This is a genomic window from Streptomyces sp. NBC_01537 (assembly GCF_045040445.1).
GTDB lineage: Bacteria > Actinomycetota > Actinomycetes > Streptomycetales > Streptomycetaceae > Actinacidiphila.
Genome location: NZ_CP109392.1, coordinates 2,042,297 through 2,098,467, shown reverse-complemented (window position 1 = coordinate 2,098,467; position 56,171 = coordinate 2,042,297). Strand labels below are relative to the sequence as shown.

Sequence of the window (56,171 nt, the reverse complement as noted above, 5' to 3'; positions counted from 1 at the left end):
CCTGCCGAGTCCTGGGTGATGATCGAGGCCTGGGAGCCGTGGCCCTGGAGGCGGAGGGTCTCTTCGAGGCGGTTGTACGCGTCGGGGCCGTCGCCGTAGTCCGAGTACTTGGCGCCGAGGGCGTTCTCGATGCGGTCGCGGCCGTTGGCCTCGCCGCGGTCGGAGGGGGTGCCGTCCGGGTTGAGGTCAGGGGTGCGCGGGGCGGCGACGGTGGGGTTGCCGGAGTAGCCGTCGATGAAGGAGAGGGAGCCGTCGGGACAGTTGTTGGCGCGGCCGGGTTCGTTCCGGTTCTGGCCGTTGAGGTTGTTGAGCCAGTCGCCTTCGTTGGGATCGGGATGGCGTTGGGGGGTGCCGTCCTCGTTGTGGGGGAAGGAGTCCAGGAAGGCCCGCTGATCGACCGGGTCGGGGTGGAGGACACCGCCGGGGACGTCGTACGGGCGCGAGTCCGAGGCGGGGGCAGGGACGGTGCTGGTGTCGGGGCGCTGTTCCACTGCTGAGCGGTCGTCCGGCGTGGGGGCGTGGCCGGACTCGGTTGCCGGGGTGTGCCGGGTGGTGTCCGAAGGGGTGTCCGGGGCGGTGTCCGGACTGGTGGGCCTGCCGTACATCAGCGGGCCGTCGCCGAGCGCGTTGGCGATGTGCTGTGAGATGTTCGCGCTGCGGTTGGCCGGAATGCTCTCGCGCTCGCCCCGTGGAAGGGCTGCCGGTTGTTCGGACTTCGGTACGACCTGGTCAGTGCGGAGCGGCTGACGCGCCTGCTGGTCATTGGGGTCGCGCGGGAGCAGGCCGCCGGGGTGGGTGTTGAGACTGTCGGTGAGCGGCTCGGCGGTCTGAGGGGTGGTGTGCGGCTGGTGAGGACCGGTGGGTTGGCTGTCGGCGCGTGATCCGGCCGGGTCGTTCGGACGTGCCGGTGCGTCCCGCCGGGGGCCGTCCAAGCGGGGGTTGTACGGGCGTGACGTTTCTTCTCGCCGGGGGCCGTCGAGCCGCCGGCTGTCCGGGCGGGTGGCTGCTTCCTGGCGCGAGACGTCGTGAATGGGGCCGTCGCGGGGCGGAGCCGGCTGGGCGGGCCGCTCGGTGGGGCGAGGCCCGGTCGGGGCGGTCGGGCTGCCGGCACGGGTGGGAGTGGTGGTGGGAGCGGACTGCCGGGGGATCGGGCCAGGGGCGGCGGCCATCGGGCCCGGCGTCTGCGGGGCGGCCGTCTGACTCTGCGGGGCCTGGGTGGGCGAGTCAGCGGGGAGCGTGGACGGGCGGGGTGCGGTGACGGTGGCGCCGCCCTGGATGTTCAGGGAGTCGTCGTCCTGGTGGTGGCGGGGAGCCGAGTCCTGGTGGGGCGAGGCGGCGGGGCTTCGGTCGGGCGCGCCGATGTGCGGGGCGGACGCGGGGGCGGGGGTGGGCGCATGCGGGGCGGACGGGCGGGTGGGGCTCTGGCTTCCGTCACCGTTGTTGCTGGTCCCGTTGTTGTTGCTCGGCTCGCCGGGGTTGCTGGGGTTGCCCGGGTCGCTGCGCAAGGGGCTGGGCCCGGGGTGCGTAGTGGGCTGGGCCGGGGTGTCCGGGCGTGTGGCGTCGGGGGCGTGGGTGCCGCCGTCCGGGCGTACGGAGTCCGGGGCGGGGGCCGGGGCCGGGCCGGCGTCGGGTGTGGTGCGTGGATCGGGGCTGGAGGCGGGGGCAGTAGCGGGGGCGGGGTCCGGGCGTGAGCTGTCGGGCGTGGGGGCCGGGTCCGTGGCGGGGCCCGGCCCCGGGGTCGAGCGCGGGTCCGTGGCGGGGGAGGCGTCCGGGGTGGTCGTGCGCGGGTCTGTGGCGGGGGAGGCGTCGGGGGTGGTGGTGGCCGGGTCTGTGGCGGGGGAGGCGTCGGGGGTGGTGGTGGCCGGGTCCGTGACGGGGGAAGCGTCGGGGGTGGTGGTGCGCGCGTCCGTGGCGGGGCTCGGACCCGGGGCCGAGCGCGGGTCTGTGGCGGGGGAGGCGTCGGGGCTGGTGGTGGCCGGGCCCGTGGACTGGGGCGGGTCGGCGGCCGAACGGTGGTCAGAGACGGGTGTGGTGCTGTCCGGGCGCGTTGTGTCGGGGGCGGAGGAACCGTCGTTGGTGGGCGCTTGGTTCCGGCTCTCGTTGTACTGCTGGGTGCCTACGTCGAATGGGCTCGGGGAGCTGGACGGGGCGGTGTCGCCGGTTGACGTGGGAGCCGAGCTGCGGGTGGTCGAATCCGGCGTGGCCGTGGTGGGGGAGGGGCTGGACGTGGAAGGCGCTGACGTTGAAGGCGAGGATGGGGACGTGGTGTTGGGAGAGGTGTCGGATCTCGTCGATGATTCGCCGGAGGACGGCTGCGCTTCCGGCGAGGAGTCGTTGCCGGGGGACTGCGACGTCGAAGCGCCGTCGTCGGACGACGGGCGGTTCGACGGTGAGTCCGGGGTGCCGCTGTCCGAGTCCCCGCCGTCCGTCTGGCCTCCGGTCGCCGCGGTCCGGGCGTGGTGGCCGGCCTTGCCTGCGGCGCCGTCGCGGAGGGCTTCACCGAAGGTGTTGGCCGAGTTCTTGAGGGCGTCCTTGCCGGCCGAGATGCCTTCGTCGGCGGTGCGGCTGAGGTCGTAACCGCTCTGGGCGCCGAAATTCTGGTTGACGGTCTGGGCGATGATGTCGGAGACCATGGCCTGGAGGGCCGAGACGAAAGGTTCCTTGGCGGTCTCGAGCACCGCGTCCCACAGTTGTTTGGCGACCTCTTTGATGATCTTGCGACAGATCATGCGGGTGGTGGCCACACCGGCGGCGGCGCCCAGTTCGGAGAGGCCGAGGGTGAAGGGCGCGGATGCCTGGGCGGCGATGATCTCGACGGCCAGGATGATGATCTGGGCGATCACCGCGATTTTCATGCCGATGACGAGGTATGCCGCCGCCTCCAGCGTGAAGGCGATCATCTCGGCGCCGCTGCGGGCGTCGTCGAGGTAGCCGGAGTTGCCGGAGAACTTCTCCCAGGACGTGGTGAAGCCGTCGATGGAGTCGCCGAAGTTCTCCGACGTCACGTTGCCGGCCGCGACGACGCCGCGTACCTGAAGCGAATCGACGTTGGCGGCGAACTGCCGCCAGACGTTGGCGCATTCGAAGAGCTTGTCCTCGTCTGCGGTCGGCCAGTCGAAGCCGAGCATTTCCAGGACCCACTCCAGTGAGTCCGGCAGCATGATCACGGTCGAATCCCCCGTCGATACGCGTGATGAAGGCGCTGCCCCAGGTCAGGCCCAGGTCAGGAGCCCAGGCTCAGACCTGAGGTGATTTCATGGACACGACGGTCTTCGAGTACGCCTCTTCGTTCTGGATGTGCTGATTCAGCATCGACTCGGTGAAGCCCTCGTTGGTCTCGTGGTTCCTGGCCATCGCGGCCAGGCCGCCACCGATCTCCTGGAGCTTGGCGGCGAGGTGTCCCATCGACTCGTACATGCCGTTGCGCAGACCCTCGTAGACGACGCCGTACTTCTCTCCGATCTCGTCGTCGCCCCATGGAGGTGAACCGGCCTTGCTGTCGAGCGTCGTCAGGCCGCTCCAGAACTGCTCGCCCATGGAGGCGTCGCTCGGCGGAGACCCGCCCTCCAGTGCCGTGAGGCCGTTGACCAGGAGCTTCACCGCTGACCGGAAGTCCTTGCCGATGTCGGTGAAGGCTTTGCCCTCGGTCCTGAGGGTTTCCACCTGGCTGCCGAAGCTGTCCCGTCCCATCGTTGATCCCCCGTCCCCGTTCTGCTCAGCCGACCCATGGCAGAGCTGAAGTCAAAGGTTACACAAGAGAGCTGACGGTGATTCAAGTACTTGTCAGGCAGAGCACATCGGCCCGCTCAGACCGACCGCATGCCCACGACCAATGCCATGGCGACCACCAGTAGTCCGTACGCACCAAGCATCCGCCGCCGGGAGCGGGCCGGGTGGGCGAGGATGAACGGCCCTCGCCCAGAAACCGCAGTGCTACTCCGCTCCCCAGGAGCCATCCTCAGTGAATCCGACTCACGAGATCACGCCTGAGTAAGGTTCTTGTCTACAACTACCTGAACCGGGAGAACGCCGCCCGGGACACAAAGGCGCAGGTAGAAGGCGAGTAGGTGAGCGGCCGGAACCCTCCGGGCGGGTCCCGGTCGATGGTCAACGGCCTCCCGCCCGGCGCTCATAGGAGACGGCGTAGGCCTGGCTGCGGAACGCGAGGACCGGGTCGTCGGAGAGTTCGATGCCGGGTGTGATCCGGGTGGGGTCGTAGACCTGGCCCGCCCAGTGCTCCTGGTCCGCGACCGGGGCGGTGACCTGCAGGTGGCCCGCGATGATCTCGGGGCGGTCAGCCGGCCACGGTTTGGTCGGGTCGTCGGTGGGGTCGCAGTCCTGGCCGAGCTGAACGTGGAGCGTGAAGCCGACGGGGCCGTCGGCGAGGCGCTGGACCAGCTCCTTGGCCAGGTACTCGGGGTCTTCGTCTGCCGCCGTCTCTTCCTGCAGCTCCTGCAGCCCGGCGTCGGGCTCCCAGCGGTAGTGGACCGAGCGCCGCTCGCCGTGGGCGTCGACCCAGATGAAGGCGTGGATGGCCCAGTAGCGGGCGGTGCCGTAGCTGACCGGTATGGGCATCCGGCCGGCCTCCTGCAGGCCGAGGGCGGCCGTGGGGTGCGCAGCGGCGTACGCCTGGACCTTCGCCGGGTCGGGGGCCCCGGTGGCGGGGTCCTTGCTGAGGGCGTCGAGGAGCTCCAGGAACTGCTCGGGGGTGGCCGCGAAGAACACCGGGATGTTGACGGAGACGATGTCGGTAGCCGTTCCGTCCGGCAGCAGGAAGCGCGCCGCGAGGCCGCGGCCGGCCCGGACCCCGTCGGGCACGGTCGGGTTGGTGTTGGAGTTCGAGAGGCGCAGGACGACGGGCGTCGGGTCCGACTGGAGATGGGCCGCCGTGGTGAGGGAGGCGACCTTGCCGGAAGGGGTGAAGGTGGCGTCGAAGCACAGTCCCCGGGCGTGCACGCGCCGGTGTCCGGGGTAAGTGCCGCTGACGCGCTTGATGGCATCGACGGCCGTGAGGGCCAGGGGGGCGGGGGAGTGGTCATCCATGATCGGAGTCCAGGGAGGGCGAGGACGGTCATGGCCAGAGGCCGGGTTGCCAGGGCGGCTGTCCCTGTAAGAGTCCCCGGCCGGGCCCGGGGGCGAAGGACCGCGACTCGTAACCGGAAGTTTTCAACAAAGTGTTGACGCAAGCTGTCGCGCGCTCTTAGCGTGCGGTTGTGACTTCCAGCGCTTCGCCGGGCCTGACCCGGTTCAACACGGCGGATCCGTCGGAGACGGCCCGGCTGCTGCACGAGGCGTGCGCCAGCAGGGCCTGGGGTGCGGCGGTGGTCGCGGGACGCCCGTACGGCAGCCTCGACGCGGTGCTGCGGGCCAGCGACACGGCCATGGCGGCGCTGACGGCGGAGGATCTGGCCGAGGCGATGGCGGGGCATCCGCCGATCGGGCGGCCGAAGCCGGGGGACGCGACGTCGGCGCGTGAGCAGAGCGGTGTGCAGGAATCGCTGCGGGAGGAGCTGCTCGAGCTGAACCTGGCGTATCAGGAGAGGCACGGGCATGTGTTCCTGATCTGTGCGACGGGCCGCAGTGGCGACGAGATGCTCGCGGCGCTGAAGGAGCGGATCGGCAACGACACGGACAGCGAGCGCGAGATCGTCCGCACCGAACTGGGGAAGATCAACCGCATCCGCCTGACGCGGCTGATCGAGGAGGACCCCGTATGACATCCGTGTCCACCGTGTCGAGTGTGTCCACGCACATCCTGGACACCAGCATCGGCCGCCCCGCCGAGGGCGTGCCCGTCCGGCTGGCGGTCCGCGCCGGGGGCGAGGCCCCGTGGGCGCCGCATGGAGCGTCGAAGACCGATGCCGACGGCCGCTGCAAGGATCTGCCCGAGCTGCCGGAAGGCACCACGCACGTACGGCTGGAGTTCCTGACCGAGCCGTATCTCGCCAGTAAACAAGCCGCCAGTAAGCAAGCCGAGGACCAGCAGGCCGGGACCGCCTTCTTCCCGGAGGTGGCGATCGTCTTCGCCGTCGCGCCGGGCGAGCACTATCACGTACCGCTGCTGCTCAACCCGTTCGGCTACTCCGTATATCGAGGGAGCTAACCGATGCCCACCTATCTCGGCCCGAACCAGTACGGCAAGGCGGAGAACCGCGTCGTGCGCATCACGCGCGACGGAGCGACCCACCACATCAAGGACCTGAATGTCTCCGTCGCGCTGTCCGGGGACATGGAGGAGGTCCATCTCTCGGGCAGCAACGCCAACGTCCTGACGACCGACGCCACCAAGAACACGGTCTACGCCTTCGCCAAGGAGTACGGGATCGAGTCGGCCGAGGCCTTCGGCATCCACCTCGCCAGGCACTTCGTCACCAGCCAGGAGCCGATCAGGCGGGCCCGGATCCGGATCGAGGAGTACGCCTGGGAGCGGATCACGCAGGCGCACTCGTTCGTGCGCAAGGGCCAGGAGACCCGGATCAGCGAGATCACCTACGACGGCGAGAGCTGGCAGGTCATCTCCGGTCTCACCGGCCTGGTGGTGATGAACTCCACCGACTCGGAGTTCTGGGGCTACGTCAGGGACCGGTACACCACCCTGAAGGAAACCCAGGACCGCATCCTCGCCACCGAGGTCAACGCCCGCTGGCGCTTCAACTGGACGGACGGCGACGAGGCGGGCGCCCCGCAGTGGGAGCAGTCCTACGACGAGGTGCGCAGGCACCTGCTCGAAGCCTTCGCCGGGACGTACTCGCTCTCGCTCCAGCAGACCCTGTACGCGATGGGGTCGCGGGTTGTCGACAGCCGCCCCGAGATCGACGAGATCCGGCTCTCGCTCCCCAACAAGCACCACTTCCTGGTCGATCTGGCGCCCTTCGACCTCAAGAACGACAACGAGGTCTACTTCGCGGCCGACCGCCCCTACGGCCTCATCGAGGGCACGGTCCTGCGGGACGGCGCCGAGGCCCGCATCCCGGTCACGGACTGAAAGGCTCCTACGCCATGACTGCTGAGCGCATCGTCATCGAGAACTGTTCCGTCGCCACGGTCGACGCCGCCGGCACCGAGTACGCCACCGGTCATGTCGTCGTCGCGGGCAACCGCATCGAGTCGGTCGGCGCGGGCCCCGCCCCCGAGGGGCTGGAGGGCGTGGTCCGCCGGATCGACGCCACCGGGCATCTGCTGACCCCCGGCCTGGTCAACACCCACCACCACTTCTACCAGTTCCTCACCAGGGGCCTGGCCACCGACCACAACCTCTTCAACTGGCTGGTCACCCTCTACCCCACCTGGGCCCGCATCGACGAGCAGATGACCTACGCCGGCGCCCAGGGCTCGCTGGGCATGATGGCCCGCGGCGGCGTCACCACCGCCGCGGACCACCACTACGTCTTCCCGCGGGGCTCCGGCGACCTGTCCGGCTCCATCATCCGGGCCGCCTCCGAGATGGGCGTACGCTTCACCCTCGCCCGGGGCTCCATGGACCGGGGCGAGTCGGACGGCGGCCTGCCGCCGGACTTCGCCGTCGAGACCCTCGAAGGGGCGCTGGCCGCCACCGAGGAGACGGTCGACCGGTACCACGACGCCTCCTTCGACGCGATGACGCAGGTCGCGGTCGCGCCCTGCTCGCCGTTCTCGGTCTCCACCGAGCTGATGCGCCAGGGCGCCGAGCTGGCGCGGCGCAAGGGCGTACGCCTGCACACCCACGGCAGCGAGACCGTCGAGGAGGAGCAGTTCTGCAAAGAGCTGTTCGGCATGGGGCCCACCGACTACTTCGAGTCCACCGGCTGGCTCGGCTCCGACGTGTGGATGGCGCACTGCATCCACATGAACGACTCCGACATCGCGGCCTTCGCCCGCACCGGCACCGGCGTCGCCCACTGCCCGTCGTCGAACGCCCGCATCGCCGCCGGCATCGCCCGCGTCCCCGACATGCTCGCCGCCGGGGTCCCCGTCGGCCTCGGTGTCGACGGCACCGCCTCCAACGAGTCCGGCGAGCTGCACACCGAACTGCGCAACGCCCTGCTCATCAACCGCCTCGGCGCCCACCGCGAGGCCGCCCTCACCGCGCGTCAGGCGCTGCGCCTGGGCACCTACGGCGGCGCCCAGGTCCTCGGCCGCGCCGACCAGATCGGCTCCATCGAGCCCGGCAAGCTCGCCGACCTCGTCCTGTGGAAGCTCGACACCATCGCCCACGCCTCCATCGCCGACCCGGTCAACGCCCTCGTCTTCGGCGCCGCCGCCCCGGTCACGCTGTCGCTGGTCAACGGCAAGCCCGTCGTCGAGTCCGGCCGCCTCACGATGGTCGACGAGGACGCGATCGCCCGCAGCACCCGTGCCGAGGCCCAGCGACTCGCCCGGATCGCCGGTCTCGCCGGCTGAACCCCGGCCGGGGGAGGGACGGCCCCCCGGCCGGTTGACGCCGCCCCCGGCCCGAATCCGGGGGCGGCGTCGTTTCACTCCACTCACTTCGGCAGGCCCCGCCGCTGCCGGTTGTACGCGGTCATGGCCGCCGACGCGCCGATCACCCAGGCCGCCGAGACACCCAGGACGAACGCCCAGAACCCGAACCCGCCGTCCTGCTTGCCGCTCACCGACCACAGCAGCAGGGCAGCCGGCCCCACGGCGACGAGCGGGCCCAGCAGCCACCAGACGAGGTAGGTGCGGCATATCTCGCGGCCGGCGAGCGGGGTCTCCTCGTGCACGACGAATCCGGTGACCGATCTGCCGGTGGTGCCGGTGGTCGTGTGCGCGGTCCTGCCGACCGTCAGGCGATGGCGGCGCAGCGGTATCACCGGCAGGTCGAGCAGGACCGCCCACTCCGTGGCGTGGTGAGTGCCATCGCGGTTCCGGTTGCTGTATCCGAGATACTTCGTGCCGATTCCGTTCCAGGTCGACATTGTCCGTCCCCTCCCTTTCGGTCCACTGTGCCCAGGGCGGAAACGGTTCCAAACCAGCAACGGTGGTGCGGGCGGGGCGAATGCGCTGCTTCGGGACTTGTGTGGATCCTGTGTCAGCCCTTATAAGTTTCGTGCAGGCATTCGGGGGAGGCCGTCCAACGGTCGCGGAATGCCTATGACCAGGGGGATCCTCCGCTGCCCGCCGGGATCAACTTCAGTGCACGAGACCGACGGAGTACGTGAGGTTATGAGCGACCACGCCTATCGCGATGCCCTGGCCAGGCTGGCTGTCGACCCCGAGTTCGCGGCCCGGCTCGACGGCGATCCCGATGTGGTCGCCCGCGCGCTCGGCCTCTCGCCCGAGCAGGTGACGCAGTTGCGTCGGCTCCGCGTCGACTCCGGGACGGCGGACGGACCGGCCACGCTGGACGCGCGGCTGTCCAAGTCCTCTCTCTTCTTCGGCAGCGCGGCCCACGCACTGGCCCATCACGACGCCTCCGCCGCGCACTTCGCCGGTGACCACGACTCACCCGCCGCGGCGGAGGCCGCCGGCCCCGAGGCCTCCAGCGGGTTCGACCTGTCCTCGACGGGCACCAGCAGCCTGCTGGGCGGCGGGCTCCTGCACACCAGCCCGGCCGGTCCGGACGACGCGGGCTTCGGCGACTTCGGTTCGTTCGACGACGGGTCCGGTTCCGGGTCCGGTTCCGGCGGCGACTTCGGTGGCTTCGGAGACGGCGGCGAAGGCGACTTCGGCGGTTTCGGCGGCCATGGCGGCGGCGAGGGCGGTTTCGGCGGCGAGGGCGGCCACCTCGGCGTCGGCCACGGCGGCGTCTACGAAGAAGGCGGCGAGGGCGGGGGAGACGGCGGGGGAGACGGCGGTGGTGACGGTGACGGCGGCGGGAGCCAGGAGAACGGCGACCGCGGCGGACGCGGTGGCGGCGGCGGTGGCGAAGGCGGCGGGGGAGACGGCGGTGGCGGCGGTGACGGCGGCGGGAGCCAGGAGAACGGCGACCGCGGCGGACGCGGTGGCGGCGGCGGTGGCGAAGGCGGCGGGGGAGACGGTGGTGGCGGCGGTGACGGCGGCAGCGGGCGCGACGGCGGCGGGGGCGGGGGCCAACCCGGCGGTGGCGAAGGCGGTGGTGGCGAGGGCGGCGGCGGTGGTGACGGTGGCGGCAGCCAGGAGAACACCGGCCGTCGTCCCGGCGGGGGCGGTGGCGAGCCCGGCGGTGGCGGCGGCGGTGGCCAAGGCGGTGATGACGGTGGTGACGGTGGCGGCAGCCAGGAGAACACCGGCCGTCGTCCCGGCGGGGGCGGTGGCGAGCCCGGCGGTGACCCGGGCGGCGGTGGCCGGGAGGGCCTCCTCGGCGGCTCCGAGAGCACGCGTGGCGGCGTGACAGCCCCCGGCGCCGGTGGGATCAGTACGCATCTGTCGCCCGCGGCGCCCGGCACGGCGACCCCCGGCGGCCTGTCCGGCGGTACGTTCACCAGCGGTTCCGGGACCGGCTGAGCCGGATGCTGTGCCATGTCTGCCGTGTCCATGTGCGGCGGGACTTCCCGTACTGCCTGCACTGCGGCACCCTCCGCCGGGGCGCCACGCCGGTCTCGTTCGCAGCGCCCCGGCTGCGCGGCGTGGACGACCCCGCGCTAGTCGTACCGCTGACCGGTCAACTGACCACACTGGGCCGGGACGCGGACAACGACATCGTCCTCCCGGACGCCAGTGTGTCGCGCCGCCATGCCCGGATCGTGCGGACCGACACGGGATTCCGGGTCGAGGACCTGGACTCGTTCAACGGCACGGCGGTCGGTGAACTGAGCCTGCACGGCGGTTCCGCGCTGCTGTCCGACGGCGCCGAAGTGTCGGTCGGTGACGTCCGGCTGGTGTTCGAGCAGCCGCGTGACGCCGGCCGGATCGGCTCGCGCACCATGGTGGTGGTCGGCACTCAGCTCACCCAATTCCCCGCCGCCGCCCCGGAGGAGGAGGTCCCGGAAGCGACCGGCCCACTGACCGCGCGGGTGCGCCGACGCGGCGGCTGGGCGCTCAAGCAGGTGCCGACCGGCCGGGACGAGCCCTACTGGGTGCTCAGCAACACACGCACCGGGGCGTATCTGCGGCTGGACGAGCGCGAGGTCTTCCTGTGGAACGCCATCGACGGCGAGAACACCGTGCGGGACCTGCTGTTCACCTACGCGGACCGCTTCGGTGAACTCGCTCTTCCCCGGATCGAGGCCGCGCTGGCGTCGTTCGCCGGTGCCGGGCTGCTGCGCGGACTGCCCGGGCAGCCGGAGGAACGGGAACCGAGCGGATGGCGCCGGGCCGGGAAGGCGCTGTACCGGGCGCTGCTCAGGCTGGAGGTGTCCGTACCGGGTATCGACGGCGCGGTGTCCCGGCTGTACAGCGGTTTCGGCTGGCGGTTGTTCACCAGGACGGGCGTGGTGGTGGCCTGGCTGTCGGTCGCCGGCGGCGTGGTGGCGTTCTTCGGGGCCCAGGGGCGGCAGCGGCTGCTGGACTTCGGGGGGTCCGGCGTCTGGGGCCCGCTGGCGCTGGCCGCGGGGTACATCTGCGCGCTGGTGGTGCATGAGTTGGTCCACGCGCTGGCGGTGAAGTCGTACGGCCGCAAGGTCCGGCGCGGCGGGTTCATGCTGATGATGGGCATGCCGTTCGCCTTTGTGGACACCAGCGACATGTGGTTCGGCTCCCGCTGGTCGCGCGTGGTGGTGGCGCTGTCAGGACCGCTGTCGACCGCGGCCCTGGCGGGCTGGTGCGCCGTGGGCGCGGCGTATCTGCCGGCCGGCCCGGCCTCGGCCGTGCTGTTCCATCTGGCCTTCGGGCTCTACATGAACACCCTGTACAACTTCAATCCGCTGATGCCGCTGGACGGTTACCAGGCGCTGACCGACGCGCTGCGGGTGCCCCGGCTGCGCGAGGAGGCGAGCGCCTACTTCCGCAAGGGGCTGTGGCAGGACCTGCGCTCGGGCCGCCGGCCGGGGCTGCGGCAGGCGGGCATGGCCGCGTACGGCCTCGCGGTGGTCGCCGGGACCTACGGCTTCCTGGTGCTCGCGCTGCTGGCCTGGCGCTCCCGGCTCGGCGACCTGCTGGACGGCCGGCTGAGCCCGCCATGGGACGCGGTGGCCGTGGCGGCCGTCGTGGCCCTGGTGGCGTTCCCGGTGTGGGCGGGGCTGGTCCGGGCGGTGCTGCGGGTGCTACGGCGGCGTACGGCCGGCAGCCCGGCCGTCGAGGGGGCGGCATGAGCGGCGGACCGGACGGCTACGGCGACTGGGCGGTGCCCGGCTACGCGGCCGTGCGCAGCCTCGGTGAGGGGGCGGGCGGTCGCGTCGTACTGGCGCGGCACGAGGCCACCGGCGTACCCGTGGCGATCAAGTACCTGGGCGAACGGCTCCGCGGCGACCAGGAGTTCCTGGCCCGCTTCCGGGCCGAGGCGCGCCTGCTGGGCGACCTTCGCCACCCCTGCGTCGTCCGGCTGTACGAGTACGTCGAGGCGCGCAGGGGAGCCGCGATCGTCATGGAGGCGATCGACGGGATCAGCCTCCGCGAACTGCTGCGCTCACAAGGGCCGACCGGCCCGGAGGCAGCACTGGTGGTGCTCAAGGGCTCGCTGCTGGGGCTGGGCGCCGCCCACGCGGCCGGAGTGGTCCACCGGGACTACAAGCCGGAGAACGTCCTGGTCCGCCTCGACGGTTCGAGTACGCTCGCCGACTTCGGCATCGCCCTGCGCGCGGGCCGTGTCGCGGACGTGGCGGGCACGCCCGCGTACATGCCGCCCGAGCAGTGGGGAGGCGAGCCCGCCGGGCCGGCGGGCGATGTGTACGCGGCAGCGGCGGTGTTCTTCGAGTGCCTGACCGGCCGGCGCCCCTTCGACGGCGACGATGCGTCCGCGCTGCGGCTGCAGCACCTGCGGGCGCCCGTCGCGGTGGACGGGATACCCGAGGCGGTACGCGGGCTGGTGCGCCGGGGGATGGCCAAGGACCCGGCGGACCGGCCCGGCGTCGAGGCGTTCCTCGCCGAGCTGGAGCGGGCCGCCACCGAGGGCTACGGTGCCGGCTGGGAGGAGCGAGGACGCCGTCGGCTCGCCGAACTCGCCGCGCTGCTCGCCCTGTTGTTCCCCTTCGCGACAACGGCGGTGGGCGGGACAGCGCTCGCGCTGACCGTGCTCGGCCGGTTGAAGCGCAACGCCTGGAGGGCCGCCGTCGGGGCGGCCGCGCTCGCTGTGGTCATCGGCGGGGCGACGCTCGCGATGCCGCCGGGCACGCACGACACGGTGACGACCGCGGCCACTTCGGTACCGTCCGCGCCGCCCCGGTCCCCGTCGGTCCCGGTGACCGGCGGGCCGCCCACCGGCTCGGCGAGCCCGTCGCCGAGTGGTGTCACTGCCGTCCCCTCGACTCCTTCGGCGAGCAGCCCACCACCCGTCACGTCCACCAGCGCGGCGCCTTCGCCTTCGCCTTCGTCATCGGTGTCTCCTTCGCCGTCTCCATCTCCGTCTCCCACGGCGGGTACGGTCCGGATCACCATCAACTCCTGGCAGCGTGAACAGAAACCGGGCACCTGGCTGATCGCCGACGTGACGGTGCACACCACTGGCACCGGACCGCTGGCCGTCACCGCGAGCTTCTTCGCCAACACCCCGGCCGAGCCCTACGGTTCCCGGACCCAGCCGCTGTCGGGCAGCACCCAGTACTCCGTGATTTTCGAGGCCGACTTCTCCAACCACCCGTGCAAGGGCACCTGGAACGTCTCGGTCACCAGCGACCCGACGGCCGCGAACGGCACCCAGTCGGCGTCGAAGGACGCACCGCCGTGCTGACATCCGAAGGGAGCACGCCGAGATGACGCCATCCGCTTCCGCGTCCGCAAGTGTTGCTGGCCGTCCGCTGTCCGGCTGGTCGCGCCGGTCCCCCGCCGGCGTCTGGCATGCCCTGGGTTCCCAGGACGCGCCCAGGCTGGGAGCGCTACGGATCGACCCTGCCCTGCTCGCGCCGGAGGGCGCCCGCGAGAGGCTGGTGGCCTCCGTGCTCGCGGTGGGTGCGCTACGTCTGCCCGGCGTGATCGCCGCGGTCGACCTCGTGGAGGAAGAGGGGGAGGTGTGGCTGCTCACCGCCCGGCCACCGGTACCGACGCTCGCCGATCTGCTGGCCGCCGGCGACGGGGCCGGCGATGCGGCCGGTCCGGACGCGGGCAGCGTCGCCAGCGTCCTCAACGAGACCGCCCAGACCCTGCTCGCCCTGCACGCGGCCGGACTGGCCCATGGATCACTGGGTGCCGACACCGTCGTGCTCGCCCCGAACGGTGCGGCCCTGCTGGCCGCACCGGCACTGTCGGAATGCGCCCCGAGCGAGGACGTCACAGCCTGGGCGGCTCTCGCCCGAACCCTCGGTGACGCCTGGGCGGTGGACGGCACCACGGCAGCGGAGCTGTTCGCGCGCTGCCGCGACACCGCCGCCTCCGACGGCCTCGCCGCAGCCCGCCGGACGCTCACCGGCGGGCGTTCGGTACTCCCCGAGGGATTCCTGGAGCGAGCCGCACTGCGCGCGGCCGTGGACGCGTACAGCCAGGAGCCCGCCGCCGCGTCCGAACCGGCTCCCGTGTCCGAACCGGCTTCCGGTACAGCAACCGACGAGCAGGCCACCGTCCTCGGCAAGCGGAACCGCGTCCCCCGTACGGCTGACCCGGACCCGGACCCGGACACGAGCGAGCAGGCGGGCGAGGACGGGGACATCCTGCTGCGCTTCGGCCCCGGCGTCCCCCTCGACGAGCAGGAAACCCTGCGCGCCCTGTGGCCCGTCGCAGCCCCGGCACCGGCCCGCCGTAGCCGTCGGCGGGCCTGGCTGGGCGCGACGGCGGCCCTGGCAGCCTTCGCCGTGGCGCTGTGGCTGCTGCTGCGCCCAGGCGCGGGCCCGGCCGTCATCGGCGCCGAAGTCCGTGCGCCCACCGCCGAGTTGCGATGCGGCCAGACCGCCGACCTGGTCGGGGTCATGACCACCGACGGGCGCGGTGGGCCCGTGACGTACCGCTGGTTGCGCAGTGACGGCCAGGACTCGGGTGAGTTGACCGAGACCGCGCGGCGGGGCGAGCGCACGGTGACGGTCCATCTCCGCTGGACTGTAAGGGGCTCCGGGCTGTTCCGGGGCAGCGCCCGGCTGCAGGTCCGCCCGTCCGGTACGGCGGGAGGGGCGCCGGCCCCGATCGAGGCCCGGGGAACGTTCGGATACTCCTGCCCATGACGTAGGAAGCGGTGACGAGATGAACGAGTCGGGACGGGTGGAAGCGTTCAGCGACGGGGTGTTCGCGATCGCGATCACGCTGCTGATCCTGGAGATCAAGGTGCCCGAGGGCGCCGGCGAGCATCTCTGGACGGCCCTGGGGGCCCAGTGGCCGTCGTACGCGGCGTATGTCGTCAGCTTCCTGGTCATCGGCATCATGTGGGCGAACCATCACACGGTCTTCGGGTACGTCGCGCGCGTCGACCGGACGTTGCTCTTCCTCAATCTGCTCCTGCTGCTGGTCGTGGCCGCCCTGCCCTGGCCCACGGCTCTGCTGGCCGAGTATCTGAGGGAGGGGGAGGCGTCACATGTGGCCGCGGCGCTCTACAGCGGCTTCATGGTGGCGCACGCGTTCACGTTCGGGCTTGTGTGGTGGTGGCTGACGCGCACGGGGCACCTCTTCGACGCCCGGGTCGATGTCGAGGCGGCGCGGGCGACCCGGGGGCGGTTCGCGCTGGGGAATCTGATCTACCCGGCGCTCGTGGGTCTGTCGTTCGTCTCGGCGCCGCTGACCCTCGCCCTGCACGGGGCCATGGCCGTGTACTACGCCCTCAACCAGCTGCCCATCCCCACAAAGGAAGGCGCCGGGGAAGGCGCCGGGGAAGGCGGAACCACCTGACCGGCTGCGCCGGGTTTGAGGTTCCCGCGCGGCAAGGTTCTACATTCGGCGCATGGACGGACCCGAGCTGATCACCGTCGGACAGCTGGCGCGCCGCGTCGGGCTGACCGCGAAGGCGCTGCGGCACTACGACCGCGTCGGGCTGCTGGCACCCGCGCTGGTCGACCCCGCGACGGGATACCGGTTCTACGGGCCGGAACAGGTCGCCCACGCGCGGCTGGTGCAGCTTCTGCGCTCGGTCGACGTGCCGCTGGAGCAGATCAGGGAGTGTCTGGCGATGCCGGACGACGAGGCGGGCATCCGGCTCGTCCTGGTGAAGCACCGGCGCAGGCTGCAGGCCCGCCTGGACCGGCTCCGGGGCGAGGTCCACCGCACGGATCATCTCATCGAGGACGGAATCGAGGCACCGATGGCCGACACGGAAGCCAAGGAAGCCAAGAACGGCAAGGGCGGCATGGAAGACAGGGACGCCGAGCGGCGCTTGGCCATCGAGCTGTTCAACGGGGTGTGGCGGCTGCTGGAGAAGGAGGACCGCACGGTGGAGGAGGACGACGACATGGTGCACATGGCTCACGCATCGCGCCACCACTGGGGCCGGGTCGGCGTTCCGGCGAATCTCAGCCGCGGCGAGTGGCAGTGCTCGCGCGTCTACGCGGTGCTGGGCCGCGCCGAACCCGCGCTGCACCACGCCCGGCGCGGGCTGGAGATCTGCCGTGCCCATGAGATCGGCGACTGGGATCTGGCCTTCGCCTACGAGTCCCTGGCGCGCGCCAGCGCCGTGGCCGGCGAGAAGGAACAGGCCCGCGCCTGGACCGAGCAGGCCCTGGCGGCGGCCGAGGACATCGTCCAGGACGAGGACCGCGAACTGGTGCTCACCGACCTGGAGACCATCCCCGCACAGCCCCGATTCTGGTGAGCCTGCCCGCGGACGCCGAACTCGGCCACCTCCGCACCCAGGCCAAGGACCTGCGGCTGGCCGTGATCAACGCACACCCGGGCGCACACGCCCGAGCGGCGGCCATCGGCGCCGGGCCGGTGGATCCGGCCCGCTTCGGCCTGCACGACGCCCAGGCGGTGATCGCCCACGAGTACGGCTTCCGGCGCTGGCAGGACGTGGTCTCGGCGTTCGGCAGCCGCCGGCCGAGCCAGGGGGACCTGCACCGGTGGTTCGCCGTCGAGCTCAACAACGAACTCGGCGACCTGCTGTTCGAGCTCACACCGCACACCCCTCGCGCCGAGCAGGACCGCGCGCTCTACCAGGCGTACGCGGCCTGCTTCCACTGGCTGGAGGCAGGATCGGGCACCGTGGCCAACCACGGCCGCGCCGAGTACACCATCGCCTGGACGGCCCTGGCCATCGGCCGCCCGCACATCGCCGTCCTGCACGCGCCCCGCTACGCGGAGCTGATCGCCCAACAGCCGGACGCCTTCACCGACTGGGACGGGGCCCTGGCCGCCGAGGTCCTGGCCCGGACGGCCGCCGCCACCGGCGCACCGGACGCGGGGGCCCTCAGGTCCCACGCCGGCCATCTCGCCGGGCAGGTCGCCGACCCGGGAGCGCGGGAGGTCGTACAGGACCGCCTGGGCCGGCAGCCCTGGTTCGGACTGTCACAGGGCTGACGGGGCCGGCGCGACCGACCAGGACCGGAACCGGGCGACGGCCAGCAGGGCCATGTCGTCGCTGCCCCGCCTGCAGCAGGACGGATCCGGGCGGGAAGGGGAAGGTGTCGACGGAGTCCGAGTCCGGATCGCGGCCCGCCGCCAGCGCGCCGAGGCCCAGCGGCAGGGCGTTGCGGGACGGCTCCGCGCACCGGACGGAGCCGTCGGCGGTGAGCAGCAGCGGCGGGGGATGGCCGCGGTTGAGCAGCCGGATCCCGTCGCTGCCGGGCGGGAACTCGGCCAGTACGGCGGTGGTGAACCGTTCCTAGAGACTGAGCGGGAGTGAGTCCTGTTGCCAGGTCTCATGCTCAGCCGCGTGTCCCGAACGGTGTTGGGCACGCTGGTCTCCCGCGTTCGCTCCGCGTCCGGGCGGCGCGCATCGTGTGCGTGGTCCGGGAATGCGGGGGCGGGGTCCCTCACGCCGGAGGATGCCCGGTCGGGCCTGGACGGTCCGATGCCCACGACGATCGCTCCGGTCGTCGTGGGGCGGTGCCGTCCGTCGCCGGATCGGGTGTCCTTGGGCGCGCCTGCCGATCGCGATGCTGGCCGCATCGTGTCGGCTGGTCTTGCGGGTGTTGCTGGTCGTGGGGCGTTGCCAGTGCTGGGCGCCCCACTTGGATGTGTAGGCGGGATCGACGGCGATGACCGCGATGCCGGTGGCGTCGGCCATGGAGGTGAGGCGGGCGCGGAGTCTGCCGGTGGGCATGCCGGAGATCAGCTGCCGGAACCGCTTCTTGCGGCCGTGTTTCTCGCGGGTCTTGTCGGTGGTGAAGTCCAGGTCCTCGATGGCGATGGCCTTCACGCCGCAGGTCCTGGCCCAGTGCAGCAGCCGGGACAGGGCGTGGCGGACCTGGGCATCGCGGTGTTCCGCGCGTCCGGTCAGGTCGTAGGAGAAGCGGCGCGGGCTGCCGATCGGGTTGCCGTGCCGGTCGAGCCGCCAGGCGGCGAGGTGGTCGGCGTTGGTGTCCACCCCGATCACGCCATTCGCTAGGGCCGCCTCCAGCGGAACCACGGGCACGGGCGCGTATTGCCAGGCGGCGGTCACGTACCAGCGGCCCCGCGCGACGTCCAGATGGATGCGGTAGGCGACGGCCCAGTTCGCTTCCACGCGGTCGGCCCACTCCTGGCCCCGGTGCGGGAAGGTGACCCGAGCGGCCAGGACGTACCGGCCGTATGGGGCGTTGGCCAGTGCGGCCAGCGGGGCGGGGAGTTTGATGCTGATCTCGCCGTCCGGGGTGACGCGGATGGTCTCGTTGCCGTACCGCTTCCCGGACTCCCCGTCAGCGGCGAGGAACCAGCGCTCCGCCTCCCACCGCTGCCGCCACTGCGCCTCGGTGAGGTGGGCCTCGGCGAGGTGCTGCCGGGTGTTCGCCAAACGCTTGCCACCCCGGACCGCGTGCACGCGTCCGGCCCGCCAGTCCTGAACAGCCGCCGCGTGCCGGACCTCCAGCGCGACCAGCCGACGTGACTTGGCATGCCACTCCCGTGCGGACCGGTAGCCGCCCGGAGCATGCTTGGATCCCTTCTCGCCCACGGGCAGTGACAGGCGGTGCCGGATCGCCCGGATTCCGGCCTCCAGGCTGTGGATGTGCGCCGCCTGACAACGCCGCGACAGTGCCCACTGATCGTGCGACGCCTTGGTGAGCGTCCCGGCCCACCGGGACGACGACAACGCCGTCAGCCCCTGCTTCCGCGCCGCCCACGCGTCGGCGGAATGCTCCAGACTGTCAGAGCACCGCGCCTTGAGATCCCGCGAGGCGAGCGCGCCTAGGTGCGCACCCACCAGCCGCAGTACCCGATCGTCCTCGGCCGTCAGGCGCTTGAGCCGGTCACGCACTGCCACACCCGACGGACCCGGAACGACGAACGGCCCGGCCGGCATCCGCAGACCCGAAACCGATCGCGCCGCCCTCCCGCGCACCACACCCACCCCCGCCCAGCGTCCGATCCGCTCGTCACGCGGATCAACGAACCACCTCGGGAAAGGTCACATGTTCACACCACGAACATCCAGGCGCTCCGCCCAAAAGCCGGGCAGTGCACACTCACGCACGCACCCACGTGCGCGGTAGTACGTGGACAACAGCAGTTGGATACCCCTTGTCGCGGGCTCCGGCGAGTCACCAAACTGTCAGCCGTTCTCAAGATCGTCGGCAGACATGTCGATCACCGGAGCACGGTAGCGCCACCCGGTGACGAACCCCGGCCGCAGTCTTTCCGGACGGCAGGGCCGGGCGTCCACCAGGGCCGCCCAGTCGGGCAGTTCGCGGGCGGTGCGGGACTCGTGGGCGCCGTCCAGCATGCGCACTCCGGTGGTGGCCGGATCCCAGGCCAGTGCGGCGAACTCGGTCAGCGGCCGGCGGCCCCACTCCCGGACCCGGCCGAGCGGTTCGACCAGGTAGGGGTCCCACATCGCGCCCGCGCGGGCCGAGGTGGTGGCGGAGGCGGGCTGGGCCGTGTCGACCCGCACGGCCAGGCCCGCCTCCGCCAGGCATACCGCGGTGGTCAGGCCGGAGACGCCCGCGCCGATGACCACCACGTCGTCAGCCATGGGCTCAGCCCGTCAGCTGCTCGTACGCGGGCAACGTCAGGAAGTCCACGTACGTCTCGTCCAGCGCCGTCTTGAGCAGCAGGTCATGGGCCTGCTGCCACCTGCCCGCCGCGAAGGCCTCCTCGCCGACCTCGGCGCGGATGGCGGCCAGCTCGTCGGCGGCGAGGCGGCGGACCAGATCGGCGGTCGCCTTGTCGCCGCTGTCGGTGAAGACGACGCCGGCGTTGATCCACTGCCAGATCTGGGAGCGGGAGATCTCGGCGGTGGCCGCGTCCTCCATGAGGTTGAAGATGGCGACGGCGCCGAGGCCGCGCAGCCAGGCCTCGATGTAGCGGGTGCCGACCTGGACGGCGTTGCGCAGGCCCTCGTAGGTCGGCCGGGCGTCCAGGGAGTCGATGGCGAGCAGCTCGGCGGCCTCGACGTGGACGTCCTCGCGGAGCCGGTCCTTCTGGTTGGGGCGCTCGCCCAGGACGGCGTCGAAGGAGGCGCGGGCGATCGGGACCAGGTCGGGGTGGGCGACCCAGGAGCCGTCGAAGCCGTCGGCGGCCTCGCGGTCCTTGTCGGCCTTGACCTTGTCGAAGGCCACCGCGTTGACCTCGGCGTCGCGGCGGGAGGGGATGAAGGCCGCCATGCCGCCGATGGCGTGGGCGCCGCGCTTGTGGCAGGTGCGCACGAGCAGCTCGGTGTACGCGCGCATGAAGGGGGCGGTCATCGTGACCAGGTTGCGGTCCGGGAGGACGAACTTCTCGCCCGCGTCGCGGAAGTTCTTGACGATGGAGAAGAGGTAGTCCCAGCGACCCGCGTTGAGCCCGGAGGCGTGGTCGCGGAGCTCGTAGAGGATCTCCTCCATCTCGAAGGCGGCGGTGATCGTCTCGATGAGGACGGTCGCGCGCACCGTGCCCTGCGGCACACCCACGTAGTCCTGGGCGAAGACGAAGACGTCGTTCCACAGGCGGGCTTCGAGGTGCGACTCGGTCTTGGGGAGGTAGAAGTAGGGGCCCTTGCCCTTGGCGATCAGCCTTTTGGCGTTGTGGAAGAAGTACAGGCCGAAGTCGACCAGGCCACCGGGGACCGGCTCGCCGTCCACGGTGAGGTGGCGCTCGGCGAGGTGCCAGCCGCGCGGGCGGGCGACGACGGTGGCCAGCTCGGCGTCGGGGCGCAGGGCGTAGGTCTTGCCCTCGGGGGAGGTGAAGTCGATGCGGCGCTCGTAGGCGTCGATCAGGTTGATCTGCCCGGCGATGACGTTGTGCCAGGTGGGGGCGGAGGCGTCCTCGAAGTCGGCGAGCCAGATCCTCGCGCCGGAGTTGAGGGCGTTGATGGTCATCTTGCGGTCGGTGGGGCCGGTGATCTCGACCCGGCGGTCATTGAGGGCGGCCGGGGACTCGGCGACCTGCCACTGCGCGGCGCGGACGGGGGCGGTGTCCGCGAGGAAGTCCAGGGTGCCGGTGCGGGCGATCTCGTCGCGGCGCTCCTTGCGGCGGGCGAGCAGTTCGGCCCGGCGGGGTGCGAAGCGACGGTGGAGCTCGGCGATGAAGGCGAGGGCCTCGTCGGTCAGCACCTCCTCCGAACGTTCGACGGGGGGTGCGGTGTCCGCGACGACGGCTGACATGGCGGTGGCTCTCCTTGACTGAGGCTTCTGCTGTGTGGAGCCTAGTTTCTGCATTGCGGAAGTTCAACGTTTTGTGGCACTGAGTGCAGCCTCGCATCCGGATCACCGCAGAAGCCGCAGGTCGTCCGGGGTGTCGATGTCGGCGGGCGCGGCGATGTCCCCGCACTCGACGAGCCGGATCCGCGATTCGTACCGCTTCAGATAGGAGCGTGCCCCCTGGTCGCCCACGGCACTCGCCGCCACCCCCGCCCAGTGCTCGGCCCCCAGCAGGATCGGATGCCCCCGCTTCCCGTCGTACGCGGCCGCCGCCAGGCTCCCCGGCGACCCGTACGCCCCCGCCACCCGCGCCACCGCCGCCGCGCCGATCCCCGGCTGGTCCACCAGCGCCACGATCACCGCCTGCGCCCCGCTGCCGCCCAGCGCCGCCAGCCCGGCCCGCAGCGAGGAGCCCATGCCCTGCTCCCAGTCCGGATTGACGGTCAGGTCGTATCCGGCGAGGTCGGCATGGCCGCGTACGTCCTCGGCGGCGGCGCCCAGCACGATGCGCACCGGCGAGCAGCCGCCGTCGCGCAGCGCGCGGGCCGCGTGCTCGACCAGTGGCCGGCCTGCGTAGGGGAGCAGCGCCTTGGGCCGCCCGCCCAGGCGGCGGCCGCCCCCGGCGGCCAGCAGCAGACCGGCGATCGGAGCCGGGGCGGTGTCCCTGGCGGTGTCCGTGTGTGCCATGTCCGCTCGATCCCTCGCTGATTGTCGCTAAATCGGCCGTAGGCCAAGGAAGTTGGAATGTTTTTTAGCTCTCTGTATGGCGAGCACTGCGCTGTGTCGCGTTTACTGTCCTCCCCGCGCTCCGCGAGGGAGCCGGACGGTTGTGCGAACTGCAGGGGGCATAGCTGTGGGGAATATTCTGTGGTGAAGGACCGGAGTGGCGCGAGCGCCGCGCTTCACGACGGGGGGAGCGTGGATCCGAGAGTCGAGGCCCTGCGTGCCGCCGTGGCCCGGCTCCACCGTGAACTCGCCGGGTACCGGGCGGAGTTACCGGACCGCTGGGTCGCCGAGGAGGAACTGTCCGCCCTGGCCGCCGAAACGGCCGCCGGCGAGCCGGAGATGGAGCGGCTGCGGCGCTCCCTTCTCGTCATCGCCGGGGCCCTGGGCTCCGTGAGCGCGCTGGGGAGCGCCCTCACGGAGGTGCGGCGCGCCATCGAGCTCTTCGGGGGGCCGCCTTTGGGCGAGGACTAGCCAGGTAACAGCCCGGTAGGGTCGGTGCGGGAATTCGGACGTACGGCCTGGGGAGCGGGGATCGATGGCCGGGGAGACACAGCCATTGGCGGCGGACGATCCGGCGACGGTGGCGGGTTACCGGATCGCGGGACGGCTGGGCGCGGGCGGGATGGGCAGGGTCTATCTGTCCCACACGCCGGGCGGCCGGCCGGTCGCGATCAAGGTGATCCGCCCCGAGTTCGCCGAGAACGAGGAATTCCGCCGCCGCTTCCGCCAGGAGGTGCACGCGGCACGCCGTGTCCAGGGCCTGTTCACCGCCTCGGTGGTCGACGCCGACACCGAGGGCCCCCGCCCCTGGCTCGCCACGGCCTACGTACCGGGCCCGGCGCTGTCCGCCGCGGTCGCCGAGCACGGCCCGTTCGCGCCCGGTGCCGTACTGCCGCTGGTGGCCGGCGTCGCCGAGGCGCTGCAGGCGATCCACGCCGCCGGGATCGTCCACCGGGACCTGAAGCCGGCCAATGTGCTGCTCGCGCCGGACGGCCCCCGGGTGATCGACTTCGGGATCGCCCGGGCGGCCGACGCCGCCCTGCTCACCGGCACCGGCATCAGCCTGGGCACGCCCGCCTACATGGCCCCGGAACAGGCCGTCGGGCGGCCGGTGACGGGCGCCGCCGACGTGTTCGCGCTGGGCCTGGTGGCGGCGTACGCGGCGACCGGCAGTCCGGCCTTCGGCGAGGGGACCTCGGGCGCGGTGCTCTACCGGATCGTCCACGAGGACCCTGATCTGAAGGGTCTCCCGGACGAGTTGAGGGAGCTGGTCAGCGGCTGCCTCGCCAAGGACCCGGCGGAGCGGCTGTCCCCGGCGGCCGTCGTCGCGATGTGCCACGCCCTCAGCGGGGACACGCCGTTGCGGCAGCCGGAGCGCTGGGTGCCGGACGCGGACGCCGACGCGGACGCCGACGCGCGGGCGGCCGGGCCGGCTCCGGGATTCGGCCCGGCTCCGGCCCCGTACGCGCCGTACACGGCGATGCCGAGCCCGGCGGCCCCCGAACCTCCGCCGGAGCCCGGCCCCGAGGCCAAGCCCGAGCCGGAGGCCAAGCCCGCGCGCGGCCGCCCCGGCTGCAGCGTGACGATCACCATCGCGGCCGCGTTCGCGGCGGTCGCCGTCGGCATCGGCTTCGCGGTGCACAGCCTCAATACCGGCAGCGCGAAGTCCAGCGCCGACGGCGGCCCCGCCATGAGCGCGCCGGGCAGCGTCGCCGGGAGCGCGCCCGCGTACGGCTATCAGGCCCTCACCCTGCCGGACGGCAGTGGCCTGGCGCTCTCCGACGACCCGCCGCGCGTCCGCAAGGGCGGCGGCGACCTCGTCTTCCGCGTCCGCGAGGGCCTGACCGCCGGGCGCGGCAGCGTCCTGTCCCTGCTGGGTGCGCAGGACGAGTCGACGGAGGCCGCCTGCGGGAAGGCCACGAGGCAGGCGCTGGACCCCGTCCCGGCGGCCGGGCTGGCGGCGGGGGCGCGGATCTGCGTCGTCGGGCACGACGGGGAGACCGGGCTGGTGACCGTCCGGTCGGTCCAGGCGGCCGGCCTGACGGTCGATGTGGTGGTCTGGCCCGTGCAGCCGCAGCCGTCGGGCTCCTCAGGCTGAGGTGTTGCTGGCCAGTGCGGCCGAGAGCTGCCGGGCCACGTCCTGCAGGACGGGGACGATCTTGTCGGTCGCGGCCTCGGTGACCCGCCCGGCAGGGCCGGAGATGGAGATCGCGGCGGCGGTGGGGGAGTCGGGGACGGTGACCGCGAGGCAGCGGACCCCGACCTCCTGCTCGTTGTCGTCGACCGCGTAGCCGAGGGTACGGATCCGCTCCAGCTCGGCCAGGAAGTCGTCCGGCTCGGTGATGGTCCGCTCGGTCGCCGCCGGCATTCCGGTGCGCGCGAGCAGCGCCCGTACCTCCTCCGGCGCCACCTGCGCGAGGAGCGCCTTGCCGACGCCCGTGGAGTGCGGCAGCACGCGCCGCCCGACCTCGGTGAACATCCGCATCGAGTGCCGCGAGGGCACCTGGGCGACGTAGACCACCTCGTCGCCGTCCAGCAGCGCCATGTTCGCCGTCTCGCCGGTCGCCTCGACCAGCTCCGCCAGGTAGGGGCGGGCCCAGGTGCCGAGGAGGCGGGAGGCGCTCTCGCCGAGCCGGATGAGGCGGGGGCCGAGCGCGTAGCGGCGGTTGGCCTGCTGGCGTACGTAGCCGCAGTCGACAAGGGTGCGCATGAGGCGGTGGATGGTGGGCAGCGGCAGACCGCTGCTGGCCGACAGCTCGCTCAGGCCGACCTCGCCGCCCGCGTCGGCCATCCGCTCCAGCAGGTCGAAGGCACGTTCAAGGGACTGGACACCCCCTGCGCGGTCTGACGACACCGTTCCTCCCCAGAGCGGATAGTGAGTAGTGAGAGCGCAGCCTACCGGCCGGGGCCCGCCGGCTGATCTCTTCCCTCCGGAAGGCGGATTCCATGTTGTGGAATCCTCCAAGCCTACGATTGCGGCAATGGTGAGGCAATGCCCCCGAAACAACGCCACGGAAAGATCTTTCCGCACTGTGGACGACCCTTGACGGCCGTCGGGTAGTGCGGCAGATTTCTTCAACGGAATGTTGAATACGCGTCCTGGGAGGCCGTGCATGCCCGAGGCAGTCGACACCGTCCTGCGCTCGACCCGGGTCGTGACGCCCGAGGGGACCCGCCCGGCGGCCGTCGCCGTCACCGGCGGCGCGATCACCGCCGTATGGGCGTACGAGGGCGAGATCCCGCCCGGCGCGACGCTCGTGGACCTCGGCGACGACGCCCTGCTGCCCGGCCTGGTCGACACCCACGTCCACATCAACGACCCGGGCCGCACCGAGTGGGAGGGCTTCGAGACCGCCACCCGCGCGGCCGCCGCCGGGGGCGTCACGACGCTGATCGACATGCCGCTCAACAGCATCCCGCCCACCACGACCACCACCCACCTGGACATCAAGCGCGACACCGCGCTCGGCAAGGTCCACACCGACGTCGGCTTCTGGGGCGGGGCCGTGCCCGGCAACCTCAAGGACCTCCAGCCGCTGCACCACGCCGGCGTCTTCGGCTTCAAGTGCTTCCTGCTGCACTCCGGCGTCGACGAGTTCCCCGCCCTCGGCCCGGCCGAGCTGGCGGACGCGATGACCGAGATCGCTCGCTTCGACGGCCTCCTCATCGTCCACGCCGAGGACCCGCACCTCATCGACAGCGCGCCCCCGCCCGAGGGCCGCGCGTACGCCGGCTTCCTCGCCTCCCGCCCCCGCGACGCCGAGAACACCGCGATCGACGGCCTGATCGCCCTCGCCAAGCGGCTCGACTGCCGGGTCCACGTACTGCACCTGTCCTCCGCCGAGGCCCTTCCGCTGATCGCCGCCGCCAAACGCGAAGGCGTACGCCTCACCGTCGAGAGCTGTCCGCACTACCTGACACTGACCGCCGAGGAGGTCCCGGACGGCGCGACCGAGTTCAAGTGCTGCCCGCCGATCCGCGAGGCCGTCAACCAGGACGCGCTGTGGGAAGGGCTGATCGACGGCACGATCGACTGCGTCGTCTCCGACCACTCGCCGTCCACCGCCGACCTCAAGCACTTCGACACCGGCGACTTCGGCCAGGCCTGGGGCGGCATCTCCTCCCTCCAGCTCGGCCTGCCCGCCATCTGGACCGAGGCCCGCCGCCGCGGCCGCACCCTGGACGACGTCGTGCGCTGGATGGCCGCCGCGCCGGCCGCCCTCGCCGGCCTGACCGGGCACAAGGGCGCCATCGCCCCCGGCCACGACGCCGACTTCGCCGTCCTCGCCCCCGACGAGACCTTCACCGTCGACCCGGCCGCCCTCCACCACCGCAACCAGGTCACCGCCTACGCCGGCCGCACCCTCAGCGGTGTCGTACGCAGCACCTGGCTGCGCGGGCAGCAGATCGCCGACCACGGCCGTCCCACGACCAGTCCTTCGGGCACACTCATCGAACGGGAGACCAGGTGACCCAGATACCCCGCTTCACCGGCGACGCCCAGCCCTATCCCGGCGGGGACCCCTACGCCGACTACCGCAGCGCGGAACTGCCCTTCACCGGCCTCGTCGACCTCGCCGACCGGCGCCTGGGCGCCGGCGTCATCGCGGCCAACGACGAGTTCTTCGCCGAGCGCGAGAACCTCCTCGTCCCCGAGCGGGCGGAGTTCCGCCCCGAGCACTTCGGCCACAAGGGCCAGATCATGGACGGCTGGGAGACCCGCCGCCGCCGCGGCACCGACGCCGACACCCCGCACCCCGTCGACGCCGACCACGACTGGGCCCTCATCCGGCTCGCCGCGCCCGGCATCGTACGCGGCGTCCTCGTCGACACCGCCCACTTCCGCGGCAACTACCCACAGCAGGTCGCCGTCGACGCCACCTCCGCCCCGCTGTCCGCCTCCCCGGAAGAGGTCGCCGCGGCCGACTGGACGGAACTCGTCCCCCGTACGGCCATCGGCGGCCACGCCGCCAACGGCTTCGCCGTCTCCGTCGAGCGCCGCTTCACCCATCTGCGCCTGCGCCAGTTCCCCGACGGCGGCATCGCCCGCCTCCGCGTCCACGGCGAGGCCGTCCCCGACCCCGCCTGGCTCACCGCGCTGGGCACCTTCGACCTCGTCGCCCTGGAAAACGGCGGCGCCGCCGAAGACGTCTCCGACCGCTTCTACTCGTCCCCCGTCAACCCCATCCTCCCCGGCAGATCCCGCCGCATGGGCGACGGCTGGGAGACCCGCCGCCGCCGCGACAAGGGCAACGACTGGGTCCGCTACCGCCTCGCCGCCCAGGCCCTCATCCGCGCCGTCGAGATCGACACCGGCTACTACAAGGGCAACTCCGCCGGCTGGGTCTCCCTCTCCGCCCGCGACGGCGACACCGGCGACTGGGCCGAAATCCTCCCCCGCACCCGCCTCCAGCCCGACACCGTCCACCGCTTCATCGTCGACGCCCCCGCCGCCACCCACGTACGCATCGACACCTTCCCCGACGGCGGCATCGCCCGCCTCCGCCTCCACGGCTCCCTGACGGACGCGGGCGCGCGGCAGCTCACCGACCGCTGGGAGGCGCTGGGCTGAACCCCACCGGTGTGGTCGCGACCCAGCTGCGGAGCAGGTCGAGCGCATCGGCCGAGGGGGTGCCGGGGTCGGTGAGGTAGGTGACGATTCGCACGTCGGGGGCCGAGTCGAGGGTCAAGGGCTCGAAGGCGACGGTGAGTTCGCCGACGACGGGGTGCCGGATCGTTTTCGTGCCCGCCGTGTGGATCCTCACCGTGTGCCCTGCCCACCAGGTGCGGAACTCGGGGCTGTGGGTGGCGAGCTCGCCGACGAGGGCCATGAGGGCGGGGTCGGACGGGTCGCGTCCGGCGATCAGACGCAGGGCCGACACGACATGGCGGGCGTCGTGTTCCCAGTCGGCGTAGAACTCACGGGCGCGGTCGTCGCCGAAGAGGTAGCGCGTGTGGTTGAGCGGCCGGCCGTTCTCGGGGAACAGGTGCGGGAAGAGCGCTCGTCCCAGGGCGTTCGCCCCGAGTACGTCGCCGAGGCGTCCGAGCGCGACGGCCGGGACATCCGGCATGGCGTCGATGAGCTGCTCCGCCCGCTGCGGCAGACGCGGCCGGGGCCTCGCGCGGGGTGTCCTGGCGCCTTCGGAGGCCGACCGAGCGAGGTCGAACAGGTGCTTGGTCTCCGCGTCGTCCATGCGCAGGGTGCGGGCCAGGGACCGCAGCACGCTCTCGGAGACCCCGCGGAGGTTCCCGCGTTCCATCCGGGTGTAGTAGGCCGTGCTCACCCCCGCGAGCTGGGCGACCTCCTCGCGGCGCAGCCCGGGGACCCGGCGCTCGCCGCCGAAGACCGTCACGCCGGCCTCCCCGGGAGTGAGGCGTGCCCGCATCCGGGTGAGGAACTGCTGCACATCGCGGCCGAGGTCATCCATACGGTCAACCGTAATCGGTCACGTGGAGCACGCCGCGGTGACTGCAAACGGGGGATCGCACAGGGGGATAACGACAGTGACTCCCACTCGTGCCGGACGTGTGCCTAACGTCGGAGCATGCCCAAGAACGCGATCACTTTGAACAACGGTGTGGAGATGCCGGCCATCGGGCTCGGCGTCTTCCAGACCCCGCCCGATGTCACGACCGCCGCGGTCGAGGAGGCCCTCCGCCTCGGCTACCGCCACATCGACACGGCCGCCGCGTACGCCAATGAGCGTGAGGTGGGCGAAGGCCTCCGCCGCTCCGGCATCGCCCGCGACGACGTGTTCGTCGAGACGAAGGTCTGGATCAGCGACTACGGCTACGACGCCACGCTGCACGCGTTCGACAAGAGCGCCGGCAAGCTCGGCCTCGACCGGCTCGACCTGTTCATCCTCCACCAGGCCCTGCCCTCGGCCTTCGACCGCACGCTCGACGCCTACCGGGCGCTGGAGAAACTCCTGGCCGACGGCAAGGTGCGTGCCATCGGCGTCAGCAACTTCATGCCCGAGCACCTCGACCGCCTCCTCGCCGAGACGTCCGTCGTGCCCGCCGTGAACCAGATCGAGCTCCACCCGTACTTCCAGCAGACCGCGCTGCAGCGGGTGCACGCCCAGCACGGCATCGTGACCCAGGCATGGTCACCCATCGGCGGCATCACCTCCTACCGCGAAGCCGCCAAGAGCACCTTCGACGACCCGACCCTGCTCGGCATCGCGCGCCTGCACGGCAGGTCGGCCGCCCAGGTGATGCTCCGCTGGCACCTGCAGAAGGGCCGCTCCGTCATCCCCAAGTCGACCAAGCCCGCCCGCATCGCCGAGAACTTCGACGTCTTCGGCTTCGAACTCACCACCGAGCAGCTCGATGCGATCGACGCCCTCGACACGGGCGTGCGCGGCGGCCCCGAACCGGACAGCATCACGCTGGAGGCCTACGGCAGGGACATCCCCGAGGCCTGAGGTCACCGCCCCCGGGCCCGCCGGGGCTTCGCCCCGGACCCCGAACGCCCTTCGGGCGTGTCCTCAAGCGCCGGACGGGCTGGGTTGGCCGTTGTGCGCCTGCCGTTGGTGGTCTGGTCGGGGCCGCCTGCCGGGACTGCGTCCTCAGCGCTCGCGACTTGGGTCGACCCGATTCGTGCCCGGGATCCTCGCTCGTCGCTTCCGGGCGCATCCCTCCACCGTCCCCTTCGGCCCGTTCGCGGCCACCGGCCGGTGGGGGTACGGGTCCTCAAACCCGGACGGGCTGAAGATGCCCTTCCGGCCGGGCGGGGGCGGTGGAGGGGTTCTCCCGCAGGCGACGAGCGAGGGCCCCTATTCTCCTGCGCGGTCCTCGCGGGCGCTTCGCTGGCTTCGGACCGCTGCGCCGGCCTCCGGCCGCCGACCCGGGGGCACCGCCCACCTCCCCTGGGCGGGGCGGGGGCGGTGGAGGGGTTCTCCCGCAGGCGACGAGCGAGGATCCCGGGCACGGACTGAAGGTGCCCGAGTCGCGAGCGCCGAGGAGAGAGACCCCGGCAGGCGCCCCCGACCCCACGGTCAACCCAGCCCGTCCGGCGTTTGAGGACGGAACCGGCAACCATGGCAGATGGCACCGCAGCGACACCGGGTTCAGGCGGCACCGTCCGCTCCGCGCCGAGGAGAGAGACCCCGGCAGGCGCCCCCGACCCCACGGTCAACCCAGCCCGTCCGGCGTTTGAGGACGGAACCGGCAACCATGGCAGTTGGCACCGCAGCGACACCGGGTTCAGGCGGCACCGTCCGCTCCGCGCCGAGGAGAGAGACCCCGGCAGGCGCCCCCGACCCCACGGTCAACCCAGCCCGTCCGGCGTTTGAGGACGGAACCGGCAACCATGGCAGACGGCACCGCAACGGCACCGGTGCAGGCGGCACCGTCCGCGCGGCCCGTCCGGCGATTGAGGACGGAACCGTCGGCCATGGCAGACGGCACCGTAAAGAAGCCGGGCGACCACGGCAACCTTTCCGCGATCAGCGACCTCTGAAAGGCAGGTAAGTCAACCCCACACCACCGCAGGAGATCGCGCATGGCCGAGCACAAGTCCCCCTCCCCTCTCCGCCGCTTCGGGCGGCGCCGGTTCATCGTCGGGGCCGGAGCCGCGGGCGTGGCCGTCAGCGCGGGCGCGGTGATCGAGGGGCTGGCGTCATCGGCGGGGGCGGCGACGTTCGGGTATGCGGACGACGGCAAGAACTATGTGATCAACACGGGCGCGGATCTCGTTCTCAAGATCAGCCACGTCAACGGCGACATGACCTCCCTCGTCCACAAGGGCAAGGAGTACCAGGGCTACAACGGCCAGAACTCGCACGTGGAATCAGGCCTCGGCGCCTCCACCGTCAGCATCAAGCAAACGGGCAGCACGATCCTGGTGAAGGTCGTGCACGGCACGCTGACGCACTACTACGCGGCCCGAAGCGGCGAGAACAACGTCTACATGTGGACGAACAAGGCGGACGCCTCCTTCACGGCGACCCGCTACATCGTCCGGGTCAAGCCCGGCACGTTCCCCAATGCCGACCCCGACGCGTGGGACGCGACGACCGACAAGATCATCGAGGCCGGTGACGTGTGGCGCAAGCCGGACGGCAGCACCCGCTCCAAGCACTACTCGGGGCTGCGCGTGATGGACTACGACTACATCGGCTGGAAGAACTCGGCCGCCGGCATGTGGATGGTCCGCAGCAACCATGAGAAGGCCTCCGGCGGCCCGTTCTACCGCTCTCTCCTGCGGCACTACAACGACGGCGGCGCGGGGCTGTACGAGATCCTCCACTACGGCGAGAACCAGACCGAGGCGGAGCGCTTCGGCCTCCAGGGCCCGTACGTCCTGGCCTTCACGCCGGGCGGGGCCGCGCCGTCCGCCAAGCTGTACGCGCGCAACATCGACACGAGCTGGGTGGACGGCCTCGGGCTGAAGGGCTGGACGGCCAAGAGCGGCCGCGGCAAGGTCGCGGGGGTCGGCTTGTCGGGGCGGGACAGTGCGTACACGTATACGATCGGCTTCGCCAACGCGGACGCGCAGTACTGGACGGTGGCGAATGCGACAACAGGGGGATTCTCCTGCGCAGGGATGCTGCCGGGCACGTACACGATGACCGTCTACAAGGGCGAACTCGCCGTGCACACCGGTACGGTGACGGTCACGGCGGGCGCGACGACGGCGCTGCACACCATGGCCATTGCCAATGACCCGGCAACCGCCGGGGCGATCTGGCGGATCGGCGACTGGAACGGCACGCCGGCCGGCTTCAAGAACGCCGAACTGCTGACCCGTGCCCATCCGTCCGACAAGCGGGCGGCCGCGTGGACCGGCAATTACACCGTCGGCTCGTCATCGGCCGGCTCCTTCCCCTGTTACCTGTGGAAGGACGTCAACAACGACCTGCTGGTGTACTTCAAGCTGACCGCCGCCCAGGCCGCCGCGGCCCACACCCTGCGCATAGGGCTGACGACCAACTTCTCGGGCGGCCGCATCCAGGCCTCGGTCAACGACTGGACCTCGCGCATTCCGGCCGCGCCGACGGAGCCGAACACCCGCACGCTCACGGTGGGCAGTTACCGGGGCAACAATGTCACGCTGACGTACAGCGTCCCGGCCTCGGCGTGGCAGAGCGATCCGGGGCAGTACAACGTCCTCAAGCTCACGGTGGTGAGCGGTACTTCGGGAAGCGCCTACCTCAGCCCCGGGGTGTCCTTCGACGCGATCGACCTCCTCGCCTGACTCCTGACCCCTCCGCCCGGAACCCTTCCATCACAATCAACACCAGTTCGATGCGAAGCTCTTGACCCCCGAGGATTGTTAGCGCTAACAATGTCGTGCGCATCACAGAGCTGTGAAGAGCGAACGCCAAGGGGGCATGGCCGTGGAACGACAGGACAGACAGCCGTTACACCAGTTGCGTCCTCCGACCATGGCCGATGTCGCCACGCTGGCGGGGGTTTCCCACCAGACCGTCTCGCGGGTGCTGGGGAACCACCCCAACGTCCGCGAGGCGACCCGCCTCACCGTGCTGCGCGCCATCGAGGAGCTGGGCTACCGCCGTAACTCCTCGGCGCGGGCACTGGCCACCCGCCGCACCCGGACCGTCGGGGTGGTGGCCTCCGACACCACGCTCTTCGGGCCGGCCAGCACGTTGTTCGGGCTGGAGGAGGCGGCCCGCGCCGAGGGGTACACGGTCTCGACGGTGAGCCTGCGCAGGCTCGACGGCGCGACGTTGTCCGGTGCCCTGGAGCACCTCAGCGACGGCGGGGTGGAGGGCGTGGTGGTCATAGCGCCGCACCGCCCGGCGGTGAGCGCGCTGGCCGAACTGCGGTATCACTTCCCGGTGGTGACGGTGGAGGGCGGCCATGACCTGGACATCCCCTGCGTCAGCGTCGACCAGCACCTGGGCGCGCGGCTGGCCACCGACCACCTGCTAGCGGCCGGCCACCGTACGGTCTGGCACGTGGCCGGGCCCGAGGACTGGCTGGAGGCCGGGGCCCGTACGGCCGGCTGGCGGGCGGCGCTGGACGCGGCGGGGGCCGCGGTGCCCCCGATGCTCACCGGGGACTGGAGCCCGCTGTCGGGCTACCGGGCCGGCCAGGAACTGGCCGGCCGCGCGGGCCGCGGCATGACCGCGGTCTTCGTGTCCAACGACCAGATGGCGCTGGGGGTGTTGCGCGCCTTCAGGGAGGCGGGCGTACGGGTCCCCGGCGACGTCGCGCTGGTCGGCTTCGACGACATCCCGGAGTCGGAGTTCTTCGCGCCCCCGCTCACCACGGTCCGGCAGGACTTCATGGCGGTGGGCAAGCGCAGCATCGGGCTGCTGACGGACCGGATCGAGGGCCGTGACCCGGCCGACGGATCCGGAGCGGCCCGGATCGTGATCGAACCCCAGCTCATCGTCCGCAGCAGTTCATCGCCGTCGTCACTCTGACGCCCTGAATTGTTAGCGCCAACATCCCCAACCCCGTCCCCTCTGTCCCCATCCCCTTCCTTCCCGTCTCGGACCGGTTTTTCTTCAAAGGAGAAGACATGCTCGACAGACGTACCTTCCTCGCCCTGTCCGCCGCCACGGCGGCGGCCGGCGGACTCGCCGCCTGCGCCAAGAAGTCCGACACCGCCAGCTCTTCGAGCAGCAGCGGCAGCAGCGGCGGCACGATCACCCTCGGCTTCTCCCAGGTCGGATCGGAGAGCGGCTGGCGCGCCGCCAACACCCAGTCGGTGAAGGACGCCGCGAAGGCGGCCGGCATCAACCTCAAGTTCTCCGACGCGCAGCAGAAGCAGGAGAACCAGATCTCGGCGATCCGCAACTACATCGCCCAGAAGGTCGACGTCATCGCGTTCTCCCCGGTGGTCGTCACCGGTTGGGACGCCGTGCTGAAGGAGGCCAAGGCCGCCGGCATCCCGGTCGTCCTCACCGACCGCTCGGTGGAGACCTCCGACTCCTCGCTGTACGTCACCCTGGTCGGCTCGGACTTCGAGATCGAGGGCGAGCGCGCCGCGCACCTGCTGGAGAAGGTCCTCGCCGACCACAAGGGCGCGGTGAAGATAGCCCAGCTGGAGGGCACCACGGGTGCGGCACCCGCGATCGAGCGAGCAAAGGGCTTCAAGAAGGTCATGGACGCCAGCGACCCGACCTGGAAGATCGTGGCCAGCCAGTCCGGCGACTTCACCCGCGCCGGCGGCAAGCAGGTCATGGCGGCCTTCCTGCAGGCCCACTCGGACATCAACGTGCTGTTCGCCCACAACGACGACATGGCGATCGGTGCCATCCAGGCGATCCAGGCGGCCGGCAAGAAGCCCGGCACCGACATCAAGATCGTCTCCATCGACGGCGTCCACGACGGCTTCGTCGCGATGTCCAAGGGCCAGATCAACGCGATCGCCGAGTGCAACCCGCTGCTCGGCCCGCAGCTGATGGACATCGTCAAGACGGTCCACGCCGGCAAGGGCTCCACCCTGGCCCGCTGGATCAAGACCAAGGAGAGCGACTACATGGCCTCCCAGGCCGCGGCGGCCCTGCCGACCCGCAAGTACTGACCGTCCCCGGTACGGGAGCCCTCCCAGCGGCGGCGGGAACTCCCGGCTCCCGTACCGGACGTGATGACCCATCAGGTCAGTTTTTGTTTCAGATCGTCAAGTCCATGAAGGCCATCGAGGAGCGCTGCACCATGGCAGAGCCACAAGCCGCGCCCGTCCTGCAAATGGCGGGCATAGTCAAGGAGTTCCCGGGCGTACGGGCTCTGTCGGGTGTCGATTTCCGGCTCTTCCCCGGCGAGATCCACGCCCTGCTCGGGGAGAACGGCGCCGGGAAGTCCACCCTCATCAAGGTCCTGACCGGGGTGCACTCCCTGGACGCGGGCACTGTCACGCTCGAAGGCGCCGCCGTGCGCATCACGAGCCCGTCGGACGCCCAGCAGGCGGGCGTCAGCACGGTGTACCAGGAGGTGAACCTCTGCGCGAACCTGTCGGTGGCGGAGAACATCTTCATCGGCCGCGAGCCGCGCCGCGCCGGCCGCATCCAGTGGAAGCAGCTGCGCGCCGAGGCCGCCGAGCTGGTCACCCGGCTCGGCCTGGACCTGGACGTCGCCGCGCCCGTCGGCTCCTACCCGCTCGCCGTGCAGCAACTGGTGGCGATCGTGCGGGCGGTGAGCATCGGCGGCACCAAGGTGCTGATCCTGGACGAGCCGACCTCCAGCCTGGACCGCGACGAGGTGCAGGAACTGTTCCGCCTGATGCTGCGGCTGAAGGCGGAGGGCGTCGCGATCCTGTTCGTGTCGCACTTCCTGGACCAGATCTACGAGGTCTGCGACCGCATGACCGTGCTGCGCAACGGCACCCTGGTCGGCGAGCACCTCACCAGCGAGCTGGACCAGGTCGGCCTGGTCAAGCTCATGATCGGCAAGGATCTCGACGTACTGGAGGAGCTGGAGGAGCACCACCTGCGCCCCGCCGTCGGCGAACCGCTGCTGGAGGCCGAAGGGCTCGGACGGACCGGCGGCATCGCGCCGTTCGACCTGGAGATCCACACCGGTGAGGTCGTCGGCCTCGCCGGGCTGCTGGGCTCCGGACGTACCGAACTGGCCCGGCTGCTGTTCGGCGCGGACCACGCGGACAGCGGGAAGATCACCATCGCGGGCACCACGTCCGCGCTGCGGGAGCCGAACGACGCCATCGGGCGCGGGGTCGCCTACTGCTCGGAGAACCGCAAGACCGAGGGCCTGGTCCCTGATCTGACGGTCCGTGAGAACATCATCCTCGCCCTGCAGGCCGCCCGCGGCTGGACCCGGCCCGTGCCGGTGGCCCAGCGCGACGAGCTGGTGGCGAAGTACATCCAGGCGCTGGACATCCGGCCCGCCAACCCCGAGGCCAAGGTCAGCGCGCTGAGCGGCGGCAACCAGCAGAAGGTGCTGCTCGCCCGCTGGCTGATCACCCAGCCCAAGCTGCTGATCCTCGACGAGCCGACCCGGGGCATCGACATCGGTGCGAAGGCGGAGATCCAGAAGCTGGTCGTCTCGCTCTCCGAGGAGGGCATGTCCGTGGTCTACGTCTCCGCCGAACTGGAGGAGGTGCTCCGGCTCAGCCACACCATCGGTGTGCTGCGCGACCGCCGGCTCGTGGCCCGGATCGCCAACGGCCCGGAGATCACCGCCGGCCGGATCCTGGAGACCATCGCCAGCGGAGCGCACGACGTGCAGGACAGCTCAGTGCGAAGCGCTGAGCCGAGCGGAGAGCACTGATGACCACGACTTCGACCCCCACCCCAAGCGCTCCCACCCCAGGCGCCCCCGCCCCGAGCGCCCCCGCCACCCTGTGGCGCAAGGCCACCGGGCACCAGCTCTTCTGGCCCGTCGCCGTGCTGGTCGCCCTGCTGCTGGTCAACGTCCCCTTCACACCGGGCTTCTTCGCGATCCACCTCCAGGACGGCCACCTCTACGGCAGCCTCGTCTCGATCGTCCTGTTCGGCTCACCGCTGATCCTGGTCGCCCTCGGCATGACCCTGGTCATCGCGACGGGCGGCATCGACCTGTCCGTCGGCGCCGTCGTGGCGATCTCCGGCGCGCTGGCCTGCCTGGTCGTCAGCAAACAGGCCGACCAGGGGAGCGTCTCCGGGGTCCTGCTCGGCTTCGCGCTCGCGCTGGCCGTCTCCCTGGTGCTCGGCGCCTGGAACGGGCTGCTCGTCGCCCGGCTCGGCATCCAGCCGATCATCGCCACGCTGATCCTGATGGTCGCCGGGCGCGGGGTCGCCCAGCTGATCACCGACGGGCAGATCATCACCGTCAACAGCAGCGCGTACGCCCTCATCGGCGGCGGCTACTGGCTGACGTTGCCCTTCTCCATCTTCGTCGTGACGGCCGTGGTCGCCCTGACGATGGTGCTCACCCGCCGCACCGCGCTCGGCCTGCTCGTCGAGGCGGTCGGCGGCAACGCGGAGGCCAGCCGTCTGGTCGGCATCCGGTCCCGTCGTATCAAGATCATGGTCTATATGTTCTGCGGGCTGTGCGCGGGCATCGCGGGCCTGATGATCAGCTCCAATGTCTCCGCCGCCGACGGCAACAACGCCGGCCTGTGGATCGAGCTCGACGCCATCCTCGCCGTCGTCATCGGCGGCACCTCCCTGACCGGCGGCCGCTTCCACCTCGGCGGCACCATCATCGGCGCGCTCATCATCCAGACCCTGACCACCACCATCTACACGATCGGCGTCCCCACCCAGACCAACCTGGTCTTCAAGGCCGCCGTCGTCATCATCGTCTGCCTGCTCCAGTCCCCGGCGTTCCGCGCCAAGGTCTTCCGCTCCCGGGCCCGTAAACAGAGCCCTGTTCCCGCCGCCCCCGCGCCGCAGATCGAGGTGTCGCAGTGACCATCTCCACTACCAGTGCGCGCGACCGTGGCGCCCGCCTGCTGGCGGACCGCCGGCTGCCCGTCCTGGTGACGGGTGCCCTGTTCGCCCTGATGTACGGCTTCGGCCTGTTCCGGTACCAGGCGTACGGATTCATCGACGCCCAGGTGTTCATGAATCTCTTCATCGACAACGGCTACCTGCTGGTCGCCGCCGTCGGTGCGACCTTCGTGATCCTCTCCGGCGGCATCGACCTGTCCGTCGGATCGGTCATCGGCTTCACCACGATGCTCACCGCCTGGCTGGTCGAGAAGCAGCATGTCTCCGTCATCCTGGTGATCCCGATCGCGCTCGCCGTCGGGGCCTTCGGCGGCTATCTCATGGGCTACGTCATCCACCACTTCGAGATCCAGCCCTTCATCGTGACCCTCGCCGGGCTCTTCCTCTTCCGGGGCCTGTGCCTGGTCATCAGCAAGGAATCGATCTCGGTCACCGACCCCACGGTCAGCACCCTCGCCACGACCCACCTCACCTTCCCCGGCGGCGCCTTCCTGTCCATCGCCGCCGTCGTCTCCCTCGTCGTCCTCGCCGTGGCCTTCTACGTGCTCCACTACACGCGCTTCGGCCGCCGGGTCTACGCCATCGGCGGCAACGAGCAGTCCGCGCTGCTCATGGGGCTCCCGGTCGGCGGCACCAAGATCGCCGTCTACACGGTCAGCGGCTTCTGCTCGGCCCTGGCCGGCCTGCTGTTCACCCTCTACATCCAGTCCGGCGACCCGCTCCACGCGGTCGGTCTCGAACTGGACGCCATCGCCTCGGTCGTCATCGGCGGCACCCTGCTGACGGGCGGCTCCGGCTATGTGTTCGGCACCCTCTTCGGAGTCCTGGTGCTGGGCCTGATCAAGAGCATCATCCAGTTCGAGGGCACGCTCAGCTCCTGGTGGACGAAGATCGCCACCGGTGTGCTGCTGTTCGCCTTCATCCTGATCCAGCGCGCGATGACCGCGCGCCGGGAACGCTGACGGGTTCCGTGCTCGAACGCCGGACGGGCTGACTTCAGCCCGTGCGGCGTTCGGGTGCGTCGATCCGGCTGAGGATCCCGCCGCAGGCGGAGCGCAGTTGGCCGAGCTGTTCGTCGCCGAGGGCGTCGAAGACCAGCGCGCGGACGGTCTCGACATGGCCGGGCGCGGAGGCGACGACCTTGGCGTAGCCGTCGTCGGTGAGGATGGCGTTGGTGTAGCGGCCGTCCGAGGGGCAGGCTTCGCGGCGGACCCAGCCGCGCTGTTCGAGCCGCTTGACGACGTGGGAGAGCCGGGACAGTGAGCCCTTGACGAGATCGGCGAGGTGGCTCATGCGCAGCAGCCTGCCGGGTGCGTCGGACAGCGCGGCCAGCACCAGATACTCGAAGTGCGACAGGCCCGCGTCGCGCTGCAGTTGTGCGTCCAGCGCGGCCGGCAGCTTGATCACGACGCCGGCCAGTGCCATCCAGACGTCCTTCTCGCCGGGGGTCAGCCAGCGGGGCTCGGTCGTCGTCGGGTCTGCGGTCGGCTCCATGGTGCCGAGTATAGACATTCACTTGACGATTCAAGTGATCGACTCCTAGGGTGCGACTTGAAGCGTCAAGTGAAGGTGTGCGCCCATGAACTCCATCCTGAATCCGGCGGTGCCCGCCGGGGCGTTCGACGAGTTCCTCGTCCATGCGCTCCCCGCCGCCCGCGCCCAGCGCGACTGGACGCCCGAGGACGGGCCGCTGCCCTCGCTCTACATCAGCCACGGCGCGCCCCCGCTCTTCGACGACGAACACTGGATGCGGGAGCTCTTCGGCTGGGCGCAGGCCCTCCCCAGGCCCCGGAGCATCCTGATCGTCTCCGCGCACTGGGAGTCCGAGTCGCTCACCCTGTCGGCCCCCGCCGCGCACACCCCGCTGGTGTACGACTTCGGCGGTTTCGACCGGCGGTACTACACGATGACGTACGACACCCCCGACGCGAGCGCTCTCGCGCGGCGGGTGGCCGGGACGATGCCCGACGGCGTACCGCTCCACCAGCACCGGAGCCGCGGGCTCGACCACGGGGCCTGGGTGCCGCTCAAGGTCATGTACCCCCTCGCCGACATCCCCGTCCTCCAGCTCAGCATGCCCACGCAGGACCCCGACGGGCTCCTGGCGATCGGCGCGCGGCTGCGCTCGCTGCGGGAGGAGGGCGTCCTGGTGATCGGCTCCGGCTTCATGACCCACGGCCTGCCGTTCATCACCCGCGAGATGCTCGCCGGCGCCGTGCCCTCCTGGTCCTCGGACTTCGACGCCTGGGCGGCCGACGCGCTCGCCCGCGGCGACGTCGACGAACTCGCCGCCTACCGCTCCAAGGCGCCCGGCATGCCCTACGCCCACCCCACCGCCGACCACTTCATCCCGCTGTTCGTCACCCTGGGCGCCGCCACCCGGGCCGACCGGGCGGTGGAGACCGCCGTCGACGGCTACGCGATCGGCTTCTCCAAGCGTTCCTTCCAGGCCGCGTAACACACCGACAGACCGCCAGACCATCATCGGAGACGACTGCCATGACGACCGACCGCGCCGAAGCGACCATCAAGGCCCTGCGCACCGGCCACGACGAACTCGCCGCCCTGGTGGGCGGGTTCACCTCTGACGACCTCGCGCGCCCCTCGGGCGCCTCGGAGTGGGACATATCCCAGGTCCTGAGCCACCTCGGCAGCGGCGCGGAGATCGGCCTCGCCACCCTCGAAGGCGCTGTCGCAGGCACGGGCAACCCCGGCGGCGAGTTCAACCAGTCCGTCTGGGCCCGCTGGAACGCCATGTCGCCGGCCGAGCGCGCCGAGGGCTTCCTCACCGCCAACGAGGCCCTCGTCCTGCGCTACGAGGGCCTCGACGCCGCCGCCCGCGCCGACCTGCGCATCGACCTGGGCTTCCTGCCCGCCCCGGTCGACGTGGCCACCGCCGGCGGCCTGCGGCTCAGCGAATTCGCCCACCACGCCTGGGATGTCAAGGTCGGCTTCGACCCCACGGCTGCCCTGGCGCCTGAGGCGACCGAGCTGCTGCTCGACCAGATCGCCATGCTCATCGGCTTCCTCGGCAAGCCGGCCGCCCTCGACGGCCGCCAGGTCGCCCTCGCCGTCCATGTCACCGCCCCGGACCGCTCCTTCGGCCTCGGCCTCCACGACACCGCCGCCCTCACCGACACCCCCGCCGAGCCCGACGCCGTCCTCACCGCCCCCGCCGAGTGGTGGCTCCGCGCCGTCACCGGCCGCCACGCCCCGCACCACACCCCCGCCACCGTCGCGCTCACCGGCGACGCGATCACCCTGGACGACCTGCGCCGCGTCTTCCCCGGCTTCTGACCTGCCGGTTCCGGCCGTCAGCCCTGCGCGGCTGACGGCCGGTCCATTGCTCATCTAGCCGACCGCCGTTGACGGATGACGGCGGCCCTCAGTAAAGTTGCATGCGGCATCGAGTGTCAGCGTCAAGCCCTGGCTTGCTGACCGGCAACCCTCGTACGCGGTGGGGTGCTCCAGGTGAAAGCCCGGCAGGGTCGCTGGCTCTGCAAGCGCGTGGCCCCGTGACCGGGGTCCGAGATCTGGAGGATCATGGTGCGGCACAGTGTCGACCTGAACGCCTCGATCGCGACCGCGCCCGCGTTCTCCCGGTTCTCCCGCCGACGTCACATCGACCTGCAGCGCATCACCAGCTGCCTGTGTCACGGCTGACCGCGTCCCACCCTCCTGACTGACGTCTGTCGTCCGTTTCGGCTTCCGCGGGCAGCGCTCTGCGGGCTCTCACGGACCTTTCCTGTCTGAACCCTCTTGACCCGGATTGGGTCGACCGCACACGCGGTCCGCCATGTCCGCATCTCCGCATGGGCGCGTGCCTGGTGACTTTCGAGTAGGAGAAACGATTCCGTGAAACCGCATCCGGATTCCAGAGCCACCCGGTGGACCGCGCCGGCCGCGCTCGTGACGGCCGCCGTACTGTCGCTGAGCGCCTGCTCGTCGAGCAGCGGGAGCAGCTCCGGCTCGGGCGGCGACGGGGGCCAGGCCAAGGCCGGTGGCACGCTGACGTTCGCGGTGGGCTCCGATGCCGGCTGCGTGGATCCGCAGCAGGTGGGCAGCAACGACACGATCTACTCGCTGCGGCAGATCGTGGACTCGCTCACCGACCAGGACCCCAGGACCGGCAAGATAGTGCCGTGGCTGGCGAAGAGCTGGGACATCAGCTCGGACGCGACGACGTTCACCTTCCACCTGCGATCGGGTGTCACCTTCAGCGACGGGTCACCGCTGACCGCGCAGGTGGTCAAGGACAACTTCGACGCGGTGCCGAAGCTCGGCGCCCTGGGCGTGCTGGCCGAGGGGTACCTGAGCGGCCTGCAGAGCACCACCGTCGTCGACCCGCTCACGGTCCGCGTCAAGTTCGGGCAGCCCAACGCACAGTTCCTGCAGGCCACGTCGACGCACTCGCTGGGTATCGAGTCGTCGGCGAGTGCGAAGGAGAGCCCGCAGGAGAAGTGCAGCAAGGGTGTGGTCGGCTCCGGGCCGTTCGTGCTGAAGAGCTACGTGCAGAACCAGTCGATCAACCTGGCCAAGCGCGGCAAGTACGCCTGGGGTTCCTCGCTGTGGACCAAGAAGGGCGAGGCGTACCTGGACAAGCTGGTGTTCAAGGTGGTGCCCGAGGCGGGGGTGCGCACCGGCAGCCTCCAGTCCGGGCAGGTGGACGCGATCGGCAGCGTCGGCAAGGCCAATGAGGCGGCACTCAAGGGCGGCCGGGTGAACCTGCAACAGCGGGCCAATCCCGGCGTGGTGTTCAACCTGGGGCTGAACAACTCCCGGCCGCTGCTGAAGGACACGAAGGTGCGGCAGGCGATCGGGTTCGCCATCGACCGGCAGCAGATCGTCGACGCCGTTTTCCCGACCGGCACCCAGCCCGCGACCAGCATCCTGGCGCACACCACACCGGACTACGCGGACCTCGGCCCGGACCTGACCTTCGACGCGGCGAAGGCCAAGTCCCTGCTGGACTCGGCCGGCTGGAAGGCGGGCAGCGACGGCATCCGGTCGAAGAACGGCACCAGGCTGCGCCTGACCGTCAAGTGGTTCGCCAACGCGGCCACGAACCAGCCGGCGCTGGAGCTGATCCAGCAGCAGCTCAAGGCCGTCGGTGTCGACGTGGTGCTCAAGGAGCTGCAGATCACCCAGTTCGCCCCCACGCTGCAGTCCGGCGACTTCGACGCGGTGTGGGGCAACGTGACCCGCGCCGACCCGGACATCCTGCGCAGCTCGTACTCCACCAAGCTGTCCAACTTCTATCACCTGCCGGCGAGCGGGCTGGACTCCGCGCTGTCTCAGCAGGCGGCGACCACCGAGGCGGCCAAGCGGAAGCAACTGGTCGACCAGGCACAGCAGTTGATAGTGCAGAACGCCTACGTCGTTCCGGTGGTGGAACTGCAGACCCAGTTGGGAGTGGCAGAGAAGGTGCACAACCTCGACTTCGACGCCTCCAGCCGGATCCAGCTGCACGACACCTGGATCGGTTAGCGGCCGGCATGCGTGGCTATGTGGTCAAACGCCTCGCGCAGGCGTTCGGGGTGCTGTGGGCGGCCTACACGGTGTCGTTCCTCGTACTGGATTACCTGCCCGGTGATCCGGTCTCCGCGATGGCCGGCGCCGGAGCGGACTCGGGCCAGATCGATCCGGCGCAGATCGCCGCACTCCGGCATCAGTACGGCTTCGACAAACCAGTGCTGGTGCAGTACGCCGACAACCTCGGCAAGGCGGTGCGCGGGGACTTCGGCGACTCGGTCTCCACCGGCCGGTCGGTGACCTCGACCCTGGCCGACGCACTGCCGCAGACCCTGCAGCTGACCGGGGCGGCGCTGCTGCTCGCGGTGGTCCTCGGCGGCGGTCTGGCAGTGCTGGCGACCTACACCACGCAGTGGTGGCTGCGGCAGCTGTTGCTGTCGCTGCCGCCGCTGGGGGTGTCGGTACCGACGTTCTGGGTCGGACTGGTGCTCGTCGAACTGTTCTCCTTCCGGGCGCGATGGTTCCCGGCGTTCGGCAACGACGGGCTACGGGGCCTGGTGCTGCCGGCCGTGACGCTGGCGGTCCCGACCGGAGCGATGGTCGCGCAGGTGCTGGCCAAGAGCCTGCTCACGGCGCTGGATCAGGCCTATGTGGAGACCGCCCGGGCCAAGGGCGCCGACCGGCTGCGCATTCACCTGCGGCACGCGCTGCGCAACGCGTCACTGCCCGCGCTGACGATCGTCGGGCTGCTGGCCGGGCAGCTCATCGCCGGTTCGGTGGTCGTCGAGACGGTGTTCTCCCGCGACGGCCTGGGCCGGGTGACGGCCGCCGCGGTCACGGCCCAGGACATTCCGCTGGTCCAGGGGGTGGTGGTGCTCGGGGCGCTGATCTTCGTGGTGGCAAACCTGCTCGTCGATCTCGTCTATCCGCTGCTCGACCCGCGGATCGTGGTGGCCTCAAGCAGGAAGGTGCGTCCCGTATGAGCCAGACCGTTGCCGACGATGCCGGCCCCGGCGCCGCGCTCGTCCTGGCACGACCGGTCGACCCCGGCCTCGACCCCGGTCTCGGCGCGGGCTCCGGCCCGGGGCCGGCGCGCGGGTTCGAGCCGAGCCGGGTGGTGCGATTCCTCCTGCTGCGACCAGGCCTGCTGCTGTCGGGCCTCGTGGCGGTGCTGGTGGTGCTGGCCGCGTTCTGGCCGGGGCTGTTCACCTCGCAGGATCCCCTGCGGGGGGTGCCGTCGCAGAACTTCCAGGGCCCGAGCGGCGCGCACTGGTTCGGTACCGACGAACTGGGCCGTGACCTGTTCTCCCGGGTGGTGCACGGCGCGCAGCTGTCGTTGAAGGCGACGCTGGTCGCCGTGGGGGTCGCCTTCCTGACCGGCGGCCTGCTCGGCCTGGTCGCCGGGTTCGTGGGCCGCTGGGTCGAGGATGTGGTGATGCGCTTCGTCGACGTGCTGCTGTCGATCCCCGCGCTGTTCCTGTCGCTGGCACTGGTCACCGCACTGGGCTACGGGACGGTGAAGGTCGCGGTCGCGGTCGGGATCGCCAGCGTGGCCGGCTTCGCACGGGTGATGCGCGCGGAAGTGCTGCGGGTGCGGCAGGCGGTCTTCGTCGAGGCGTCCCGCTCCTGCGGGGCCCGCTGGTACTCGGTGCTCGGCCGGCATGTACTGCCCAACGCGATGGGCCCGGTGATCGTGCTGGCCACCCTGGAGTTCGGTACCGCCGTCCTGGCCGTCTCGTCGCTGAGCTTCCTCGGTTACGGAGCGCCGCCACCGGCGCCGGAATGGGGCACGTTGATCTCCGACGGACGCAACTACCTGGGCAACGCCTGGTGGCTCACCGCCCTGCCCGGGCTGGTGATCGCCGCGACCGTGCTGGCCACCAACCGCGTCGCGCGAGCGCTGGACGGCGAATGGTCCCGGCAGCGATGACCGGCCCGCTGACGAACGAACCCGAGACGGATGAAGCCGTGACGAACGATGCAGGGGAACCGCTGCTGGAGGTGCGGGGCCTTACGGTGTCGTACCGCACCCGCGGCGGCACCGTGCGGGCCGTGCGGGGCGTGGACCTCGACGTGTGGCCGGGCGAAGTGACCGCGGTGGTCGGCGAGTCCGGATCCGGCAAGAGCACGACCGCGCACGCGGTCATCCGGCTCCTGGCGGCGAACGGCAGCGTCGACGCCGGCACGGTCCGCTTCGGCAGGCACGACCTCACCTCCCTGTCGGAGCGGGAGCTGCGCACCGTACGCGGCGCGGGAATCGGCCTGGTGCCCCAGGACCCCTCGGTGTCGCTCAACCCGGTCAAACGCATCGGTGAGCAGGTCGCCGAGGTGCTGCGGATCCACCAGCTGGCGACGCGACGCTCCGCGTCACTGGACGCGATCGCCATCCTCGACCAGGCCGGGCTGACCGACGCGGCCACCCGCGCCCGGCAGTACCCGCACGAACTCTCCGGCGGGATGCGGCAACGGGCCCTGATCGCCATCGCCATCGCCGCGAAGCCGAAGCTGATCATCGCCGACGAGCCGACCAGCGCGCTGGACGTCACCGTGCAGCGGGTCATCCTCGACCATCTGCAGCACCTCACGGAGGAGTCCGGCACCTCGGTGCTGCTGGTGACCCACGACCTCGGCGTCGCCGCGGACCGGGCCCAGCGGATCGTCGTCATGTCGCAGGGCAGGGTCGTCGAGACCGGACCGACCCGGGAGATCCTGGAGAACCCGCAGCACGACTACACCCGGCAACTACTCGCCAGCGCTCCCAGCCTGACAATCGCACGTCCCCGGGCCAAGGTCTCCTCCCCGCCCATCGCCGAGGAGCGGGCAGCCGGGGAGCGGGCAGCCGGGGAGGCGGCGGCGCCGCTGGTCGAACTCCGCAACGTGGTCAAGGAGTTCCGGTTGCCCCACACCGCGGGTTCGGCCCGCACCCTGCGCGCGGTCGACGACGTCAGCTTCACCGTCCACCGCGGCCGGACGGTGGCCCTGGTCGGCGAATCCGGCTCCGGGAAGTCCACGACCGCCCGCCTTGTACTCCGCCTGACCGACCCGACCGCCGGGCGCATCCTCTTCGACGGTGCCGATGTCACCACCGCCCGCGGGACACAGGCCAGGCAGCTGCGCCGCCGGGCCCAGCTCGTCTACCAGAACCCGTACGCCTCGCTGGACCCGAGATTCTCCATCGGCGAGGTGATCACCGAGCCGCTGCGCGCGTTCAAGGTCGGCGACCGCGCCTCCCGGCCGGCCCGGGCCCGGGACCTGCTCGACCGGGTGGCGCTTCCCGCCTCGCTGCTGGACCGCCGCCCGGCGGAGCTGTCCGGCGGCCAGCGGCAGCGGGTCGCGATCGCCCGCGCCCTCGCCCTGTCGCCCGACCTGGTCGTCTGCGACGAACCGGTCTCCGCGCTCGACGTCTCCGTCCAGGCCCAGGTCCTCGACCTGCTCGCCGAACTCCAGGCCGACACCGGAGTGGCGTATCTGTTCATCTCGCACGACCTGGCCGTCGTACGCCAGATCGCGCACCAGGTCGCCGTCATGAAGGCGGGCCGCATCGTCGAGACAGGCACCACCGACGACCTGTTCACCCGCCCCGGCCACGACTACACCCGCGAACTGCTCGCCGCGATCCCCGGCGGCCGCTACCAGGACAAGGAGCACACATGACCGTCTCGGACGCCCCGGCGGACCTTCAGGCCTTCACCGACGACTGGCAGGAGTGGCATCGCCGGCAGGAAGCCCGCATCGGCGACCCGCACGGGTTCCTGGCCGTCACCCACCTGCACTGGCTCAGCGACCGGCCCCAACGCTTCCCGGACGCTCCGGGCGCCTGGTCGACCGACGCCGACGGGATCACCGTGGTCCTGAGCGACGGCGAGGAACTGGTCGTCGACGGTACCCCCGTTCGGGGCGAGTTCCGCTTCGGGGTGCTCGCGGAGCGCGTCAGCGTCAACGCGGTCTGGGGCGACGCCGTGATCGAGGTGGCCAAGCGCGGCGGGCACGACATCGTCCGCCCCCGGCACCCGGAAGCACCGCTGCGCACCGCCTTCACCGGAACGCCCGCCTACGCGCCCCACCCTCGCTGGGCCGTCACCGGCCGCTACGTGGCCTTCGACGAGCCTCGGCCCACGACCGTGGGTGCCGCGGTCGAGGGGCTGGAGCACGTGTACGACGCGCCGGGCCGGGTCGAGTTCGAGCTGGACGGGCGGACACTGGCCCTGACGGCGTTTCCCGGGCACGGTCCGGGCAGTCTGATCGCTCTGTTCACCGACGCGACCTCCGGGGTCACCACCTACGCGGCCAACCGGGCCCTCGCTCTGGACCCGCCGGCCGCGGACGGCACGGTCGTGCTCGACTTCAACCGGGCCACGAACCTGCCGTGCGCCTACACCGATCTGGCCACCTGCCCGCTGCCGCCGGCGGAGAACCGGCTGCCCGTGTCGATCGAGGCGGGGGAGAAGATCCCGTACGAGCGGGCCGGGCGGAGCGAGGCATGAGCACCCCCACCATCACCTCGCTGGCCTTCCTCACCCCGGGCAACTTCGCCGACGACGACCCTTACACCGGCCTGGAGGAGACACTCCAGTTGTTCGAGTACGGCGAACGGCTCGGCTACGACGGCGCCTGGATCCGGCAGCGCCATCTCGAACACGGCGTCGGCTCGGCCGCGGTCTTCCTCGCCGCGGCCGGCCAGCGCACCGAGCGGGTCGAGCTGGGGACCGCGGTCATCCCGATCGGGTACGAGAGCCCGTTCCGGCTGGCCGAGGACCTGTCACTGTCCGACGTACTGTCCCGCGGCCGGCTGCAGGTCGGCTTCAGCACCGGCATGCCGCACGCCGAGCTGCTCGGCGATCTGGTGTACGACGGGGACTGGCGCGGCTTCGACCTCTCCTACGGCAGGGTCGCCCGCGTCATCGACAACCTGCGCGGCGACTATCTCGGCGGTCCGGACACGGTGATCCAGTCGCCGGGCAACACCCAGCGGCCCCGTCTGCAACCGCACAACCCCGCCCTGGTGAACCGGCTCTGGTACGGCGGAGGCAGCCTGCGCTCGAGCAGGTGGGCCGCCGAGCGCGGCCTGAACCTGCTGAGCGGCAACATCGTCACCGGCGAAGGCACCGACGACTTCACCACGGCCCAGCTCGCCCTGATCTCCGAGTACCGGCGCGCCGTCTCCGACAGCCGGCCGGCGCGGGTGGCGCTCGGACGGGTGATCGTGCCGTTCGACAGCGCCGACGCCACCACCCGGGCCCGCTACCGGGACTACGCGGCCGGCCGGCACCGGCGCACCCTGGCACCGCAGGGCGCGAAGCGGACCCTGTTCGCCCCGGACGTGGTGGGGACCGCCGAGGAGATCCTGGAGCAGCTGGCCGCGGATCCCGTGGTCCCGGCCGTGTCGGAGCTGCGCCTGGAGCTGCCGTACGAGTTCCGGAGGGCCGACTACGAGCAGATCCTGCACGATGTCCGCCACCTGATCGCGCCCGAGCTCGGCTGGCGACCGGCCGTGGAGACCGCCTCCGCGGTCCCCGCATGACGCCCGCTCCGAAGGAGCCCGTGCGGCTGGAGATCCATGCCCGGGAGCCGTTCGCCGACGGCCATCGCTTCGCCGGGACCGGAGCGTACGAGGTGGTCACCGCCACGGCGCACTACGCGGTCGATCCGGAGGCGCCCGCCCATCGGCCGGTCGCCGACCTCGGACTCGCGCCTCGCGACAGCACGGGCGCGGTCCGCTTCAGCGGGGACGTCGAGATCTACCGGCCGGTCGAGGGCGGGAGCCGGCGGCTGTTCTTCGACTGGGGCAACCGGGGCAACAAGCGCGCCATCCAGTACTTCTGCGATGCCCCGCCCACCAAGCGCCCCCGGACGCTCGCCGATGCCGGCAACGGCTACCTGATGCGGCGCGGATACACGATCGTCTTCGGCGCGTGGCAGGGCGACCTGCTGCCCGGCGACGGCCGGCTGCTGCTCGATCTCCCGGTGGCGGTCCGTGACACGGAACCCGTACGGGGGCTGACGACGGCCGAGTTCATCGTGCCGGAGCCCACCGCGTCGCTCCCGCTGTCGCGCTGGACCAGTACGAGATCCTCCCCGGTCAGCGAGGCGGGCCAGCGCACCGCCCGGCTCACGCGCCGGCGCTACCCGCACAGCACGCCGGAGGAAGTGCCCGCGCGAACCTGGCGGTTCGCCCGGCTCCAGGGGGGTGACGCACACGGTGGCGTAAAGGGCGGTGACCTGCAGAGCCGTGATGTCGGCGTCGTACCCGGCCGGGGTGATCTCCACGTCGACGGCGGGCTGCAGCCGGGCTGGATCTACGAACTCACCTATGAGGCCGAGGCGCCGCTCGTCCTGGGCCTCGGCCATGTCGCCGTCCGCGACCTGGTCAGCCACCTTCGCCACGACCCCTCGCAACCGGCGGGCCCGATCGAGTACGCCTACGGCTGGGGGCGTTCGCAGACCGGCCGGGCCATCCGCGACTTCATCCACCACGGCTTCAACGAGGATCTCGACGGCCGCCGCGTGTTCGACGGACTGCTGCCGCACGTCTCCGGCGCGGGCCGGCTGGACACCGGGCGTTTCGCCAACCTGACGGTTCCGGGCGGCCAGAGTTACGAGAACCACCTCAACCCGGCCGACGCCTTCCCGTTCGCCTATGCCGAGACAGTGGATCACCTGACCGGAGCGCGGGACGCGATCATGAAGCGCGCGAGCGACCCCAAGGTGCTGCACACCCAGACCTCGACGGAGTACTGGCAGCGCCGAGGATCGCTCGTGCACACCACGACCGACGGCCAGGACCTGGGCTTTCCGCCGAACGTCCGTGGCTATCTGTGGTCATCGAGCTCGCACGTCGCGAGCCCGGTGCCGGAAGCCCCGGCAAAGGGTGTCTGCAACCACCTGGGGAACGTCGTCGCCTCGTCGGCCCTGTTCCGTGCCGTACTGGACGCCCTCGACGTATGGGTGAGCCACGGTGTGGAGCCGCCCGCCAGCGCGGTGCCCACCGTCGCCGACGGCACCCTGGTGCCGATGGACGTATGGGCACGGCAGTTCCCCGCCGTGCCGTCGGCCCTTCCGCCGCACGGGCCCAACGAGCTGTACCTCGTGGACCGTTCGGCCGTGCCGCCGGTGCCCGACCCCGCGCGCCGGTACACCGTGCTGGTGCCGGCCGTCGACGCCGACGGCAACGAGACGGCAGGCGTACGCGCTCCCATGGTGGCCGCCCCGCTCGGGACCTACACCGGGTGGAACACACGGGGGCCGGGCCACGGCCACGGCGCGCTGCACGAGTTCACCGGCTCCACGCTGCCGTTCGCCGCCACCGAGGACGAGCGCCTGATCACCGGCGATCCTCGCCCCAGCGTGCGGGAACGCTACGGCGACTCGGCCGGCTATGTCACCGGCATCAGGGCCGCAGCCGAGGACCTCGTGGCCAGACGGCTGCTGCTGGAGGAGGACATCGAGCGCGCGGTGGTGTCGGCGGCGGACTGGTCGGCCCCTCGTCACCGCGTCGATCTGCCCTGGGAGGGACCCTGGGGGCCCCGGTAGGGGAGGGTCTGGCTGTAGACGAGGCGCGTGCCGCGGTCGACGGCTACTACCGCTGATCCGGTGAACCGGGACCGGCCTGCGTGCGGTCCCGCACGATGATCTTGCCGGTGTTCTCGCCGCGCAGCATTCCCACGAACGCGTCCACGATTCCCTCGAATCCGTCGACCACCGTCTCGTCCCGGGCGAGCCGGCCGCTCTGCAGATGCGGCACCGCGAACTCGTACAACTCATCCTGCAGATCACGGTAGTTGCGTACCAGGAAGCCCTCCATGCGGATGCTCTTCCCCACGATGTCCGAGTAGTCGAAGCGCGGCGACGGCGCGTCGGGGTTGTTGTACTGGCTGATCGTGCCGACGCGGACGATGCGCCCGAAGTCGCGCAGCGCTCCCACCGCTGCGGCCAGCTGCTCTCCGCCGACGTTGTCGACGAACACGTCGATGCCGTCCGGCGCGGCCTTGCCGAGCAGGTCGGCGGCGGGCCCGTCGTGGTAGTCGAAGGCGGCGTCATAGCCCACCTCCCGCGTGAGGTGGGCGGCCTTCGCCGCCGAGCCCGCGCTGCCCACGAGCCGTCCGGCGCCGAGCAGTCTGGCGAAGCGCGCGGTAGCCGTGCCGACCCCGCCCGCGGCGGCCGACACGAACAGGTCCTCCCCCTCCTGGAGCCGGGCGATCCGGGTCAGGCCCACATAGGCGGTCAGGCCGGTGCCGCCGAGGGTGCTCAGGAACGCGGTCAGGGGCACCCCGTCGAAGTGGGGCAGCTTGCGGATCTCCTCGGGCGTGACCACCGCGTGCGTACGCCAGCCCTGCCGGTGGAACACGATCTCGCCCTCGGCCAGTTGAGGCGTGCGCGAGGCGATCACCCGCCCGATGGTGCGGCCCTCCAGCGGTTCGCCGAGCGCGAAGCCGCCGGGGATGTCGTCCATCATCTCGCGGTGGTAGGGGTCGACGGACCAGTAGAGGTTTTCCACGAGCGCGCTGCCGGCCGCGGGGTCGGGAACCGTCGACTCGACGAAGGCGAAGTGCTCGGCGGTGGGAAAGCCTTGGGGGCGGGCGGTCTGGTGCACGGTGAGCGCGGTCTCGTTCATGCCCGGACCGTAGGGCGGGAATGTGCCGCCTGGGCAGCCTGTTGGGATCATGGGACACAACGTTCCATGAGCAGTTCTCATACGTTGAGGTGAGCGCCCCGTGGCCCGCACGACCGATTCCGATCTCGCCCCGCAGGAATTGCGCGTCCTGGTGGCGGTCGCGGACATCGGCGGCTTCTCGGCCGCGGCCGACGCACTCGGTCTGACCCAGTCTGCGGTGTCCCACTCGGTTCGCGGCAGCGAGCGCAAGATCGGTGCCGTCCTCTTCGAACGCGGCCGCACCGGCGCCCGCCCCACCCCCGCCGGAGACAAGGCCGTCGCGCACGCCCGCCGCATCCTCCGCCTGCTGGAGGTCCTGACAGCCGAGGCGCGCGGCGCGGCCCGCCCCGATGCGGCGGAGGGGCCGCTGCGGATCGCGGCTTTCCGCAGCGCGGCTCTCCACCTGCTGCCGCCCGTCCTGCAGCGGCTGCGCGCCCGGCACCCCGGGATCGAGGCGCGGGTGCGGATCGTACGCGAGGTGGGGCGCGGCACTGTGGGCGAAGTGGCCGACGGGAAGGCCGACATAGCCATCGCCACGCTGGGCGGCTCCGCGCCGCTTCCACCGGGTCTGGTCGCCGGCGGACTCCTCGAAGAGCCGTATGCCCTGGTGCACGCGACGGGTCACGCCGCCCCGCGTTCGCTGCCGCTGGTCGACTGGGCCGAGAACTGCGGCTCGTACACCCGCGACTGGTGGGCCGCACAGGACTGGATCCCGAAGGCGACCGTCGAGGCCGAGGACGACGGGGCGGTGCTCTCCCTGGTGAGCGGAGGCCACGGAATGGCGATCATGCCCGCGCTCTCCTTGGTCGGAGCGCCGAACTCGGTCGGGATCACCGATCTGGGTCCCGAGCGCCCGACCCGTCAGGTCGGCTATGTCACCACCTCCGAACTGGCCGGATCCGCGGTCGTGCGTGCCTTGGTGAGGGAACTGCGGGCGACGGTCCCGCAGGGGTGTGAGCCTTCCCGGCGGCGGGGCCTCCCGCCCGGGTGACTGATCCGGGGTTCGTTGCAAGCGCCCGCCGGCCGTGATTGGCTCGCCCGATGGAGCTTCTGTTGACGTCGAGCGGGCTGCGCAACGAGACACTGCGGGATGCGCTGCGGGACATGCTGGGAAAGCCGTTCGGGTCGGCGAACGCCGTGTACGTTCCCACGGCGTCCGTCGCCGAGCCGGGGGACCACGGGTGGCTCGTCGCGGACATGAGCCGGCTGCACGGTCTCGGCTGGCGGGAGTTCGACGTCCTGGAGCTGAACGGCCTGCCCCGGCGGATGGTGCTCGACCGGCTGCTCCATGCCGACGTCATCTACGTCAGTGGCGGCAACCACTACCACCTCGCGCGCAGCATCACCGGCAACGACCTGGCCGGCGACTTCCTGGAGGCGCTGGAGAGCCGGGTCTATGTGGGGCTGAGCGCCGGATCAATGATCTTCAGCCGGAATCTAACCGAGCACTCCGCCGACGTCATCGGGGACGCCGCGGACCTCCGCGTGCTCGGGGCGACGACCGTGGAGCCGCCGTTCGGTCTCTTCGACTGGTATCTGAAGCCGCACCTGTACTCGCCGGACTTCCCGGAGCGGGACGACGCCTGGGCTGATCGCATCGCCGCGCGGGCGGACTTCCCGGTCTACTTCATCGACGACGAGACCGCTGTCCGCGTCAGTGATGACAAAGTGGAGGTCATCTCCGAAGGCCGGTGGCGGTTTCATCCGTGAATGCCTGTCGGCTGTGCACAAGCAACTCACGCACGGCGGGGTTGTGGGTGCCCTTCCAGATCAGGGCGAGCAACGCCGGTGTCTCGACGTCATCGATGGTGCAGGCGGTGAGCCGGTCGCGGTAGCTCGCGGCCATCGAGTCGCTGAGTACGGCGACGCCGAGCCCGCGGACGGCGAGGTCGGCAATGGCATCCGCGGCGTTGGCCTGCAGCGCGATCGTGGGTTGAAGGCTCTGCGCGGCGCAGGCACGGTCGAACACCGTGCGCAGCCCGGTGCCGGGTGGCATGCACACGATCGGGTGGGCGGCCAGGTCGCGCAGCGTGACCCGCCGCCGCTTCGCCAAGGGGTGCCCGGCCGGGACGGCTACGACGAGCCGCTCGCTGATGATGGTCAGCGCGTCCAGGCCGTCGGGGGTGGCGGTCGCGGTCCCGATGAGAGCCAGGTCGACGATGCCGGCGCGCACGGCCTCGACGAGCCGGTCGGAGTTGTCCTCCAGCAGCGAGATCTCCACACCGGGATGCGCCCGGTGGAACGCGGCGAGCGCGTCGAACAGCGGCGTGACGGTGCAGCCGATGACCATCCCGACCGTGAGCCCGCCCCGGATCAGGCCGGTGACCTCGCCCACCGCCTGGCCGACCGCCCCGGCTGCGGCGAGCGCGGCGCGGGCGTGTTCGAGCGCGGCCTTTCCCGCGACCGTAAGGGTGGCGGTGCGCGCTGACCGGTCGAACAGCTCGGCACCGAGCTCACGTTCCAGCTGGCGGATCTGGGCGCTGACGCCGGACTGGCTGATGTGCACCCGCTCGGCGGCCCGGGTGAAGTTCCGCTCTTCGGCGACCGCGACGAAGTATTCCAGCTGCCTCAGCTCCATGACCACAGATTCTAGCTTCCAGCAGATCCATCTGTTGGACTTCTGGTCAGCGGGCGACCAGGCTGGGAACCGAACCGCTGAAGCCCGACGTCAGGAGGCACCCATGCCGGAGCGCGAGAAGGCCATGCGACCCGAGGACATCACCCGCTTGTTCGTGGAACGGTCCAACGCCGGTGACGCAGCCGGGGTCGCCGCGCTCTACGAGGAGGACGCGGTCATGGCATACCCGCCCGGCGACCGGACGGTGGGCCGGGAGGCGATCCGTGGGCTGTGGGAAAAGGTGCTGGCCAACCGCCCCCGCTTCGAGCCGGAAGAGCCGCTGCCGACGCTGGTCAGCGGCGACATCGCCCTCACCTCGACCCCGCCCAGGGACGGGGCCGGCGCCCGGGCGCAGGTCGTCCGGCGCCAGCCCGACGGAAGCTGGCTGCGCCTGCTCGACCAGCCCGAGTTCCTGAGGACGTCTCAGGATTCGGCGGGATGAGCCAGACGGCCCAGCAGCGCTACCGCGTCGTCGAGGGGCACCGGCCGGAAGAACAGCGCGTCAGCGCGCTCAACGGCGGCAATCGCGCGCGGGGCAAGCTCGGCGCCCGCGTCGGTGACGCGTAGTCGCTTGGCACGGGTGTCGGCCGGATCGACCTCGCGCGCGACGAGTCCTTTCGTTTCCAGGGTGCGCAGTACCTGGGAGGTCATCTTGACGTCGGTGCCCGCCTGGCGGGCGAGGGCCAGCTGATTGGGGTGCTCGCCCTGGGCGTTGAGCCACCAGGCGCAGGCGAGCAGCACGAACTGCACATGGGTGAGATCAAGCGGAGCCAGAGCTGCGGCGATGTCGCGCTGCCAGCGCAGCGTGGCATGCCACAGCAGGAATCCGGGGCTTTCGCCGGGGCTGAGGGGCATCAGCCCAGAGCCAGCTCGGCCAGCGAAGCCATCGTGTCGGGCCAGTCGGCGGTGATGCCCGGGCCGATCTGCGGGCCGGCCTCGTCGGCGCCGGTACCGGTGATCTCCATCCGGTACACCACCCGGATCCGGTCCTGGTCGATCCGGTCGATCCGGTGGGTGGTGCGCAGCAGCAGGCCGTCGAAGTCGGCCTCGTCGACGAACAGTTCGCCTTCGACCGCCTCGGCGATACGCAGCAGTACCGGGTCGTCCCCGGGCGGCGTCATCGTGATCCGCGTGCCCGCCGCGAACGGCCCACTCATCTCGATCTTCTCGATCTCGGCGTTCCAGGTGCCCCAGTTCTCAACGTCGGCCCAGAGTCGCCAGATCGCCTCGGGGGTGGCGCTGGTCTCGATGCTGTGCTCGTACTCCCACATGGGTGTGGTCTCCCTCCACCGGATAATCTACCCAGAGATTATCTGTGCGAAGACTATCTGTCGAGTGGTGCGCGGGCCCACCCCGCGATGCCGGTGAAAACACCTCGCATGCGCCGTCACGAAATGGGCACGGCTTCTTGGCATGAGCGCCACGAATATGCCGTCCTTCATCCCGGGCCTGGAACTCTCCCGCCGTTTCTACACCGAAGCCGTACGCCCCCTGCTGGAGGAAGCCGCCCCCGCAGTCCCTCACTCCGCAGCGCGCCTGGGCAGCGGCTCCGAGGTGCTCGGCTTCGACACCCCACGCTCCGCCGACCACGAATGGGGCCCCCGCCTGCAGCTCTTCCTCCGCCGCCGGGACGTCTCCCGGCACGCGGGACGCATCAGACACGTACTGGCCGAGCACCTCCCGAAGAC

General features: G+C 71.3%; 52 protein-coding genes, 2 pseudogenes and 1 riboswitch (2 of these 55 running past the window's edge). Of the genes and pseudogenes, 36 read left to right on the top strand and 18 right to left on the bottom strand.

All coding sequences use genetic code 11. The features are described 5' to 3' along the window. The 3 genes from OG607_RS09735 to OG607_RS09725 form a co-directional block, all read right to left on the bottom strand. On the bottom strand, positions 1-3,161 hold the 5' portion of the coding sequence (locus OG607_RS09735) for a toxin glutamine deamidase domain-containing protein (protein WP_405736660.1). It extends 1,309 nt beyond the left edge of the window; only the first 3,161 of its 4,470 coding nucleotides appear in the window; the start codon lies at positions 3,159-3,161; its stop codon lies beyond the left edge, outside the window. A gap of 76 nt (positions 3,162-3,237) precedes the next feature. Further along, positions 3,238-3,690 carry a hypothetical protein gene (locus tag OG607_RS09730; RefSeq protein WP_405721299.1) on the bottom strand — a complete coding sequence of 151 codons (453 nt, stop codon included), beginning with the start codon at positions 3,688-3,690 and terminating at the stop codon, positions 3,238-3,240. A 417-nt stretch (positions 3,691-4,107) separates the two neighbouring features. Then, entirely contained in the window at positions 4,108-5,043 is a 936-nt protein-coding gene (locus tag OG607_RS09725) for a catalase family peroxidase (protein WP_405721296.1), read from the bottom strand. Between the two features lie 170 nt (positions 5,044-5,213). Between OG607_RS09725 and uraD the strand changes: the two genes are divergently transcribed. From uraD to OG607_RS09705, 4 genes are read left to right on the top strand one after another with little or no spacing between them, the layout of a single operon-like run. Continuing rightward, on the top strand, positions 5,214-5,717 hold the full coding sequence (gene uraD / locus OG607_RS09720) for a 2-oxo-4-hydroxy-4-carboxy-5-ureidoimidazoline decarboxylase (RefSeq protein WP_405721293.1): 504 nt from the start codon (positions 5,214-5,216) through the stop codon (positions 5,715-5,717). After that, a complete protein-coding gene (gene uraH, locus OG607_RS09715) occupies positions 5,714-6,103 on the top strand; it encodes a hydroxyisourate hydrolase (RefSeq protein ID WP_405721290.1) in 390 nt (129 codons plus the stop codon). Before uraD ends, uraH begins: the two co-directional genes overlap by 4 nt. A 3-nt stretch (positions 6,104-6,106) precedes the next feature. After that, positions 6,107-6,985, top strand: a complete 879-nt coding sequence (pucL, locus tag OG607_RS09710; protein WP_405721287.1) for a factor-independent urate hydroxylase — start codon at positions 6,107-6,109, stop codon at positions 6,983-6,985. Positions 6,986-6,999: 14 nt separating this feature from the next. Further along, entirely contained in the window at positions 7,000-8,379 is a 1,380-nt protein-coding gene (locus OG607_RS09705) for an 8-oxoguanine deaminase (protein WP_405721284.1), read from the top strand. Positions 8,380-8,462: 83 nt separating this feature from the next. Here OG607_RS09705 and OG607_RS09700 read toward each other — a convergent pair whose 3' ends face one another. The 3 genes from OG607_RS09700 to OG607_RS09690 all read right to left on the bottom strand — a co-directional run bounded on the left by OG607_RS09700 (position 8,463) and on the right by OG607_RS09690 (position 10,323). Then, the gene (locus OG607_RS09700; RefSeq protein ID WP_405721281.1) at positions 8,463-8,897 is read right to left on the bottom strand and encodes a hypothetical protein; all 435 of its coding nucleotides are present in this window, start codon (positions 8,895-8,897) and stop codon (positions 8,463-8,465) included. Positions 8,898-9,111: 214 nt separating this feature from the next. Beyond that, positions 9,112-9,420, bottom strand: a complete 309-nt coding sequence (locus OG607_RS09695) for a hypothetical protein (RefSeq protein WP_405721278.1) — start codon at positions 9,418-9,420, stop codon at positions 9,112-9,114. 3 nt (positions 9,421-9,423) lie between these two features. Next, a complete protein-coding gene (locus tag OG607_RS09690) occupies positions 9,424-10,323 on the bottom strand; it encodes a hypothetical protein (protein ID WP_405721275.1) in 900 nt (299 codons plus the stop codon). 113 nt (positions 10,324-10,436) lie between these two features. Between OG607_RS09690 and OG607_RS09685 the strand changes: the two genes are divergently transcribed. The 6 genes from OG607_RS09685 to OG607_RS09660 are packed head-to-tail and all read left to right on the top strand — an operon-like array spanning position 10,437 to position 17,418. Then, on the top strand, positions 10,437-12,149 hold the full coding sequence (locus tag OG607_RS09685; protein ID WP_405721272.1) for an FHA domain-containing protein: 1,713 nt from the start codon (positions 10,437-10,439) through the stop codon (positions 12,147-12,149). After that, entirely contained in the window at positions 12,146-13,723 is a 1,578-nt protein-coding gene (locus OG607_RS09680; RefSeq protein WP_405721269.1) for a serine/threonine-protein kinase, read from the top strand. Before OG607_RS09685 ends, OG607_RS09680 begins: the two co-directional genes overlap by 4 nt. Positions 13,724-13,745: 22 nt before the next feature. Beyond that, positions 13,746-15,140, top strand: a complete 1,395-nt coding sequence (locus OG607_RS09675; protein ID WP_405721266.1) for a hypothetical protein — start codon at positions 13,746-13,748, stop codon at positions 15,138-15,140. Positions 15,141-15,159: 19 nt separating this feature from the next. Then, entirely contained in the window at positions 15,160-15,798 is a 639-nt protein-coding gene (locus OG607_RS09670; protein WP_405721263.1) for a TMEM175 family protein, read from the top strand. A gap of 52 nt (positions 15,799-15,850) precedes the next feature. After that, positions 15,851-16,714, top strand: coding sequence for a MerR family transcriptional regulator (locus OG607_RS09665; protein ID WP_405721260.1), 864 nt, complete (start codon positions 15,851-15,853; stop codon positions 16,712-16,714). Next, positions 16,711-17,418 carry a hypothetical protein gene (locus OG607_RS09660; RefSeq protein ID WP_405721257.1) on the top strand — a complete coding sequence of 236 codons (708 nt, stop codon included), beginning with the start codon at positions 16,711-16,713 and terminating at the stop codon, positions 17,416-17,418. The genes OG607_RS09665 and OG607_RS09660 overlap by 4 nt, the downstream gene beginning before the upstream one ends. On the opposite strand, the pseudogene OG607_RS09655 reads toward OG607_RS09660, so the two are convergent. The 5 genes and pseudogenes from OG607_RS09655 to OG607_RS09635 form a co-directional block, all read right to left on the bottom strand. Further along, positions 17,309-17,707, bottom strand: a pseudogene (locus OG607_RS09655) (SpoIIE family protein phosphatase); the annotation flags it as partial. The gene OG607_RS09660 and the pseudogene OG607_RS09655 overlap by 110 nt on opposite strands. 15 nt (positions 17,708-17,722) lie before the next feature. After that, a pseudogene (locus OG607_RS09650) lies at positions 17,723-19,339 on the bottom strand (IS200/IS605 family accessory protein TnpB-related protein). A 249-nt stretch (positions 19,340-19,588) separates the two neighbouring features. Further along, the gene (locus tag OG607_RS09645; RefSeq protein WP_405721254.1) at positions 19,589-20,008 is read right to left on the bottom strand and encodes an FAD-dependent oxidoreductase; all 420 of its coding nucleotides are present in this window, start codon (positions 20,006-20,008) and stop codon (positions 19,589-19,591) included. 4 nt (positions 20,009-20,012) lie between these two features. Beyond that, complete coding sequence (aceB, locus tag OG607_RS09640; RefSeq protein ID WP_405721251.1) at positions 20,013-21,617, bottom strand: malate synthase A; 1,605 nt, start codon at positions 21,615-21,617, stop codon at positions 20,013-20,015. Positions 21,618-21,719: 102 nt separating this feature from the next. Further along, positions 21,720-22,340 carry an NTP transferase domain-containing protein gene (locus OG607_RS09635; protein ID WP_405721249.1) on the bottom strand — a complete coding sequence of 207 codons (621 nt, stop codon included), beginning with the start codon at positions 22,338-22,340 and terminating at the stop codon, positions 21,720-21,722. A 231-nt stretch (positions 22,341-22,571) separates the two neighbouring features. Between OG607_RS09635 and OG607_RS09630 the strand changes: the two genes are divergently transcribed. Together OG607_RS09630 and OG607_RS09625 are read left to right on the top strand one after the other, a co-directional pair. After that, entirely contained in the window at positions 22,572-22,850 is a 279-nt protein-coding gene (locus OG607_RS09630) for a DUF5955 family protein (RefSeq protein WP_405721246.1), read from the top strand. Positions 22,851-22,914: 64 nt separating this feature from the next. After that, positions 22,915-24,477 carry a serine/threonine-protein kinase gene (locus OG607_RS09625; RefSeq protein WP_405721243.1) on the top strand — a complete coding sequence of 521 codons (1,563 nt, stop codon included), beginning with the start codon at positions 22,915-22,917 and terminating at the stop codon, positions 24,475-24,477. Here OG607_RS09625 and OG607_RS09620 read toward each other — a convergent pair. Beyond that, on the bottom strand, positions 24,469-25,233 hold the full coding sequence (locus OG607_RS09620) for an IclR family transcriptional regulator (RefSeq protein WP_405721242.1): 765 nt from the start codon (positions 25,231-25,233) through the stop codon (positions 24,469-24,471). The two genes, OG607_RS09625 and OG607_RS09620, sit on opposite strands and share 9 nt — an antisense overlap. A 259-nt stretch (positions 25,234-25,492) precedes the next feature. Here OG607_RS09620 and allB point away from each other — a divergent pair, with 259 nt between their 5' ends. Beyond that, entirely contained in the window at positions 25,493-26,851 is a 1,359-nt protein-coding gene (gene allB / locus OG607_RS09615; RefSeq protein WP_405721240.1) for an allantoinase AllB, read from the top strand. Next, entirely contained in the window at positions 26,848-27,951 is a 1,104-nt protein-coding gene (gene alc / locus OG607_RS09610; protein ID WP_405721237.1) for an allantoicase, read from the top strand. Before allB ends, alc begins: the two co-directional genes overlap by 4 nt. Here alc and OG607_RS09605 read toward each other — a convergent pair. After that, positions 27,923-28,807 (bottom strand): helix-turn-helix transcriptional regulator, encoded by an 885-nt coding sequence (locus OG607_RS09605; RefSeq protein WP_405721234.1) that lies wholly within the window; start codon positions 28,805-28,807, stop codon positions 27,923-27,925. The genes alc and OG607_RS09605 overlap by 29 nt on opposite strands. 117 nt (positions 28,808-28,924) lie before the next feature. On the opposite strand from OG607_RS09605, the gene OG607_RS09600 reads away from it, so the two are divergent. The 8 genes from OG607_RS09600 to yjfF all read left to right on the top strand — a co-directional run bounded on the left by OG607_RS09600 (position 28,925) and on the right by yjfF (position 38,706). After that, positions 28,925-29,806: an aldo/keto reductase gene (locus tag OG607_RS09600; RefSeq protein WP_405721231.1), complete on the top strand. Its 882-nt coding sequence runs from the start codon at positions 28,925-28,927 to the stop codon at positions 29,804-29,806. Positions 29,807-30,693: 887 nt separating this feature from the next. Then, a complete protein-coding gene (locus OG607_RS09595; protein WP_405721228.1) occupies positions 30,694-30,843 on the top strand; it encodes a hypothetical protein in 150 nt (49 codons plus the stop codon). A gap of 42 nt (positions 30,844-30,885) precedes the next feature. Further along, positions 30,886-32,580: a rhamnogalacturonan lyase B N-terminal domain-containing protein gene (locus tag OG607_RS09590; RefSeq protein WP_405721226.1), complete on the top strand. Its 1,695-nt coding sequence runs from the start codon at positions 30,886-30,888 to the stop codon at positions 32,578-32,580. Between the two features lie 190 nt (positions 32,581-32,770). Then, on the top strand, positions 32,771-33,775 hold the full coding sequence (locus OG607_RS09585; protein WP_405721223.1) for a LacI family DNA-binding transcriptional regulator: 1,005 nt from the start codon (positions 32,771-32,773) through the stop codon (positions 33,773-33,775). 98 nt (positions 33,776-33,873) lie between these two features. Then, positions 33,874-34,881, top strand: coding sequence for an ABC transporter substrate-binding protein (locus OG607_RS09580; protein WP_405721220.1), 1,008 nt, complete (start codon positions 33,874-33,876; stop codon positions 34,879-34,881). Between the two features lie 131 nt (positions 34,882-35,012). After that, positions 35,013-36,581 carry a sugar ABC transporter ATP-binding protein gene (locus OG607_RS09575; protein ID WP_405721217.1) on the top strand — a complete coding sequence of 523 codons (1,569 nt, stop codon included), beginning with the start codon at positions 35,013-35,015 and terminating at the stop codon, positions 36,579-36,581. Next, positions 36,581-37,705, top strand: a complete 1,125-nt coding sequence (locus OG607_RS09570; RefSeq protein ID WP_405721214.1) for an ABC transporter permease — start codon at positions 36,581-36,583, stop codon at positions 37,703-37,705. Before OG607_RS09575 ends, OG607_RS09570 begins: the two co-directional genes overlap by 1 nt. Then, the gene (yjfF, locus tag OG607_RS09565) at positions 37,702-38,706 is read left to right on the top strand and encodes a galactofuranose ABC transporter, permease protein YjfF (RefSeq protein ID WP_405721211.1); all 1,005 of its coding nucleotides are present in this window, start codon (positions 37,702-37,704) and stop codon (positions 38,704-38,706) included. The genes OG607_RS09570 and yjfF overlap by 4 nt, the downstream gene beginning before the upstream one ends. A gap of 34 nt (positions 38,707-38,740) precedes the next feature. Here the strand turns inward: yjfF and OG607_RS09560 are convergent, their stop codons facing one another. Next, positions 38,741-39,238 (bottom strand): MarR family winged helix-turn-helix transcriptional regulator, encoded by a 498-nt coding sequence (locus OG607_RS09560; RefSeq protein ID WP_405721208.1) that lies wholly within the window; start codon positions 39,236-39,238, stop codon positions 38,741-38,743. A 196-nt stretch (positions 39,239-39,434) separates the two neighbouring features. Here OG607_RS09560 and OG607_RS09555 point away from each other — a divergent pair, with 196 nt between their 5' ends. The 10 genes from OG607_RS09555 (at position 39,435) to OG607_RS09510 (ending at position 50,746) form a co-directional block, all read left to right on the top strand. Continuing rightward, complete coding sequence (locus OG607_RS09555) at positions 39,435-40,202, top strand: dioxygenase (RefSeq protein ID WP_405736658.1); 768 nt, start codon at positions 39,435-39,437, stop codon at positions 40,200-40,202. Positions 40,203-40,243: 41 nt separating this feature from the next. Beyond that, complete coding sequence (locus OG607_RS09550) at positions 40,244-41,041, top strand: maleylpyruvate isomerase family mycothiol-dependent enzyme (protein ID WP_405721205.1); 798 nt, start codon at positions 40,244-40,246, stop codon at positions 41,039-41,041. A 105-nt stretch (positions 41,042-41,146) separates the two neighbouring features. Beyond that, positions 41,147-41,256: riboswitch (SAM riboswitch) on the top strand. A gap of 31 nt (positions 41,257-41,287) precedes the next feature. Next, positions 41,288-41,407 (top strand): putative leader peptide, encoded by a 120-nt coding sequence (locus tag OG607_RS09545; protein WP_405721202.1) that lies wholly within the window; start codon positions 41,288-41,290, stop codon positions 41,405-41,407. Between the two features lie 192 nt (positions 41,408-41,599). Then, positions 41,600-43,231, top strand: a complete 1,632-nt coding sequence (locus OG607_RS09540) for an ABC transporter substrate-binding protein (protein ID WP_405721199.1) — start codon at positions 41,600-41,602, stop codon at positions 43,229-43,231. Between the two features lie 8 nt (positions 43,232-43,239). Next, positions 43,240-44,199: an ABC transporter permease gene (locus tag OG607_RS09535; protein WP_405721196.1), complete on the top strand. Its 960-nt coding sequence runs from the start codon at positions 43,240-43,242 to the stop codon at positions 44,197-44,199. Then, positions 44,196-45,146, top strand: coding sequence for an ABC transporter permease (locus tag OG607_RS09530; protein ID WP_405721193.1), 951 nt, complete (start codon positions 44,196-44,198; stop codon positions 45,144-45,146). The genes OG607_RS09535 and OG607_RS09530 overlap by 4 nt, the downstream gene beginning before the upstream one ends. After that, positions 45,143-46,870 (top strand): dipeptide ABC transporter ATP-binding protein, encoded by a 1,728-nt coding sequence (locus tag OG607_RS09525; protein ID WP_405721191.1) that lies wholly within the window; start codon positions 45,143-45,145, stop codon positions 46,868-46,870. The genes OG607_RS09530 and OG607_RS09525 overlap by 4 nt, the downstream gene beginning before the upstream one ends. Then, on the top strand, positions 46,867-47,700 hold the full coding sequence (locus OG607_RS09520; RefSeq protein ID WP_405721188.1) for a DUF1684 domain-containing protein: 834 nt from the start codon (positions 46,867-46,869) through the stop codon (positions 47,698-47,700). Before OG607_RS09525 ends, OG607_RS09520 begins: the two co-directional genes overlap by 4 nt. Continuing rightward, positions 47,697-48,737 (top strand): LLM class flavin-dependent oxidoreductase, encoded by a 1,041-nt coding sequence (locus tag OG607_RS09515; protein ID WP_405721185.1) that lies wholly within the window; start codon positions 47,697-47,699, stop codon positions 48,735-48,737. The genes OG607_RS09520 and OG607_RS09515 overlap by 4 nt, the downstream gene beginning before the upstream one ends. After that, positions 48,734-50,746, top strand: a complete 2,013-nt coding sequence (locus OG607_RS09510; protein ID WP_405721182.1) for an alpha/beta hydrolase domain-containing protein — start codon at positions 48,734-48,736, stop codon at positions 50,744-50,746. Before OG607_RS09515 ends, OG607_RS09510 begins: the two co-directional genes overlap by 4 nt. Positions 50,747-50,792: 46 nt before the next feature. On the opposite strand, the gene OG607_RS09505 is transcribed toward OG607_RS09510, so the two are convergent. Beyond that, a complete protein-coding gene (locus OG607_RS09505) occupies positions 50,793-51,827 on the bottom strand; it encodes an NADP-dependent oxidoreductase (RefSeq protein ID WP_405721179.1) in 1,035 nt (344 codons plus the stop codon). Between the two features lie 100 nt (positions 51,828-51,927). Between OG607_RS09505 and OG607_RS09500 the strand changes: the two genes are divergently transcribed. Both OG607_RS09500 and OG607_RS09495 read left to right on the top strand, forming a co-directional pair. Then, positions 51,928-52,857, top strand: a complete 930-nt coding sequence (locus OG607_RS09500) for a LysR family transcriptional regulator (RefSeq protein WP_405721176.1) — start codon at positions 51,928-51,930, stop codon at positions 52,855-52,857. 50 nt (positions 52,858-52,907) lie between these two features. Then, entirely contained in the window at positions 52,908-53,576 is a 669-nt protein-coding gene (locus tag OG607_RS09495; RefSeq protein WP_405721173.1) for a Type 1 glutamine amidotransferase-like domain-containing protein, read from the top strand. Here the strand turns inward: OG607_RS09495 and OG607_RS09490 are convergent. Further along, the gene (locus OG607_RS09490) at positions 53,542-54,444 is read right to left on the bottom strand and encodes a LysR family transcriptional regulator (protein WP_405721170.1); all 903 of its coding nucleotides are present in this window, start codon (positions 54,442-54,444) and stop codon (positions 53,542-53,544) included. The genes OG607_RS09495 and OG607_RS09490 overlap by 35 nt on opposite strands. A 103-nt stretch (positions 54,445-54,547) precedes the next feature. On the opposite strand from OG607_RS09490, the gene OG607_RS09485 reads away from it, so the two are divergent. After that, a complete protein-coding gene (locus tag OG607_RS09485; protein WP_405721167.1) occupies positions 54,548-54,925 on the top strand; it encodes a YybH family protein in 378 nt (125 codons plus the stop codon). Here OG607_RS09485 and OG607_RS09480 read toward each other — a convergent pair. Together OG607_RS09480 and OG607_RS09475 are read right to left on the bottom strand one after the other, a co-directional pair. Beyond that, positions 54,907-55,338: a MarR family winged helix-turn-helix transcriptional regulator gene (locus OG607_RS09480; RefSeq protein WP_405721165.1), complete on the bottom strand. Its 432-nt coding sequence runs from the start codon at positions 55,336-55,338 to the stop codon at positions 54,907-54,909. The genes OG607_RS09485 and OG607_RS09480 overlap by 19 nt on opposite strands. Continuing rightward, positions 55,338-55,754, bottom strand: a complete 417-nt coding sequence (locus OG607_RS09475; protein ID WP_405721162.1) for a polyketide cyclase — start codon at positions 55,752-55,754, stop codon at positions 55,338-55,340. The genes OG607_RS09480 and OG607_RS09475 overlap by 1 nt, the downstream gene beginning before the upstream one ends. A 142-nt stretch (positions 55,755-55,896) precedes the next feature. Here OG607_RS09475 and OG607_RS09470 point away from each other — a divergent pair, with 142 nt between their 5' ends. Next, positions 55,897-56,171, top strand: partial view of a DUF4037 domain-containing protein gene (locus OG607_RS09470; RefSeq protein ID WP_405721159.1) — the 5' portion only. 838 nt of this gene lie beyond the right edge of the window; only the first 275 of its 1,113 coding nucleotides appear in the window; its start codon is at positions 55,897-55,899; its stop codon lies off the right edge, out of view.

Excerpts from the sequence above, each read along its gene's own strand:
- OG607_RS09730 (WP_405721299.1), bottom strand. The coding sequence starts at position 3,690 with ATGGGACGGGACAGCTTCGGCAGCCAGGTGGAAACCCTCAGGACCGAG.
- OG607_RS09725 (WP_405721296.1), bottom strand. The coding sequence starts at position 5,043 with ATGGATGACCACTCCCCCGCCCCCCTGGCCCTCACGGCCGTCGATGCC.
- uraH (WP_405721290.1), top strand. The coding sequence starts at position 5,714 with ATGACATCCGTGTCCACCGTGTCGAGTGTGTCCACGCACATCCTGGAC.
- pucL (WP_405721287.1), top strand. The coding sequence starts at position 6,107 with ATGCCCACCTATCTCGGCCCGAACCAGTACGGCAAGGCGGAGAACCGC.
- OG607_RS09705 (WP_405721284.1), top strand. The coding sequence starts at position 7,000 with ATGACTGCTGAGCGCATCGTCATCGAGAACTGTTCCGTCGCCACGGTC.
- OG607_RS09700 (WP_405721281.1), bottom strand. The coding sequence starts at position 8,897 with ATGTCGACCTGGAACGGAATCGGCACGAAGTATCTCGGATACAGCAAC.
- OG607_RS09690 (WP_405721275.1), bottom strand. The coding sequence starts at position 10,323 with ATGCGTACTGATCCCACCGGCGCCGGGGGCTGTCACGCCGCCACGCGT.
- OG607_RS09680 (WP_405721269.1), top strand. The coding sequence starts at position 12,146 with ATGAGCGGCGGACCGGACGGCTACGGCGACTGGGCGGTGCCCGGCTAC.
- OG607_RS09675 (WP_405721266.1), top strand. The coding sequence starts at position 13,746 with ATGACGCCATCCGCTTCCGCGTCCGCAAGTGTTGCTGGCCGTCCGCTG.
- OG607_RS09670 (WP_405721263.1), top strand. The coding sequence starts at position 15,160 with ATGAACGAGTCGGGACGGGTGGAAGCGTTCAGCGACGGGGTGTTCGCG.
- OG607_RS09665 (WP_405721260.1), top strand. The coding sequence starts at position 15,851 with ATGGACGGACCCGAGCTGATCACCGTCGGACAGCTGGCGCGCCGCGTC.
- OG607_RS09645 (WP_405721254.1), bottom strand. The coding sequence starts at position 20,008 with ATGGCTGACGACGTGGTGGTCATCGGCGCGGGCGTCTCCGGCCTGACC.
- aceB (WP_405721251.1), bottom strand. The coding sequence starts at position 21,617 with ATGTCAGCCGTCGTCGCGGACACCGCACCCCCCGTCGAACGTTCGGAG.
- OG607_RS09635 (WP_405721249.1), bottom strand. The coding sequence starts at position 22,340 with ATGGCACACACGGACACCGCCAGGGACACCGCCCCGGCTCCGATCGCC.
- OG607_RS09625 (WP_405721243.1), top strand. The coding sequence starts at position 22,915 with ATGGCCGGGGAGACACAGCCATTGGCGGCGGACGATCCGGCGACGGTG.
- allB (WP_405721240.1), top strand. The coding sequence starts at position 25,493 with ATGCCCGAGGCAGTCGACACCGTCCTGCGCTCGACCCGGGTCGTGACG.
- OG607_RS09605 (WP_405721234.1), bottom strand. The coding sequence starts at position 28,807 with ATGGATGACCTCGGCCGCGATGTGCAGCAGTTCCTCACCCGGATGCGG.
- OG607_RS09600 (WP_405721231.1), top strand. The coding sequence starts at position 28,925 with ATGCCCAAGAACGCGATCACTTTGAACAACGGTGTGGAGATGCCGGCC.
- OG607_RS09595 (WP_405721228.1), top strand. The coding sequence starts at position 30,694 with ATGGCAGACGGCACCGCAACGGCACCGGTGCAGGCGGCACCGTCCGCG.
- OG607_RS09590 (WP_405721226.1), top strand. The coding sequence starts at position 30,886 with ATGGCCGAGCACAAGTCCCCCTCCCCTCTCCGCCGCTTCGGGCGGCGC.
- OG607_RS09585 (WP_405721223.1), top strand. The coding sequence starts at position 32,771 with ATGGCCGATGTCGCCACGCTGGCGGGGGTTTCCCACCAGACCGTCTCG.
- OG607_RS09580 (WP_405721220.1), top strand. The coding sequence starts at position 33,874 with ATGCTCGACAGACGTACCTTCCTCGCCCTGTCCGCCGCCACGGCGGCG.
- OG607_RS09575 (WP_405721217.1), top strand. The coding sequence starts at position 35,013 with ATGGCAGAGCCACAAGCCGCGCCCGTCCTGCAAATGGCGGGCATAGTC.
- OG607_RS09570 (WP_405721214.1), top strand. The coding sequence starts at position 36,581 with ATGACCACGACTTCGACCCCCACCCCAAGCGCTCCCACCCCAGGCGCC.
- OG607_RS09560 (WP_405721208.1), bottom strand. The coding sequence starts at position 39,238 with ATGGAGCCGACCGCAGACCCGACGACGACCGAGCCCCGCTGGCTGACC.
- OG607_RS09550 (WP_405721205.1), top strand. The coding sequence starts at position 40,244 with ATGACGACCGACCGCGCCGAAGCGACCATCAAGGCCCTGCGCACCGGC.
- OG607_RS09545 (WP_405721202.1), top strand. The coding sequence starts at position 41,288 with ATGGTGCGGCACAGTGTCGACCTGAACGCCTCGATCGCGACCGCGCCC.
- OG607_RS09535 (WP_405721196.1), top strand. The coding sequence starts at position 43,240 with ATGCGTGGCTATGTGGTCAAACGCCTCGCGCAGGCGTTCGGGGTGCTG.
- OG607_RS09530 (WP_405721193.1), top strand. The coding sequence starts at position 44,196 with ATGAGCCAGACCGTTGCCGACGATGCCGGCCCCGGCGCCGCGCTCGTC.
- OG607_RS09525 (WP_405721191.1), top strand. The coding sequence starts at position 45,143 with ATGACCGGCCCGCTGACGAACGAACCCGAGACGGATGAAGCCGTGACG.
- OG607_RS09520 (WP_405721188.1), top strand. The coding sequence starts at position 46,867 with ATGACCGTCTCGGACGCCCCGGCGGACCTTCAGGCCTTCACCGACGAC.
- OG607_RS09515 (WP_405721185.1), top strand. The coding sequence starts at position 47,697 with ATGAGCACCCCCACCATCACCTCGCTGGCCTTCCTCACCCCGGGCAAC.
- OG607_RS09510 (WP_405721182.1), top strand. The coding sequence starts at position 48,734 with ATGACGCCCGCTCCGAAGGAGCCCGTGCGGCTGGAGATCCATGCCCGG.
- OG607_RS09505 (WP_405721179.1), bottom strand. The coding sequence starts at position 51,827 with ATGAACGAGACCGCGCTCACCGTGCACCAGACCGCCCGCCCCCAAGGC.
- OG607_RS09495 (WP_405721173.1), top strand. The coding sequence starts at position 52,908 with ATGGAGCTTCTGTTGACGTCGAGCGGGCTGCGCAACGAGACACTGCGG.
- OG607_RS09490 (WP_405721170.1), bottom strand. The coding sequence starts at position 54,444 with ATGGAGCTGAGGCAGCTGGAATACTTCGTCGCGGTCGCCGAAGAGCGG.
- OG607_RS09485 (WP_405721167.1), top strand. The coding sequence starts at position 54,548 with ATGCCGGAGCGCGAGAAGGCCATGCGACCCGAGGACATCACCCGCTTG.
- OG607_RS09480 (WP_405721165.1), bottom strand. The coding sequence starts at position 55,338 with ATGCCCCTCAGCCCCGGCGAAAGCCCCGGATTCCTGCTGTGGCATGCC.
- OG607_RS09475 (WP_405721162.1), bottom strand. The coding sequence starts at position 55,754 with ATGTGGGAGTACGAGCACAGCATCGAGACCAGCGCCACCCCCGAGGCG.